Genomic DNA, 47,660 nt, shown 5'->3' with positions numbered 1-47,660 from the left:
GCGGGGTCTGCCGGCGGGGTGATTGGCGGCGGGCTGGTGGGTTGTGGCGCGGCCTGGTGGGTTGTGGCGCGGCCTGGTGGTGATGTGGGCGCAGAGCTGGTGGGGGATGTGGCGTGGACCTGTCCGCGGGGTGTCCGGTCGGCCGGTTGGGGTTGTGGCGCGATCTGTTCGTGGCGTGTTCGGGGGGCCGGTGGGGGTTTTGCCTGCTCGTGGTGTGTCCGGTGGCCTGGGGCGGGTTTGGCGTGGGCTGGTCATGCGCGGAGGCGCAGGCCGCGGGGGGTGGCGATGAAGCCCGCTCCTTCCAGGAGGACGCCGAGGGGGGAGGTCAGGGCGGAGGCGCCGTTGACGCGTTCGACGGTGACCGTGCCGAGGGAGCCCGCGCGGGCTGCCGCCGCGAGGGCGTCGGCGGCCGCTTGCAGGCGGGGGTCGTCCGCCGGTGCGTCGTCGGGGGCGGCGGGCCAGGCCAGCAGGGTCTTGCCGCCGCGCTCCATGTACAGGGTCAGCTCGCCGTCGACCAGGACCACCAGCGAGCCCGCCTTGCGGCCCGGCTTGTGTCCGGCGCCGGACGGCGGTTCGGGCCAGGGCAGGGCGGCGCCGTAGGCGTTCGCCGGGTCGGCGGCGGCGAGGACGACGGCCCGGGAGTCGGAGGCGGGGCGGGTGCGGTGCGGGGGAGGGGGGAAGTCGCGGGGCGAGATGTACTCGTCCGGCCTGGTGGGGAAGGGTGCGGCGCTCTCGTCGAAGTCGTGGCCGGCGAAGGTCTCGGTCTCGAAGGGCGGTGCCGGGAGCGCGTCGCCGCGGTCACGGGCGTTCGACACCGCGCGCAGCCGGTCCACGGCGCCGTCCATCGCGAACTGCGCGGCGCCCAGGCCCTCCACCACATAGCCGCGCCGGGCCTGCCCGCTCTCCTCGAAGACGGACAGGATGCGGTACGTCGCCGAGAAGCCGCCCTCGACGCCTTCCGCGGAGACGGCGCCCCGGGTGACCACGCCGTGCCGGTCGAGGAGGGCGCGGGCCAGGGCGTGGGCGCGGACGGTGGGGTCGGGTTCGGGTGCTGGGAGCAGGGACCAGCGGCCCGCGACGGTCGGCGGGCCCGAGCGGGAGGCGGGGCGGGCGGGGGGCGTGAGCGAGCCGTAGCGTCCGCGCGGCACCGTGCGCTTGGCGCGGTGGGCGGTGGAGCCCGCGGTGCGGCCCGAGCCCAGCAGCGAGCGCATCGGTGCCAGGGTGTCGTTCGTCAGACGGCCCGACCAGGCCAGCTCCCAGATGATGTCGGCGAGTTGGGGGTCGGTGGCGTCGGGGTGGGTGGTGGCGCGGACCTGGTCGGCGATCTGCCGGAAGAACAGGCCGTAGCCGCCGGACAGGGTGTCCAGGACCGACTGGTGGAGCGCGGTCAGCTCCAGGGGGTGGGGCGCCGACACCAACAGAGGGGCCGCGTCCGCCATGTACAGGGAGACCCAGCCGTCCTTTCCGGGCAGGGCGCCGGCGCCGGCCCACACCACCTCCCCGGCGGCGGTCAGTTCGTCGAGCATCCCGGGGGTGTAGTTCCCGACCCGGGACGGCAGGACCAGCTTCTCCAGGGCCGAAGCGGGCACCGACGCGCCCTGCAACTGCTCAATGGCGCGCACCAGTCCGTCGATGCCGCGCAGTCCGTGTCCCTTGCCGATGTGCTGCCACTGGGGCAGGAACTGGGCGAGCGCGGCCGATGCCACCGGCTCCAGTTCGTGCCGCAGCGCGGCCAGGGAACGGCGCCTGAGCCGGCGCAGCACCGTCGCGTCGCACCACTCCTGACCGATCCCCGCCGGATGGAACTCGCCCTGGACCACTCTCCCCGCCGCCGCCAGCCGCTGCAGGGCGCCCTCGGTGACGGCCACGCCCAGGCCGAAACGGGCCGCCGCGGCGACCGAGGTGAACGGGCCGTGGGTGCGGGCGTACCGCGCGAGGAGATCGCCGAGCGGGTCCTTCACCGGTTCCGTGAAGGCCTCCGGGACTCCCACCGGCAGGGCGGTGCCGAGGGCGTCGCGCAGCCGGCCCGCGTCCTCGATCGCCGCCCAGTGCTCGGCACCGGCGATACGGACCTGGATGGCGCGGCGGGCCCCCGCCAGCTCTCGCGCCCACTGCGGCTCCGCGCCCCGCTCGGCCAGCTCGGCGTCGGTCAGCGGGCCGAGCATCCGCAGGAGGTCCGCGACGCCCTCGGCGTCCTTGACGCGGCGGTCCTCCGTGCGCCACTGCAGTTCCTGCTCCAGCTCGGTCAGCACCTCGGCGTCGAGCAGCTCGCGCAGCTCCGCCTGGCCGAGCAGTTCGGCCAGCAGCCGGGAGTCGAGGGAGAGGGCGGCGGCGCGGCGCTCGGCGAGCGGGGAGTCGCCCTCGTACAGGAACTGGGCGACGTAGCCGAACAGCAGGGAGCGGGCGAAGGGGGAGGGCTCGGGGGTGGTGACCTCGACCAGGCGCACCTTGCGGGACTCCAGGTCGCCCATCAGCTCGGTGAGTCCGGGCACGTCGAAGACGTCCTGGAGGCACTCGCGGACCGCCTCCAGGACGATCGGGAACGAACCGAACTCGCTGGCCACCTGGAGCAGTTGCGCCGCGCGCTGGCGCTGCTGCCACAGCGGGGTGCGCTTGCCGGGGTTGCGGCGCGGCAGGAGCAGGGCGCGCGCCGCGCACTCCCGGAAGCGGGAGGCGAACAGCGCGGAGCCGCCGACCTGGTCGGTGACGATCTGGTCGACCTCGCCCTTGTCGAAGACGACGTCCGCGGCGCCCACGGGGGCCTGGTCGGCGTCGAACTCCGTGCCCGCCTTCACGGGCTCCCGGTCGAGCAGGTCCAGGCCCATCAGATCGGCGTCCGGCAGGCGCAGCACGATGCCGTCGTCGGCGTGCATGACCTGCGCGTCCATGCCGTACCGCTCGGAGAGCTTGGCGCCGAGCGCCAACGCCCAGGGAGCGTGCACCTGGGCGCCGAACGGGGAGTGCACCACGACGCGCCAGTCGCCGAGCTCGTCGCGGAAGCGCTCCACGACGATGGTGCGGTCGTCGGGGATGTGGCCGCAGGCCTCGCGCTGTTCGGCCAGGTAGGACAGGACGTTGTCGGCGGCCCAGGCGTCCAGTCCCGCGGCCAGCAGGCGCAGCCGGGCGTCCTCCTGGGTGAGCGAGCCGACCTCGCGCAGGAACGCGCCCAGCGCGCGGCCCAGTTCGAGCGGGCGGCCCAGCTGGTCGCCCTTCCAGAACGGGAGCCGGCCGGGGACGCCCGGAGCGGGGGAGACCAGGACGCGGTCGCGGGTGATGTCCTCGATGCGCCAGGAGCTGGTGCCGAGCGTGAAGACATCGCCCACACGTGACTCGTAGACCATCTCCTCGTCGAGCTCGCCGACCCGGCCGCCGCCCTTCTTGGGGTCGGATCCGGCGAGGAACACGCCGAACAGGCCGCGGTCGGGGATGGTGCCGCCGGAGGTGACGGCGAGGCGCTGGGCTCCGGGGCGGCCGGTGACGGTGCCGGCGACGCGGTCCCACACCACGCGTGGGCGCAGTTCGGCGAAGGCGTCCGAGGGATAGCGCCCGGCGAGCATGTCCAGGACCGCCGTGAACGCGGACTCGGGGAGCGAGGCGAAGGGGGCGGCCCGGCGGACCATCGCGAGGAGGTCGTCGAACTGCCAGGTGTCCATCGACGTCATGGCGACGATCTGCTGGGCCAGCACGTCCAGGGGGTTGGCGGGGACGCGGAGCGACTCGATGGCGCCGGTGCGCATCCGCTCGGTGACCACGGCCGCCTGGACCAGGTCACCGCGGTACTTGGGGAAGACCACGCCGGTGGAGACCGCGCCCACCTGGTGTCCCGCGCGGCCCACGCGCTGGAGCCCGGAGGCCACCGAAGGCGGGGACTCCACCTGGACGACCAGGTCCACCGCGCCCATGTCGATGCCCAGCTCCAGGCTGGAGGTGGCCACGACCGCGGGCAGCCGGCCCGCCTTGAGGTCCTCCTCGACGAGGGCGCGCTGCTCCTTGGAGACCGAGCCGTGGTGGGCGCGCGCGATGACGGGCGGGGCGCCCTGGGCGGCCCCGGAGCCGCCCATCAGCTCGGCGGGCGCGTGGTGCTCGTCCAGGGGCTCGCCGGTGGCCCGCTCGTACGCGATCTCGTTCAGGCGGTTGCACAGGCGCTCCGCCAGGCGGCGGGAGTTGGCGAAGACGATGGTGGAGCGGTGGGCCTGGACGAGGTCGGCGATGCGCTCCTCGACATGCGGCCAGATCGACGGGCGCTCCCCGCCCTCATTGCCCTCGGCCACCGGGGAGCCGCCCAGCTCGCCCAGGTCCTCGACGGGGACCACCACCGACAGGTCGAACTCCTTGTCCGACTTCGGCTGGACGATCTCCACCTTGCGGCGCGGAGAGAGATAGCGGGCGACCTCGTCGACCGGCCGGACCGTGGCTGACAGGCCGATGCGCCGGGCCGGCCTCGGCAGCAGCTCGTCCAGGCGCTCCAGGGAGAGCGCGAGGTGGGCACCGCGCTTGGTGCCCGCCACCGCGTGCACCTCGTCCAGGATCACCGTCTCGATCCCGGTCAGCGCCTCGCGGGTGGCCGAGGTCAGCATCAGGAACAGGGACTCGGGCGTGGTGATCAGGATGTCCGGGGGACGGGTGGCCAGGGCGCGGCGCTCGGCGGGGGGCGTGTCGCCCGAGCGGATACCGACCTTGACCTCGGGCTCGGGCAGGCCCAGGCGGACGGACTCCTGGCGGATGCCGGTCAGCGGGGAGCGGAGGTTGCGCTCGACGTCCACCGCCAGGGCCTTCAGCGGCGAGACGTACAGCACACGGCAGCGCTTCTTGGGGTCGGCGGGCGGAGGTGTCGAGGCCAGCTGGTCCAAGGCGGCCAGGAACGCGGCCAGCGTCTTGCCGGACCCGGTGGGGGCCACCACCAGCACGTCCGAGCCCTCGCCGATGGCCTGCCACGCGCCCGCCTGGGCCGCGGTGGGCGCGGAGAAAGCCCCCGTGAACCAGCCGCGGGTCGCGGGGGAGAAGCCGTCCAGAGCTCGATGTGCGGAGCTGACCATGCGTCCATCCTGCACCCGGCCACTGACAATCGCGCTGACCTGCGCGAACACGGCCGCCACGGCGTCGTGTCGGGGAGCGGTGAGAATGGGGGCACGGCGGGATCGAGCGAGCGGGCGCGGCACTGGCGGTACGCGGAGCTGCCCGGCGTCGACCTGCTGCGGGCCCGGTACGTCAGCAAGACGTTCGTCCGGCACACCCACGAGCACTTCGTCATCGCCGCCATCGCCGACGGTGTCGAGGTGTTCCACCACCGCGGCTCCGACCAGTACGCGGGCGCCGGAGCGCTCGCGCTGGTCAACCCGGACACCCCGCACACCGGGCGGGCCGGGGTGCCGGAGGGGTGGCGGTACGGGGCGGTGTACCCGTCTCCCGAGGTCGTGGCGGAGATCGCGGCCGAAACCACGGCGATTCGCGGTACGCCCGGCTTCGTGTCCCCGGTCCTCGACGACCCCTACGCGGTCTCCCTGGTGCATCAGGTGCTGCGCGCCGCCGACGAGGGCAACGCCCTGGCCGCCGACACCCTGCTGCGGGTCGCCGTGACCCGGCTGCTGCGGCTGAACGGCGGGGCACTGCCGCAGCGTGAGGTGCGTACCGCGGGGGCCCGGATCGCGGCCCGCGCGCGTGGGGTGCTCCAGGAGCGGATGGCCGAGCCGCCGACCCTGGACAAGCTGGCCGGTGAGCTGGGCACCAGCCCCTTCGCGCTGCTGCGCGCCTTCCGGGACGCCTATGGGATGCCACCGCACACCTGGCTCACGGACGCCCGGGTACGGCGGGCGCGCGGGCTGCTGGACACCGGTGTGGCGCCCGCCGAGGCCGCCGTCGCCGTGGGCTTCGCCGACCAGCCGCACCTGAACCGGCACTTCAGCCGGATCGTGGGCGTGCCCCCGGGCGCGTACCAGCGGGAGCGCAAGAACGTACAAGACCGAAGAGGGCGGCTGCTCCTACCGTCCGAGGCGTGGCAGACACAACACTCACAGACATACGGGACAGCGGAGGAAAGCCGGACGCCGCCGTCGTACGGGACGGGCTCGGGGTCGGAGTCGCCGTAGGGCTGTCCGGGTTCGCGTTCGGGGTGACCTCGGCCGGCAGCGGGCTCTCGCTCTGGCAGACCTGCGCGCTCAGCCTTCTGGTGTTCACCGGTGCGTCCCAGTTCGCCCTGGTCGGGGCGCTGGCGGCAGGCGGAGGGCCGATCGCGGCGGCGGCCGGTGCGTTCTTCCTCGGGGTGCGCAACGCCTTCTACGGGCTGCGTCTGTCGCAGGTGCTCGCCCTCCCGCGCGCGGTGCGGCCGTTCGCCGCCCAGTGGGTCATCGACGAGACGGCCGCCGTCGCGCTGGCGCAGCCCACCCGGCGTGCCGCGCGGCTCGGTTTCGTGGTCACCGGGCTCAGCCTGTACGTCCTGTGGAACCTCACCACGCTGGGCGGGGCCCTCGGCGCCGAGGCCATCGGGGACACCGACGCGTGGGGCCTCGACGCGGCCGGGCCCGCCGTGTTCCTCGCGCTGCTCGCGCCGATGCTGACGAGCGCGACCGAGCGCGTCGTCGCCGGGGCCGCGGTCGTCCTGGGGCTCGGGCTGCTGCCCGTCCTGCCGGCCGGGGTGCCGGTGCTGGTGGCCGCGCTGGCGGCTCCTGTCGTGCTGTGGGCCCAGGGCCGGCGGGGGCTGCGGGAGGGGGACCGGTGAACATCTGGATCGCCGTCGCGCTGACGGTCCTCGGCTGCTACGCCGTCAAGCTCGCCGGGCTCCTGGTCCCCGCGGGCGTCCTGGAGCGGCCCCTGGTCCGGCGGCTCGCCGCGCTGCTGCCGGTCGCGCTGCTCGCCGCCCTCACGGCCCAGCAGACCTTCGCCGACGGGCGCGCACTGGTGCTGGACGCACGGGCGGCCGGGCTTGCTGCGGCGGGCTTGGCGCTGGTGCTGCGGGCGCCGTTCCTGCTGGTCGTGGGGGTTGCTGTGGGGGTTACCGCGGGGGTGCGGGCGCTTGGCTGAGGCGAGGGGCCGGGGGCCGGGGGGAGTGTGGACTTTGGTCGTGTGAGCGGTGGCCTCGAGGGCTCCGGGTGGCTCGGCCCGGGTGAGCGCGGGGCCTCGGCTGCCGTTACGTCACCCGATGGCCCGGCCGTACGCCCTCAGTGTGCGCAGGGCGGTGATGGTCACCAAGGGGCGGGCCTCCAGGGCGGGGGCCGGGGACCAGTGGCGCCAGCGGACGGGCCAGCCGCCGTCGGCCTGCTGCTCGGCGGCGAGGTGGTCCAGCGAGCGGGTCATCTCGCCGTCGGTGAACCACGCGCGTGCCAGCGATCGCGGACTCTTCGCGAAGTCGTGCGGGAAGTGGTGCTCGGTGGGGGCGTAGCCGGGCGCCACCGGGTAGGCGGCGAGGTCGCCGGGGTCCAGGGCCGCGAGCCGGTCCCGGCGCACCAGGCGGCCGAGCCGGTCCGCGGCCGCCTCCGCGCGCGAGCGGTCCGGCGCGGAGTCCAGGAAGGCCACCGCGGCCTCGACCTCGTACGGATGGGACTTCTCCAGGGACTCCACCGCCTGCCAGCAGAAGTCCGTCGCCCGGAACAACCAGGCGTGCCACACCTCGTTGCGGTGCAGCACCCCCACCACCGGACCGGTGGCCAGGAGCTCGCTCGGCGGGTCGTCCACGATCGGGATGAACGGCGCCGCCGGGTAGCCGCGCTGGCTGGGATGGACCGCCGGCAGGGCGCCCTGTGCGGTGGAGACCGACGTCAGGTAGCGGCAGACGCGCTCCACGCGCTGCCCGCCGCAGCGGCCGACCGCGTCCAGCACCTGCAGCGCGTGCGCGGTGTGCAGCGGCTGACTGACCGGGCCGCGCAGATCGGGTTCCAGCGCGTGGCCGTAACCCCCGTCGTCGTTGCGGTAGGCGTCCAGCGCGGTGTCCACCGGATCGGCGCCGCCGTGCAGGAAGTCGTGTGCGAAGAGGCGCTGCTCCAGCACGCGTGCGGTGAGCCAGACGAACTGCTCGGCGCGGAAGAGCGGGGAGCGCGCCGGGGGTGTCGGGGGGAGTGCGGATGCTCCGGTTTCGGCCATGCGTCAGACCGTAGGCCGGAAAGCGGTCTCGGTGAGGGGGCCCGGCGAGGGCCCACCCTCAGGGCGGGATACTGATGTCATGAGGTTGACGGTCTTCTGGGAGCGGATGGCGGAGCACTTCGGTTCGGCGGGATACGCCGAGACCTTCGCGCGCGATCACGTGATGTCGGAGCTCGGCGGACGCACCGTGCGCGAGGCGCTGGACGCCGGCTGGGAGGCCAAGGACGTGTGGCGGGTCGTCTGCCAGGTCAGGAACGTGGCACAGGAACAGCGGTGACAGGTCAGGAACGTGGCACAGGAACAGCCGTGACAGGTCATGGACGTGGCACAGGAACGGCCGTGACAGGTCACGAAGATCGCAGGACGGCACCCGGTTGTCGGTGGCGTGGGCGAGACTTGCTCCGTGGCACCCACTGACGACACCGGGCAGCTCTCGCAGCACCCCTCTCCGTTCGGCACGACGCCGCCGGCCAAGCCCCCGGCCGACGGCGCCGCCGCGCCGCCGCCCGCGCGCATGCCGCGCTGGCTGCCGCGCGCCATGGTGCTCGCGCTCGCGCTCTTCGGTGCGTTCCAGCTCGGCAGCTGGGCCTTCCACCAGCTCACCGGGCTGCTGATCAACATCGTGATCGCGTTCTTCCTGGCCCTGGCCATCGAGCCCGCGGTGAGCTGGATGGCGGCCCGAGGAATGCGCCGGGGGCTGGCGACCGCGCTGATGTTCCTCGCGGTGATCGTGGTGTCCGCCGGCTTCGTCACCCTGCTCGGCTCGATGCTCGCCGGTCAGATCATCACCATGGTCGAGGAGTTCCCGGCCTATCTCGACTCCGTCATCAACTGGATCAACGCCCACTTCGAGACCGATCTGAAGCGGGTGGACATCCAGGAGGGCCTGCTGCGCTCGGACTGGCTGCGCAACTACGTGCAGAACAGCGCAACCGGTGTCCTCGACGTGTCCGCCCAGGTGATCGGCGGTCTGTTCCAGCTGCTGACGATCACGCTGTTCTCGTTCTACTTCGCCGCGGACGGCCCGCGACTGCGCCGCGCCCTGTGCTCCGTCCTGCCGCCCGCCAAGCAGGCCGAAGTGCTGCGGGCGTGGGAGATCGCGGTGAACAAGACCGGCGGCTATCTGTACTCACGCGGTCTGATGGCCCTGATCTCCGGGATAGCGCACTACGTCCTGCTCCAGTCGCTGGACGTGCCGTACGCGCCCGTGCTCGCCGTCTGGGTGGGTCTGGTGTCGCAGTTCATCCCGACCATCGGCACCTATCTCGCGGGCGCCCTGCCCATGCTGATCGCGTTCACGGTGGACCCCTGGTACGCGCTGTGGGTACTGATCTTCGTCGTGCTCTACCAGCAGTTCGAGAACTATGTGCTGCAGCCCAAGCTGACCGCGAAGACCGTCGACGTGCACCCCGCGGTCGCCTTCGGGTCCGTCGTGGCGGGCACCGCTCTGCTCGGTGCGGTGGGCGCCCTGATCGCGATCCCGGCGATCGCCACGCTCCAGGCGTTCCTCGGGGCGTACGTGAAGCGGTACGACGTCACCGACGACCCCCGTGTGCACGGGCACCGGGGGCGCCGGACGGGCGGCCCCGGCCTGCTCACGCGCGTGCGACGGACGTGGGCCCGGCCATCGGGAGGAGAGGCCCCGTCCTCGGAGAACGACAAGGGCTGAGCCCTCAGCGCAGGCCCAGCCGCATCAGGACCCGGGGATGCCCGGCCAGCACCGACGTGGTGTCGGCGGCGTGGACGAACCCGGCGCGCTCGAAGTTCTTGCGCAGACCGGCGTACGCCATCGTCAGGTCGACCTTCGCCTCGCCGTTGTCGAGGGGGTACGCCTCGACGGCCGGAGCGCCGTGCGCGCGGGCGAACTCCACGGCGCCCTCGATGAGCGCGTGGGAGATTCCCTGCTTGCGGTGGCCGGGGCGGACCCGGACGCACCACAGCGACCAGACCGGCACCTCGTCGACGTGCGGGATCTTGCGGTTGCGGGCGAAGGAGGTCTCCGCGCGCGGCGCCACGGCGGCCCAGCCGACCGGCTCGTCGCCGTCGTAGGCGATCACCCCGGGAGGAGGATCGGCCCGGCACAGCTCGGCGACGTACTCGCCGCGGGCCGGGCCGCGCAGCTCGTTGTTGAGCCTGGACGGGATCCGGTAGCTCAGGCACCAGCAGACGTTGGCTCCGGGCGACTTCGGACCGAGCACGGCGCGGACATCCTCGAAGACCGACGCGGGACGCACCTCGATGGTCATGACCGCACGATAGAACCAGAGGGCTCCGGGCACCCGGGAGAACGGCCGGGGGCCTCCGCGTGGTGCGCTTGACACGTAAATCGAACATCCATTCTTATGGAGGCTCCGGCGAAGGCGCTCGGCGGGCGGATTGCCCTGGTTTCGACCGGTAAGTGCCCGAGTTATCCACAGGCCGGACGGGCGTCAGGGCGCATTGTCAGTGGCAGGCGTTAGCGTCTTTGACGTGAAGCGATCGACTCAAGCAAATCGGGTGGAACCCATGGCAGGAACCGACCGCGAGAAGGCCCTGGATGCCGCACTCGCACAGATTGAACGGCAATTCGGCAAGGGCGCGGTCATGCGCATGGGCGAGCGGTCGAAGGAGCCCATCGAGGTCATCCCGACCGGGTCGACCGCGCTCGACGTCGCCCTCGGCGTCGGCGGCCTGCCGCGCGGCCGCGTCATCGAGGTCTACGGTCCCGAGTCCTCCGGCAAGACGACCCTGACCCTGCACGCCGTGGCGAACGCGCAGAAGGCCGGTGGCCAGGTCGCGTTCGTGGACGCGGAGCACGCCCTCGACCCCGAGTACGCGCAGAAGCTCGGCGTCGACATCGACAACCTGATCCTGTCCCAGCCGGACAACGGCGAGCAGGCCCTGGAGATCGTGGACATGCTGGTCCGCTCCGGCGCCCTCGACCTCATCGTCATCGACTCCGTCGCGGCCCTCGTGCCGCGCGCGGAGATCGAGGGCGAGATGGGCGACAGCCACGTCGGTCTGCAGGCCCGTCTGATGAGCCAGGCCCTGCGGAAGATCACCAGCGCACTCAACCAGTCCAAGACGACCGCGATCTTCATCAACCAGCTCCGCGAGAAGATCGGCGTGATGTTCGGCTCCCCGGAGACCACGACCGGTGGCCGGGCGCTGAAGTTCTACGCCTCGGTGCGACTCGACATCCGCCGTATCGAGACCCTGAAGGACGGCACCGACGCGGTCGGCAACCGCACCCGCGTCAAGGTCGTCAAGAACAAGGTCGCGCCGCCCTTCAAGCAGGCCGAGTTCGACATCCTCTACGGCCACGGCATCAGCCGCGAGGGCGGCCTGATCGACATGGGCGTGGAGCACGGCTTCGTCCGAAAGGCCGGCGCCTGGTACACGTACGAGGGCGACCAGCTCGGCCAGGGCAAGGAGAACGCGCGCAACTTCCTGAAGGACAACCCCGACCTGGCCAACGAGATCGAGAAGAAGATCAAGGAGAAGCTGGGCGTCGGAGTGCGTCCGGTGGAGCCGGCCGCCGAGCCGGGCGCGGACGCCGCGGGTCCCGCCGCCCCGGACGACGCCGCCAAGACGGTGCCCGCTCCGGCCGCGGCCAAGGCCACCAAGTCCAAGGCCGCCGCTGCCAAGAGCTGACCCGTGACACGACGAACGGACTGGGCCGAGTACGCCTGCCCCGACCCGCCCGGGGAGTGGCAGGGGAGCGGTGCCGGAGGTTCCACCGGGACGGCCGGCGCGGCGTACGACGGGGACGGCGCCCCCGGCCCGGAGGGACCGTACGGCGGCGGGCGCCGGGCAGGCGGTGGCCCGGCGTCGGAGGCCGATGAGCTCGCCGGCGGTTCGCGCCGGAGAGCCGGCGGGACTCGTGGCGCGGGCGGCGCCCGGGGGCGCCGTCGGCGCGGTCGCGAAGAGCCGTCCGGTGAGGACGGAGGCACCTCTGCCTCGTCGAGGGCCGAGCAGGGGGAGCCCCCGGGGGACCCGGTGGAGCGGGCACGGGCGATCTGCCTGCGCCTGCTCACCGGGACTCCGCGCACCCGCAAGCAGCTCGCCGACGCCCTGCGCAAGCGGGAGATCCCGGACGAGGCCGCGGAGGAGGTGCTGTCGCGGTTCGAGGAGGTCGGCCTGATCAACGACAGCGCGTTCGCGGACGCCTGGGTGGAGTCCCGGCACCACGGACGGGGGCTGGCCCGGCGGGCGCTGGCCCAGGAGCTGCGCACCAAGGGCGTCGACTCCACGCTGATCGACGCGGCCGTCGGGCAGCTCGACTCCGAGCAGGAGGAGGCGACCGCACGCGAACTCGTCGACCGCAAGCTCCGGTCCACCCGGGGCCTCGACCGCGACAAGCGCCTGCGCCGACTCGCCGGGATGCTGGCCCGCAAGGGGTATCCCGAGGGGATGGCGCTGCGGGTGGTCCGGCAGGCGCTGGAGGCGGAGGGGGAGGAGACGGACTTCCTGGAGGGCGAGGGGTACTGACGCGGGGCACCAGGCGCCTTGCGGAGTGCAGGCTCCGCCTGGCGACCAGGCACCACGGGGGCACGGCGCCGCTCTACTGCCCGCCCGACGTCCTCGGGGGCGCACCCCGCCCGGGAGCCGTCACCGGCAGCCCCGCCGCCCGCCAGGCCTGGAACCCGCCGGTCAGATCGGTCGCCCGGTGCAGCCCCAGCCGGTGCAGCGACTCCGCCGCGAGACTGGACGCGTAGCCCTCGTTGCAGAACAGCACCACCCGCAGGTCATGGCTGTTCGCCTCCGGCACCCGGTGGCTGCCACGCGGATCCAGCCGCCACTCCAGCTCGTTGCGCTCGATCACCAGCGCCCCCGGAACCACCCCGTCCCGCTCCCGCAGCGCCGCGTACCGGATGTCCACCAGCAGCGCCTCGCCGGACTGGACGGCGTCGTAGGCCTCGCGCGGCCCGACGCGCACGTAGCCCGCGCGCACCCGCTCCAGCAACTCGTCGATCCCCACCGGCTGTTCGGACCGGCTGCCGTTGGAGGGCCGGCCGCCGGTGAAGGGCTGGTCGCCGCCGAAGGGCCGCCCGCCGCTCACTGCCAGTCCTCCGGCCGCTCCACCTGCTCCAGACGCAGGATCGGCCCGGTGCGGCTGTACCGGCGGATCCGGGGCAGCGGCGGATAGTAGGCGTGCACGGAGACCGCGTGCCGGTCGAGGGATTCGTTGAGAACCTCGTGGACATGGTGGCGGCCGAAGGAACGGCCCTTGCCGGCCGGCAGCCGCCGCTCCCGGTCGACGTCCTCGCTGAGCTCCAGGGTCTTCCAGCCGTCCGTGGGCAGCCGCACGGCGAGCGAGTTCTCCGTCAGCTCACCGGCCGCCGTCAGGAAGGCGCCGACCGAGTCCGCGTGGTCGTGCCAGCCGGTGCCCGAGCCCGGCGGCCAGCCGATCAGCCACGCCTCACTGCCGGCCGGCCCTTCCAGGCGCACCCAGGTGCGGCCCTCGGGGTCGAGCGGGAGTGAGGCGATCAACTCGGCGTCGACCGCGGTGCGCCGTACGAAATCGAGGAGGTCCGCCTGCGTGGGCGCGGCGGAGGGGGACACGGAAGGAAGGGAGGAGACAGACACGTCGACCGTCCTGATGAGGGTTCGCGGGGAGCGCGCGACGGCACGACGGCGGTGCGCGCAGGTGAGGAGAGATGCGAATTCAGCAGGACCGGGTACACATGCAGCCCGCATAGCGGACGAGGTCCACATGGACCTTCCGCCACAGGTGCACACAGGTGTCGGTCACGATGGGGAGTAGACCACGGCGGTGCGGAGCGGTCAACTCACCGTCAGCATGTGGACGCTGACGCCCCGGGGCCGCTCAGCGCGACCCCGCCGTGGCCTCCGCCTCCGACGTGACCGTGCCGCCCAGCGTGGCCTCCGCGGCCGCGTACAGGTCGGCCGGACGCACCCCGCCGAGCGCCGTGACGAGGTGGCCGTCGGGCCGGATCAGCAGGACCGTGTGGGCGGCGGCGCCCGGATAGCTCTCGGCGACCAGCAGCTCCGCCGGATGCGGCAGCGCCGCCACGGCCGCCGCGAGCCGCGGCATGATCCCGGCGGTCACCCAGTGCTTGCGGTCCCACACCCCGGTGCCCGGCGCGATCAGCAGCACCAGCAGCGCCCCCCGCCCGAGCCGTTCCCGCAGCTGTACGAACGAGCCGTCCTCCGCCGTCACCCGCACATCGGCGACCGGCGCGCCCACCGGGGTGTCGACGGCCACCTCGCCCTCCAGATGCCGAGGCGCGAGCGGCGAGTCGGCGTACGCCCCCGGCGCACCCAGCGCCCCGCGCCCCAAGTGGCCCTCGGCGAGCAGCGCGTCATGGCCACGGGCCGATCCGGGGACGTACGACCGCAGGCCCCCGCCGCCGCGCAGCAGCGGCAGCGCCTGGTCGGCGGCGCGCAGCCGGGCGGCGACGACCGCGCGCCGCTCCGTCTGGTAGCTGTCCAGCAGCGCCTCGTGCGGCCCGTGATGCCAGGCCAGCGCCAGCTTCCAGGCGAGGTTGTCGGCGTCCCGGAGCCCCTCGTCGAGGCCGTGCGTACCGAGCGCCCCGAGCAGATGCGCCGCGTCCCCGGCGAGAAGCACCCGCCCGGCCCGCCAGCGCCGGGCCAGCCGGTGATGCACCGTGTGGACGCCGGTGTCCAGGAGTTCGTACGGCGGTGTCGAGCCGTCCGTCCAGCCCGCGAGCGTCTCCCGCACCCGGGTGACCAGCAGCTCGGGGGTGACCAGGTCCTTGCCCGGCGGGAGCAGCCAGTCCAGGCGCCAGGCCCCGTCCGGCAGCGGGCGCGCGGTGACCTCGCCGGCCGAGGGGCCCGAGGTCCGCCACGGCGGCACCCGGTGCAGCAACGCTTCCTCGGACCAGGGGAGTTCGCTGCGCAGTGCGGCGACGGCGTACCGTTCGACGGCCGTACGGCCGGGGAAGCGGATGTCCTGCAGCTTGCGGACGGTGGAGCGGGGGCCGTCGCAGCCGACCAGGTAACTGCCGCGCCACCAGGTGCCCTCGGGGCCGCGGGTACGGGCGGTGACGCCGGACGGCTCCTGCTCGATGCCGTCGAGCCGGCTGTTCACGGCGATCCGCACCAGCCGTTCACCGGCCAGTGCCGCGCGCAGGGCGCCGGTCAGCACGTGCTGGGCGATGTGCACGGGCGCCGAGTCGTCGAACGAGACCTCGCGCATCACCTGCTTGCGCCGCATCGACCGCCATCCGGCCCAACGGCAGCCCGCCTGCCCGACCGGCAGTCCGGTCAGACGCTCCATCAGGGCGGCGCTGTCCTCGCGCAGGACGACGGTGCGTGCCAGGCGGGCTTCGTCCTTGCCGGGTCCCTCGTCGAGAACGACCGACGGCACCTCCTGACGTGCCAGTGCCAGGGCGAGCGTGAGCCCGACGGGCCCCGCCCCGACGATGATCACCGGGTCCACGGCGTGGTGCCCCCCGCCCGCAGTGATGTCCCGGGGGACGCGTGTGAACAGGAGGTTGGAGCAGGGTGCACGATCACAGAACGTATGCAACCCATTGCCGGTGCTTGCGTCAAGTGACGGAGGCAGTGGCGATCATGCCACTGCCTCCGTGTTGTTCACGCCGTGCTCCGCGTGTCGCTCAGGTCACTTGACCGTGCGTCACTTGTTCTTGGGCGGGTAGGTGAAGCCCCCGAAGCCGCCCGGTCCTCCGCCCTCGCCGCCGGTGCCGAAGGAACCGCCGACCGCCGCCGGGTTGAGTTCCTCCATGTCCTCCGCGCCGAGCACCGCGCCGGTGGAGCGCTTGCTGCGCCGCAGCCGGGCCTCCAGCCAGCTCGCGAAGCTGGTCAGGATGAAGTTCACGACGATGTAGACCACCGCCACCACGATGAAGCTGGGAATGACGTTCGCGTAGTTGGCCGCGAGCGTGCCGCGCGCGTTCAGCAGCTCGGTGAAGCCGAGCATCACGCCGCCCAGCGCGGTGTCCTTCACGATGACGACGAGCTGGCTGACGATGGCCGGGAGCATCGCCGTGACGGCCTGCGGCAGCAGGACGCTCGTCATCGTCTGGCCCTTGCGCAGGCCGATCGCCTTGGCGGCCTCTGTCTGGCCCTTGGGCAGGGCGAGGATGCCGGCCTTCACGATCTCGGCGAGGACCGAGGCGTTGTAGAGCACCAGGCCGGTGACGACCGCGTACAGGGGGCGGTCCGCGCTGCTGACGTCCGTGTAGCGAGCGTAGAACTCGTTGGCGAACAGCATCAGCAGCAGGACCGGGATCGCCCGGAAGAACTCGACCACGGCGCCGGCCGGCATCCGCACCCAGCGGTGGTCGGACATCCGGGAGATGCCGAAGAAGGCGCCCAGCGGCAGCGCGATGATCATGGCCAGCGAGGCGGCCTTGAGGGTGTCGGCGAGTCCGGGCAGCAGATACGTGGTCCAGGCCTCGGACTGGGTGAACGGCTCCCACAGGGCCCATTCCAGCTGGCCCTTGTCGTCCATCGTCCGCCAGATCCACCACAGCAGCAGGGCGAGCAGGACGACGAAGACGGCCGAGAAGATCAGGTTGCGCCGCTTGGCCTTGGGGCCGGGTGCGTCGTACAGAACCGAGGTCACCGCTTCACCGCCAGTCGCGTGCTCAGCCAGCCGAGGAACAGGCCGGTGGGCAGGGTCAGTACCACGAATCCGAAGGCGAAGACCGTGCCGATGAGCAGCGTCTGCGCCTCGTTCTCGATCATTTCCTTCATCAGCAGGGCCGCCTCGGCCACGCCGATGGTGGCCGCCACCGTGGTGTTCTTGGTCAGCGCGATCAGCACGTTGGCGAGCGGGCCGATGACCGAGCGGAACGCCTGCGGCAGCACGATGAGCCGGAGCACCTGGCTGAAGCTCAGTCCGAGGGCCCGGGCCGCCTCGGCCTGACCCACCGGCACGGTGTTGATGCCGGAGCGCAGCGCCTCGCAGACGAAGGCGGCCGTGTACGCGACCAGACCGAGGATCGCCAGGCGGAAGCCCTGGGCCTCGAAGTCGTCGGGCGCGCCCATCGTCATCCCGAAGATGTCGGCGAGGCCGAGCGAGGTGAAGACGATGATGACGGTCAGGGGGATGTTGCGGACGATGTTCACATAGACGGTTCCGAAGCCGCGCATCAGGGGAACCGGGCTGACCCGCATGGCCGCCAGGATGGTGCCCCAGACCAGGGAGCCGATGCCGGAGAAAATGGCGAGCTGCACCGTCACCCAGAAGGCGCCGAGCAGGCTCGGGTCGTCATAGTCAGAAAGAAAGTCGAACACGATCTCCCGCGCTTCCGGGTGTGTGGCGAACGTGGTGCACGGGGGCGGTCGTGTCGGGCCGCCGCCGTGCTGACGTGCCGCGCCGCCGCCGTGAGGCCAGGCCGACGGCGGCGGCGCGTGAGCGGAGAGCCGCGTTACTGAACGATGTTCCCGATCTTCGGGGCGGGCTCGTTCTTGTAGTCGGCCGGACCGAAGTTGTCCTTGACGGCCGTCTCCCACGCGTTGTCGCTGACCATCTTCTCCAGCGCGTCGTTGATCTTGTTCACGGTCTCGGTGTCGCCCTTCTTGACGCCGATGCCGTAGTTCTCGTTGCTCAGCTTCAGGCCGGCGAGCTTGAACTGGCCCTTGTACTGCTCCTGCGCGGCGAAGCCGGCGAGGATCGAGTCATCGGTGGTCACGGCGTCGACGGCGCCGCTCTGCAGACCGGCGATGCACTCCGAGTACGTGCCGTACTCCTTGAGCTGGGCCTTCGGGGCGATCTCGTCCTTGACGTTCTGCGCCGAGGTCGAGCCGGTGACCGAGCAGAGCTTCTTGCCGTTGAGGTCGGTGCCCTCGGCGATGTCGGAGTCCGCCTTGACCAGCAGGTCCTGGTGGGCCAGCAGGTACGGCCCGGCGAAGTCGACCTTCTCCTTGCGCTCGTCGGTGATGGAGTAGGTGGCGGCGATGAAGTCGACGTCGCCACGGGAGAGCGCGTTCTCGCGGTCGGCGCTCTTCGTCTCGATCCACTCGATCTGGTTCGGCTCGTAGCCGAGCTCCTTCGCCACGTAGGTGGCGACGTCCACGTCGAAGCCGGAGAAGGAACCGTCGGGCTCCTTCAGGCCCAGACCGGGCTGGTCGTACTTGATGCCGATCTTGATCTTGTCGCCGCCGCCCGAGCCGGTGTCGGCGCTGTCGCTGTCCTTGTCGTCGCCGCCGCACGCGGTCGCGGTGAGGGAGAGGACGAGCGCAGCGGCCGCCGCGGCGGTGACCTTGCGGAGCTTCATGGTGAACATCCTTTGTCTGGCTTGTCTGGTGAAGAGATGCGAGCCGTCGGTGCGGGTGACGCGGGGCCGGCGAGAGCGCCGGGGCGTCGTCAGTGGTGCAGGATCTTGGACAGGAAGTCCTTGGCACGGTCGCTGCGCGGGTTGCTGAAGAACTGGTCCGGCACAGCCTCTTCGACGATTCGCCCGTCCGCCATGAACACCACACGATTGGCGGCCGAACGGGCGAAACCCATCTCATGGGTGACGACGATCATGGTCATGCCGTCCCGGGCGAGCTGCTGCATGACCTCCAGCACCTCGTTGATCATTTCCGGGTCCAGGGCCGAGGTCGGCTCGTCGAAGAGCATGACCTTCGGGTCCATCGCCAGGGCGCGCGCGATGGCCACGCGCTGCTGCTGTCCGCCGGAGAGCTGGGCCGGGTACTTGTCCGCCTGGTTGGCGACACCCACCCGGTCGAGCAGACCGCGGGCCTTTTCCTCGGCCTTCTTCTTGTCGGTCTTGCGGACCTTGACCTGGCCCAGCATGACGTTCTCGAGCACGGTCTTGTGCGCGAAGAGATTGAACGACTGGAAGACCATGCCGACGTCGGCACGCAGCCGGGCCAGCTCCTTGCCCTCGGCGGGCAGCGGCTTGCCGTCGATGGCGATCGTCCCGGAGTCGATCGTCTCCAGGCGGTTGATGGCGCGGCACAGGGTGGACTTGCCGGACCCGGAGGGCCCGATGACCACGACGACCTCGCCGCGGGCGATCGTCAGGTCGATGTCCTGGAGCACGTGCAACGCGCCGAAATGCTTGTTGACACTCTTCAGGACGACCAGGTCGCCGGTCGCAGCCACGTCTTCCTTGGCCACCGATACTTCGGTCATCGCTCTCGAGCTCCGTCCTCCTCGGTTTCGGAGGACACTAATAACCGTATCCGACCTGCGTCATTAGTCCTGAGGGGAATTTGAGCATCACGATCCGGTAGCAATCAGACACGTGTCGTAGCCCCGGAGACCTGGGCGCGTACCGGGTGGGTAACGACAAGCTCCGCGCAACCGGAACCCACTTGACGGGGTCCGCGTCCATCAGCGTGACTGCCAGGGTGCACGCGCGCGCGTGCACGCTTCGTGTGTAGTGAGGTCACCCGTACGGCCGATGAACAGGAGGGGGACGGGATGAGACTGCTCCTTGTCGAGGACGACAACCATGTCGCCGCCGCTCTCTCCGCGATCCTGGCGCGGCACGGCTTCGACGTCACCCACGCGCGCAGCGGCGAGGAGGCCCTGCAGGCGCTCGTCCCCGAGGGCGCCGGCTTCGGCGTCGTCCTGCTCGACCTGGGCCTGCCCGACCAGGACGGCTACGAGGTCTGCGGCAAGATCCGCAAGCGCACCAGCACCCCGGTGATCATGGTCACCGCCCGCTCCGACGTCCGCTCCCGCATCCACGGCCTCAACCTCGGCGCCGACGACTACGTGGTCAAGCCGTACGACACCGGCGAGCTGCTGGCCCGTATCCACGCCGTCAGCCGGCGCTCCGTCCACGAGGACCCCGCGGCCGGCGGCGAGGCCGTGCTGCGCCTGGGCCCGGTGCACATCGAACTGCCCACCCGGCAGGTCAGCGTGGACGGCTCGGTCGTCCAGCTGACCCGCAAGGAGTTCGATCTGCTGGCCCTGCTCGCCCAGCGGCCCGGCGTGGTCTTCCGCCGGGAGCAGATCATCAGCGAGGTGTGGCGGACCAGCTGGGAGGGGACCGGACGCACCCTGGAGGTCCATGTGGCGTCCCTCAGGGCCAAGCTGCGGATGCCGGCCCTGATCGAGACCGTGCGCGGGGTCGGCTACCGGCTCGTCGCCCCGGCCGCCTAGCGGGTACGGGTGCGCACACGACTCCTCCCGCTGCTGATCATCCTGATGGCGGCGGTACTGCTGGCGCTCGGGGTCCCCCTCGCGGTGAGCCTGGCCGCTGCCCAGCAGCAGAAGGTGGTCGTCGACCGGATCGACGACACGGCGTACTTCGCTGCCATGGCCCGGTCCGCCATGGACGCCCCGGAGGGCCCGCGCGACGAGGGCCGCACCCTGAGCCGGGAGCTGGAGAGCTACCACGACGTCTACGGCATCCGGGCCGGAGTCTTCCTGCCCGATGAGGCCGTCCTGGCCAACGCGCCGAAGACCTGGCTCCTGCCCGGCTCCGGCGAGGTGCGCGACGCCTTCGAGGAGGCGCTGCTCAGCCGGCGCAGCCACGACCCGCGGCAGGTGTGGCCCTGGCAGCGCAACCGCCTGGTCGTCGCCTCCCCGGTGGTCCGGGACGGCGATGTCGTCGCGGTCGTCGTCACCGACTCGCCCACCGGGCAGATGCGCTCGCGCATTCAGCGCGGCTGGCTGGTCATCGCCGCGGGCGAGGTCGCCGCGATGCTGCTCGCCGTCGGTGCCGCGCTGCGGCTCACCGGCTGGGTGCTCAGACCCGTACGCGTCCTGGACGCCACCACCCACGCCATCGCCAGCGGCGCCCTGAAGTCCCGGGTCGCGGCGGCCGGAGGCCCGCCGGAACTCCAGCGCCTGGCGCGGTCGTTCAACGAGATGGCGGACAACGTCGAGGGCGTCCTGGAGCAGCAGCGCGCCTTCGTCGCCGACGCCTCGCACCAGCTGCGCAACCCGCTCGCGGCGCTGCTGCTGCGGATCGAGCTGCTCGCCTTCGAACTGCCCGAGGGCAATCAGGAGATCGCCTCGGTCCAGGCCGAGGGCAAGCGTCTCGCCCAGGTCCTGGACGACCTGCTCGACCTTGCGCTCGCCGAGCACACCGCGGCCGACCTGCGGCTCACCGACATCGGCGCGCTGACCGCCGAGCGGGTCGCCGCCTGGTCGCCGACGGCCGCGGCCAAGGGGGTCGAGTTGTCCGGGGACTGCCCGGCCACCACCGCCTGGGTCGACCCGGTGGCGCTGTCGTCCGCGTTGGACGCGGTGATCGACAACGCCGTGAAGTTCACCCCGCGGGGCGAGCGGGTCGAGGTGGCGGTCGCGTCCAACGGCGACAGCGCCACCGTCGTGGTCGCCGACCACGGGCCCGGGCTGACCGACGAGGAACTGGTCCGCATCGGCGACCGCTTCTGGCGCAGCGGCCGCCATCAGAACGTCAAGGGTTCCGGCCTGGGCCTGTCCATCTCCCGGGCGCTGCTCTCGGCGGGCGGCGGGTCGATCGCGTACGGCCATCGCGCGCCGCACGGTCTGAAGGTGACGGTGCGGGTGCCGCGCAGCGAGCCTACGGCTTGACCGAGTGGTAGTAACGCCGGGCGCCCTCGTGCAGCGGCAGGGGGTCGGTGTAGATCGCGGTGCGTACGTCGACCAGTTGCGCCGAGTGGACGTGCGCACCGATGCCGTCCCGGCTGTCCAGGACGGTTCGGGTCAGCCACTCGGTGAGCCGGGGGTCCAGGTCCTCGCGGGTCACCAGCAGGTTGGAGACGGCCATGGTCGCGACCGTGGAGCCGTTCTGAATGGTCTCGTAGGCCGATTCCGGCATGTTGGTGGCCCGGTAGTAGCGGGTGGCGCCGCCCTGCTCGTGCACCCGGGCGACCATCGAGGACTCGATGGGCACGAACCGGAAGGCGGAGGTCTCGGCCACCTCCCGCAGCCCGCGCGTGGGCAGGCCGCCGGACCAGAAGAACGCGTCGAGACCGGACCCCAGCCGCTTCGGTCCGGTGTCGATGCCGTCGGAGCGGGGCGTGATGTCCTTCGCCGGGTCGATGCCCGCCGCCTGCAGCACCCGGTTGGCGATCAGCCGCACACCCGACTTCGGCAGCCCTATGGCCACCCGCTTGCCCCGCAGGTCCGCGACGGACTCGATGTCGGAGTCCTGCGGGACGACCAGCTGGACGTAGTCGTCGTACAGCCGCGCCACTCCGCGCAGCAGGTGCGCGTTGGCGCCGCCCTCGGTCTCGTAGGTGTCGACCGCGTCGGCCGCGGCGATGGTGACGTCGGCATCCCCGGTCGCCACACTGCGCACGTTCGCCAGGGAGCCGGCGCTCGTCTCCAGCTTGACCGTCAGGCCCGGCATGTCCTTGGCGAGCTCCTTCTGGAGCCGCTCGCCGTACTCGTGGTACACCCCGGCCTCGGTGCCCGTGCTGAAGGTGATCGTCCCGCTCGGCGGGTCCTCGCCCAGCGGCAGCACCCACCACAGCAGCAGCCCGAGCGCGACGAAGCCGGCGACCGCGCCCTGAAGGGCCCGGCGCCTGCCGAGAGAGGGGAACAGCGTGGGCATGCGGGCGATACTGCCAGGCCCTTCACCTCCCTGACCAGGGGCGGCGCCCCGCGGCCGCCGATCGGGCGCCGTTACACGTCGGCCACCGGGGCCTCCGTTTCCTCGTACCGCCGGGCTTCCTGCCGCTTGCGCAGCGCCGGCCCGCGTGCCGTCCACCAGGTCGCCACCGGTTCCGTGAACCGTGCCGTGAGCGGGCCGACGATCACCAGGATGAGGACGTAGGCGGTGGCCAGGGGCCCCAGCGACGGTTCGATGCCCGCGCTCACCGCCAGGCCCGCGATGACGATCGAGAACTCGCCGCGGGCCACCAGGGCACCGCCCGCGCGCCAGCGGCCCTTGACGGAGATGCCCGCCCGGCGTGCCGCCCAGTACCCCGTGGCGATCTTCGTCGCCGCCGTCACCACCGCGAGCGCGAGGGCGGGCAGCAGCACCGGGGGGATGCTCGCCGGATTCGTGTGGAGGCCGAAGAAGACGAAGAACACCGCGGCGAACAGGTCCCGCAACGGGCTGAGCAGCGTGTGCGCGCCCTCCGCCACCTCCCCGGACAGGGCGATGCCCACCAGGAACGCGCCCACCGCCGCCGACACCTGGAGCTGCTGCGCCACACCCGCGACCAGGATGGTCAGCCCCAGCACCACCAGCAGCAGCTTCTCCGGGTCGTCGCTGGAGACGAACCGGGAGATGACCCGGCCGTAGCGGACCGCGACGAAGAGGACGAGTCCCGCCGCGCCCAGCGCGACGGCCAGCGTGACACTGCCCGCCAGCAGCCCCGCCCCGGCGACCAGGGCCGTCACGATGGGCAGGTACACCGCCATCGCCAGGTCCTCCAGGACCAGCACGCTGAGGATCACCGGTGTCTCGCGGTTGCCGATCCGGCCCAGGTCGCCCAGGACCTTCGCGATGACACCGGAGGAGGAGATCCAGGTGACGCCCCCCAGCACCACGGCCGCCACCGGACCCCAGCCGAGCATGAGGGCCGCCGCCGCCCCCGGGACGGCGTTGAGCGCGCCGTCGACGAGGCCGGCTGGGTAGTGGGCCTTAAGGTTGGTGACGAGATCGCCGGCCGTGTACTCCAGGCCCAGCATCAGCAGCAGCAGGATGACGCCGATCTCCGCGCCCGCGGCGATGAACTCCTCGCTCGCCCCGAGCGGCAGCAGCCCGCCCTCGCCGAAGGCCAGCCCGGCGAGCAGGTACAGCGGGATCGGCGAGAGCCGGAAGCGGGCGGCGGCCCGGCCGAGCAGACCCAGCCCGAGGATGATCGAACCGAACTCGATGAGCAGGATGCCGGAGTGCACCGGTTCACTCCCGCCCGAGTATCGACGCGGCGGCGTCCACGCCCTCGCGGGTGCCGATGACGATCAGGGTGTCACCGCCCACCAGCCGGAAGTCCGGTGCCGGGGACGGGATCGCCTCGGCCCGGCGCAGCACCGCCACCACGGAGGCGCCCGTCTCGGTGCGCATCCGGGTGTCGCCGAGCAGCCGTCCGTTCCAGCGCGAGGTCGCGGCCACCTCGATCCGCTCGGCGACCAGGCCCAGATCGGTGGTGTAGAGCAGGCTCGCGCTGTGGTGGGACGGCTTCAGCGCGTCGATCAGCGAGTCCGCCTCGGCACCGGTCAGCCGCAGCGACTGCAGGCACGAGTCGGGATCGTCGGCCCGGTACACGTTCACCGTGCGGCTGCCGTCGCGGTGCGCCACCACGGACAGATGGCGGTGTTCCCGTGTCACGAGGTCGTACTGGACCCCGATGCCGGGCAGCGGCGTCGCCCTCAGGCGTGGAGCTGACACGTTTCTTCCCCTTGCCGGTCGTGATCGTCTCGATGGCTCGGTCGGCATGCTGCCAGGCCCCCGTACGGTGGCGATATGGGTGTCGTCACGGATATACGCGATCGGACTCGAGCATCGACGCTGGTGACAGCCGTGCCCCGGAGAGCCGGAAGGAGCCGGAACGCGCCCGTGTCCCTGTTCTGGCGGATCTTCTCGCTCAACGCCGCGGGCCTGGTCGTGGCCGCGGCGCTGCTGCTGGGTCCGGTCACCGTCTCGACGCCCGTGCTGCCCGCCGAGGCCCTGGTGGTCGTCGCTGGCCTCGCGCTGCTGCTGGCCGGCAACGCCGTGGTGCTGCGCCTCGGGCTCGCCCCGCTGGCCCGGCTCGGCCGTGCCATGGCCGCCGCCGACCTGCTGCGGCCCGGCGCCCGCGCGGTGGTCGCGGGACCGGCCGAGACGGCCGAGCTGATCACGACGTACAACACGATGCTCGACCGGTTGCAGAGCGAACGGGCCGCCGGGGCCGCCCGGGCGCTGTCCGCGCAGGAGCGCGAGCGCCACCGGATCGCGCGGGAGCTGCACGACGAGGTCGGCCAGACGCTGACCGCCGTGCTGCTCCAGCTCAAGCGGGTCGCCGACCGGGTGCCCGGGGAGCTGCGCGAGGACGTCGGCCAGGCGCAGGAGGCCACCCGGGCCGGCCTCGACGAGATCCGGCGCATCGCCCGCCGGCTGCGCCCCGGCGTCCTGGAGGAACTCGGCCTGGTCAGCGCCCTGCGCTCGCTCGCCGCCGAGTTCACCACGCACGGCCTGACCGTCCGCCACCAGATCCCCGCCGACCTGCCCCCGCTCACCGAGGAGGCCGAACTCGTGCTCTACCGGGTCGCCCAGGAGGGCCTGACCAACACCGCCCGCCACGCCGGCGCCGACCGCGCGGAGATCACGCTCAGCCCTGCCCCCTACGGCGTCGAACTCGTCGTACGAGACAACGGCAAGGGCGTCGGGGACGCCCCCGAGGGCGCCGGGATCGGCGGGATGCGGGAGCGGGCGCTGCTGGTGGGGGCGGAACTGGCCGTGGGGCCGGGACCGGAAGGCGGTACCGAGCTACGGCTGCGGGTGCCGGCCGGGGCCGCGGGAGGCCGCTGATGCCGATCCGGGTGCTCCTGGCCGACGACCACACCCTCGTGCGCCGGGGCGTGCGGCTCATCCTGGACGGCGAACCGGACCTGGAGGTCGTCGCCGAGGCCGCCGACGGTGCCGAGGCGGTGGCCCTGGCCCGGTCCGGCGAGGTCGATCTGGCGGTGCTGGACATCGCCATGCCCCGCACGACCGGCCTCCAGGCGGCCAGGGAACTCTCCCGGCGCCTGCCGGACCTGCGGATCCTGATCCTCACCATGTACGACAACGAGCAGTACTTCTTCGAGGCGCTGAAGGCGGGCGCGGGCGGGTACGTCCTCAAGTCCGTCGCCGACCGCGATCTCGTCGAGGCCTGCCGGGCGGTCGTACGCGATGAACCGTTCATCTACCCCGGGGCCGAACGCGCCCTGGTGCGCTCGTACCTGGAGCGGCTGCGCGGGGGTGACCGGCTGCCGGAGCGGCCCGTCACCGAGCGCGAGGAGGAGATCCTCAAACTGGTCGCCGAGGGCCACACCTCCAAGGAGATCGGGGAACTGCTCTTCATCAGCGCCAAGACCGTCGAGCGGCACCGCGCCAACCTGCTGCACAAGCTCGGCGTGCGGGACCGGCTGGAGCTGACCCGGTACGCGATACGGGCCGGGCTGATCGAGCCCTGAGGCGGCGGCCGGGAAGGGCGCTCCCGGCGCGCCCTTACTCTTGTGGCATGAGCAGCATCGACCGGAGCCACGCCGTGGACGTCAAGCGAACGTATGAGGTGCGCACCTACGGGTGCCAGATGAACGTCCACGACTCCGAGCGATTGTCCGGACTGCTGGAGGAGGCCGGTTACGTCCGCGCCCCCGAGGGTGCCGACGGCGATGCCGACGTCGTCGTCTTCAACACCTGCGCCGTCCGCGAGAACGCCGACAACCGGCTCTACGGCAACCTCGGGCGCCTCGCGCCGAGGAAGGCCTCGCGGCCCGGGATGCAGATCGCGGTCGGCGGCTGCCTGGCCCAGAAGGACCGCGACACCATCGTGCGGAAGGCGCCCTGGGTGGACGTCGTCTTCGGCACGCACAACATCGGCAAGCTGCCCGTCCTGCTGGAGCGCGCCCGCGTGCAGGAGGAGGCGCAGGTCGAGATCGCCGAGTCGCTGGAGGCGTTCCCGTCGACCCTGCCGACCCGGCGCGAGAGCGCCTACGCGGCCTGGGTGTCGATCTCCGTCGGCTGCAACAACACCTGCACCTTCTGCATCGTCCCGGCCCTGCGCGGCAAGGAGAAGGACCGCCGGCCCGGCGACATCCTCGCCGAGGTCGAGGCGCTGGTCGCCGAGGGCGTCTCGGAGATCACGCTGCTCGGCCAGAACGTCAACGCCTACGGCAGCGACATCGGCGACCGCGAGGCCTTCAGCAAGCTGCTGCGGGCCTGCGGGACCATCGAGGGCCTGGAGCGGGTCCGCTTCACCTCGCCGCACCCGCGCGACTTCACGGACGACGTGATCGCGGCGATGGCGGAGACCCCGAACGTGATGCCGCAGCTGCACATGCCGCTGCAGTCCGGTTCGGACACGGTCCTGAAGGCGATGCGCCGCTCGTACCGGCAGGAGCGCTACCTCGGGATCATCGAGAAGGTGCGGGCCGCGATCCCGCACGCCGCGATCACCACCGACATCATCGTGGGCTTCCCCGGCGAGACCGAGGAGGACTTCGAGCAGACGATGCACGTGGTCCGCGAGGCCCGCTTTGCGCAGGCGTTCACCTTCCAGTACTCCAAGCGCCCCGGCACCCCGGCCGCGACCATGGAGAACCAGATCCCCAAGGAGGTCGTCCAGGCGCGCTACGAGCGTCTCGTCGCCCTTCAGGAGGAGATCTCCTGGGAGGAGAACAAGAAGCAGGTCGGCCGCACCCTGGAGCTGATGGTCGCCGAGGGCGAGGGCCGCAAGGACGGCGCCACCCACCGTCTCTCCGGCCGTGCCGCCGACAACCGCCTGGTCCACTTCACCAAGCCGGACCAGGAGGTCCGCCCCGGTGACGTGGTCACGGTCGAGATCACCTACGCCGCCCCCCACCACCTCCTGGCCGAGGGCGACGTCCTCTCCGTGCGCCGCACGCGCGCGGGCGACGCCTGGGAGAAGCGCACCGCCGCGGCGGCGGCCAAGCCGGCCGGCGTGATGCTGGGCCTGCCGACGGTCGGCGCCCCGGAGCCGCTGCCGGTGGCCACCGGCGGCTGCGCCCTCGACTGACGCCCGCGGTCGCGCGGGGTTACGCTGCCGATCATGCTCGTTGCCGCCGCCGTCTGCCCCTGTCCGCCCCTGCTCGTGCCCGAGGTCGCCTCGGGCGCCGCGCCCGAGCTGGACGCCGTGCGTGCCGCGTGTGCGGACGCGCTCGGCGTGTCGGCCGCCGCGCGGCCCGACCGGCTGCTGGTCGTCGGGCCCGCCGGGGAGGAAGGGCTCGGGACGTTCCCGGAGGGGTCGCGGGGCTCCTTCCGGGGCTTCGGCGTCGAGGTCGGCGTACAGCTGGGCAGGGCCGGCGGGTCCGCGCGTGAGCTGCCGCCTTCGCTGGCGGTGGCGGCCTGGCTGCTGGAGCGGGTCGGGTGGGCCGACGCCCCGGTCGAGGGACTGGGGGTGGGGGAACCCCTGGCCGCCGAGCGGTGTATCGAAACGGGAAGGGGGATCGCCGCGGGCCCGGACCGGGTGGCGATGCTGGTGATGGGCGACGCCAGCGCCTGCCGCACGCTCAAGGCACCTGGCTACCTCGACGAGCGCGCGGAACCCTTCGACGCCGCCGTCGCGCGGGCGCTGGGCGCGGCGGACCTGAGCGCGCTCAAGGCGCTGGACGCCGGGCTGGCGTACGAGCTCAAGGCGTCCGGACGGGCGCCCTGGCAGGTGCTCGCGGGCGCCGCGGAGGGCGCCGGGCTGTCCGGGACGCTGCTGCACGAGAGCGCGCCGTACGGGGTGGGGTATCTCGTCGCGGCCTGGTCGTGCCGTGTCGCTCTGATCAGGTGGTCGGAGGCGGCGTGCCGGGCGGGGTGCTCGGCGGCGTGTGCGGCGGGGTGGCCGGCGGCGTCGTGCCGCCGCCCATGCCGGTCCCGGTGCCGCCCATGCCGGTGCCCGGGGCGCCCTCGTCCTTGTGCGCGAGTCGGTCCACGGCGCCCTTGGCCTTGCCCGAGCCCTTCTGGATCTTGTCGCTGTACTTGCCCTTGGTCTTCTCGTCGACGACCTTGGCGGCCTTGTCCAGACCGTGCTGGACCTTGTCGCCGTGCTGCTGGGCGAGGTCGGACACCTTGCCCTTGGCCGGTCCGAGCTTGGCCTTCAAATTGTCCAGGAGACCCATCGTTCGCCTTCCCACGCGGGATCGTCAGCTGCGGGCGCTCTCGCCGGCCTCTCGCTCGGCCGCCTCGTCGGCGGACTGCTGCTTGGGGATCTCGACGCCGTCGGCCGGCCCGGACCCGACGGCCTCCGTCGCCGTCGCCTCCTGCGGAGCCCCGGCCTCGGTGCCGGCCGACCCCTTCGCCTCGGTGGCCTCCAGCGGCTGAGCCGTCTGCTCCGCCTCGGACCCGGCCGCGGTGGTGCCGGCTCCCGCCTCGGCGGCCGACGTCTCCTCCGACGCCTTCGACCTCCGGAGAAGCCGTGCCAAAACGCCCATATCAACTCCATACGTTACTCGTGCGGGCGAACTCCCGCGTCGTCCGGTGCGTCCGTTTGCGTCGCCCGGATCACCGCCTCTCGGGGACCGGCGGCGCGAACCACGCAACTGGCAACGACGCCTGATCCGCACCGTCACGTAACTCGTTCGAGGCCACCCCGTGAGGTTTGCGAGACTGGGGCGGTGAGCAGCGCACCCCCCGCCCCCCGCGTCATCGCCGTCGTCGGCGCCACTGCGGCCGGAAAGTCCGATCTGGGCGTCTTCCTGGCCCAGCGGCTCGGCGGCGAGGTCGTCAACGCCGACTCCATGCAGCTGTACCGAGGGATGGACATCGGCACCGCCAAGCTGACGCCCGAGGAGCGGTCCGGCGTCCCGCACCACCTGCTGGACATCTGGGACGTCACCGTCACCGCCTCGGTCGCCGAGTACCAGCGGCTCGCCCGCGCGCGCATCGACGCGCTGCTCGCCGAAGGGCGCTGGCCGATCCTGGTCGGCGGCTCCGGCCTGTACGTCCGCGGCGCCGTCGACAACCTGGAGTTCCCCGGCACCGATCCCGAGGTCAGGGCCCGGCTGGAGGAGGAGCTCACGCTGCGCGGCCCGGGCGCGCTGCACGCCCGCCTGGCCGCCGCCGACCCCGACGCCGCGCACGCGATCCTGCCCAGCAACGGCCGCCGGATCGTCCGCGCCCTCGAGGTGATCGAGATCACCGGCCAGCCCTTCACCGCCAACCTCCCGGGCCACGACTCGGTCTACGACACCGTCCAGATCGGCGTCGGCGTCGCCCGGCCCGAACTCGACGAGCGCATCGCCCGCCGCGTCGACCGCATGTGGGACGCGGGACTCGTCGAGGAGGTGCGCGCACTGGAGGCGCAAGGGTTGCGCGAGGGGCGTACGGCCTCCCGCGCGCTCGGCTACCAGCAGGTCCTCGCGGCGCTCGCCGGGGAGTGCACCCTGGAAGAGGCCCGCGCCGAGACCGTACGAGCCACCAAACGCTTCGCGCGCCGCCAGGATTCATGGTTCAGGCGCGACCCCCGGGTGCACTGGCTGAGTGGGGCTGCGGCGGATGTCACAGAACTTCCGCACCTCGCACTGGCGTTGGTCGAACGACCGGTTACAGCCTGATCACGTCCTGGCATCGGGACGCTCCGGCCGTCATCGTGGCCTCCGGCGCCGTGCCATCATCGAGCTTCGATCGACCAAGTGGAGTCCGAGTTGGGAGGGCGCGTGGCGATGGAGGCCGGCCCTCGCGACACCGCACAAGGCACCGAACCCGTCACCAGTGACCGGGGCGAACCGGAGCAGGACGGCGACCGTCTGAGTCCGGACGGACCCGACGACACCCAGGGCGGGGTGACCGCCGACGGCCCCGAGCCGGAGGAGATGTTCACCAGCGGCCCCGAGGTCGAGGTCGAGCTGCGCCCGCAGCGCCGGCTGCGCATCTGGCAGCTCGCGCCCATCGTCTCGCTGGCCGCCGTCGGCTCCCTGATGTTCGCGTTCCCGCTCGCCTTCGACTTCGGCGACAGCGGCGCGGTGATCGCCATGCTGGGCCTGCTGATCTGCTCGTGCGCCGCGGGCTGGGGCATGATGGCGGCGCGCCGCGTGGGGTACACCTGGCCCGGCCTGCCGCAGCGCGGCTCGGGCAGGCGCCCGGACTGGCGGGTGGTGCTGGCGTACGTGCTCGTCGTGGGCGTGGTCGTGGTGCTGGCCGTGTGGCGCGTGGCGAGACTGCGCTGACCGGGCTTCGGGCACTGTCGGCGGCGCCCCGTACGATCGAGGCATGAGCACGCGGATCGCCTTCCTCAAGGGTCACGGCACCGAGAACGACTTCGTGATCGTCCCGGACCCCGAGAACGCCGTCGACCTGCCCCCCTCCGCCGTCGCCGCCCTGTGCGACCGGCGCGCGGGCATCGGCGGTGACGGCCTGCTGCACGTCGTGCGCTCCGCCGCCCACCCCGAGGCCAAGGACATGGCGGCCGAGGCGGAGTGGTTCATGGACTACCGCAACGGCGACGGCTCCATCGCCGAGATGTGCGGCAACGGCGTCCGCGTCTTCGCCCGCTACCTCCAGCGCGCCGGACACGTCACCGAGGGAGACCTCGCGATCGCCACCCGCGGGGGCGTCAAGCGCGTGCACCTCGCCCAGGACGGGGACGTCACGGTCGGCATGGGCAAGGCGCTCCTGCCCGAAGGCGACGTCACGGTGAGCGTCGGCGAGCGCAGCTGGCCCGCGCGGAACGTGAACATGGGCAACCCGCACGCCGTGGCCTTCGTGGAGGACCTCGCCCACGCCGGTGACCTGCACTCCGCCCCGCCGTTCCGTCCGGCGTCGGCCTACCCGGACGGGGTGAACATCGAGTTCGTCGTCGACCGCGGCCACCGGCACGTCGCCCTGCGGGTGCACGAACGCGGCGCCGGCGAGACCCGCTCCTGCGGCACGGGCGCGTGCGCGGTCGCCGTGGCCGCGGCCCGCCGGGACGGCGCCGACCCCGCGGTCACCGGCACCCCGGCGACGTACACCGTCGACGTGCCCGGCGGCACCCTGGTGATCACCGAGCGGCCCGACGGCGAGATCGAGATGACCGGACCCGCGGTGATCGTCGCCGAAGGCACCCTGGACGCCGACTGGCTGGATACGCTCACCCGCTGAGCCGGGCAACGACTTGATATCGGTGTGCCGGGCATCCGGTCGGCGCGGGCGCTCCTTGCCCGGTCGTCCGGTCGAGGATCGAAACCCCGGTCGGCCGCAGGTCGCGGGGTTCGAAACCGTAAACCTGCGAACCTTCGCTCGAATGGGTGATCCGTTTCACGCTCGGCGAGAGGCGGTCAGCCGGGCGTGATGGGCTCGGTAGCATCAAGCACCGGCCCGGACGGGGGACCGTTGCCAGCCCCGTGAGCCGTGTCCGCCATGGGGCACCCCGTCCGCCGGTCCACGCAGCCGGAGGTGCCCATGAGTGCGGAGGCCACGAACCCCGCGACGCCAGGCCCGGTGACCGCCGGGCCCACCGCGCGCTGGCGGGCACGGATCGACCTGCGGCGCCTGGGCCGGGCCGCACTGCTCGGTCCCGCCGCCCGTGACCGGCTGCCCGACGCCATCGGCCATGTCGCCGAGGCCCACCGCGCCCATCACCCCGACGCCGACCTCGAACCCCTGCGCCGCGCCTATGTGCTGGCCGAGTCCTCGCACCGGGGCCAGATGCGCAAGAGCGGCGAGCCGTACATCACGCACCCCCTCGCCGTGACCCTGATCCTCGCCGAACTCGGCGCCGAGACGACCGCGTTGACCGCCTCCCTGCTCCACGACACCGTCGAGGACACCGAGGTGACACTCGATCAGGTCGGCGAGGAGTTCGGCGCGGAGGTGCGCTTCCTCGTCGACGGCGTGACCAAGCTGGAGAAGGTCGACTACGGCGCCGCCGCCGAGCCGGAGACCTTCCGCAAGATGCTCGTCGCCACCGGCAACGACGTCCGCGTGATGTCGATCAAACTCGCCGACCGGCTGCACAACATGCGCACCCTCGGCGTGATGCGCCCCGAGAAGCAGGCCAGGATCGCCAAGGTGACCCGGGACGTCCTCATCCCGCTCGCCGAACGGCTCGGTGTCCAGGCGCTCAAGACCGAGCTGGAGGACCTGGTCTTCGCGATCCTGCATCCCGAGGAGTACGAGCACACCCGGGAGCTGATCGTCGACAACGCCTCCCGCGCGGACGATCCGCTCGCCGAGGTCGCCGACGAGATGCGCGCGGTCCTGCGGGACGCCGACATCCAGGCCGAAGTCCTCATCCGGCCACGGCACTTCGTCTCCGTGCACCGGGTGGCCCGCAAACGCGGCCGGCTGCGTGGCGCCGACTTCGGACGGCTGCTGGTGCTGGTCGGCGAGGACGCGGACTGCTACGGCGTCCTGGGCGAACTGCACACCTGCATGACGCCGGTGGTCTCGGAGTTCAAGGACTTCATCGCCGTCCCGAAGTTCAACCTCTACCAGTCCCTGCACACCGCCGTGGCGCGGGAGGACGGCCAGGTCGTCGAGGTCCTCATCCGCACCCACCAGATGCACAAGGTGGCGGAGGCCGGGGTGATCGCCCTCGGCAACCCCTACGCGCCCCCCTCGGACGAGCCCGTCGACGGCGAGCGCGCGGACCCGACCCGGCCGGGCTGGCTCTCCCGCCTCCTCGACTGGCAGGAGGCGGCCCCCGACCCCGACACCTTCTGGTCCACCCTCCGCGAGGACCTCGCCCAGGACCGCGAGATCACCGTCTTCCGCCCCGACGGCGGCACGCTCGGCCTGCCCGAGGGGGCGACCTGCGTGGACGCGGCCTACGCGCAGTACGGCGAGGACGCGCATGCCTGCATCGGCGCCCGGGTGAACGGCCGCCTGGCGACCCTGAGCACGGTGCTCAGGGACGGCGACACCGTCCAGCTCCTCATGGGCCAGGACCCCGCCTCCGGGCCCTCCAGGGAGTGGCTGGAGCACGCCCACACCGCCGCCGCCCGCATCGCCATCCAGCGCTGGCTGGCCTCCCACCCCTCGCACGAGGACGAGGCGAGCCGCGCCGACGCCGACGCGGCGGCCCCCCGCCCCACCACGGAGGCCCTGTCCACGGAGGGGTCCCCGACCGCCCGGCCGGCGGCGAACGTCGTGGCCGACCAGCCGGACGCGACCGTCCGCCTGGCCGGCTGCTGCACTCCCGTACCGCCGGACGACATCACGGGGTTCGCGGTGCGCGGGGGAGCGGTGACCGTGCACCGGGTCGAATGCGCGGCGGTGGCCCGCATGAAGAGCGCGGGCCGGCCGGAGATCGGGGTGCGCTGGGGCGACACCACGGAGGTCCGGGTGACGCTGGTAGCCGAATCGTTCGTGCGCCCCCATCTCCTGGCCGACCTGACCGAAGCGATGGCCCAGGAGGGCGCGGAGATCGTCTCGGCCACCGTCGAACCTCCCACCCAGCAGCGGGTCCGCCACACGTACACGGTGCAGCTCCCGGACGCTGGGCATCTCCCGGCGCTGATGCGGGCGATGCGGAACGTGGGCGGGGTCTATGACGTGAGCCGGACGCAGCTGCAGACGCAGCCGGGGGTGGCGTAGGGCGCCGCCGGCGCCCGACTCGTTCGGGTGCCGCCGCCGGTCCCCGATCCGTTCGGGTGGGTCGATCGGGCGTCGCCGCCGACCCGGGTGCCCTCGGCGTCGCCGCCGTCCCGCACCCCGTTCGGGTGGGCCGGTCGCGCGTCGCCGCCGTGCCGGGGGCCCTCGCTGGTAGCCGTGGTGCATGCCGCACACCCGCCGCAAGGCCACCGCCCTTCTCGCCTCGGCCGTCACCGTCTGCCTCCTCGCCGCCGGCGCCCCCGCCGAGCCCCTCGGCATCGGCGACCGCCTCTTCCCCCACCTCGGCAACCCCGGCTACGACGTGGCGTCGTACGACCTCTCCTTCACCTATCCCGGCAGCAACACCAAACCCCTCCCGACGATCACCACCATCGACGCCTGGACCACCACCACCCTCGACCGCGTCAACCTGGACTTCGCCCACGGCGACGTGGAGTCCGTGGAGCTGGACGGCGAACCGGCCGCCTTCAGCGCCGCGGGCGAGGACCTCGTGATCACTCCGGAGGAACCCCTGCCGAGCGGCAGCTGGATGCGGATCACCGTGCGGCACACCAGCGACCCCAGGCCTGCCGAGAACCGCGACGGCGGCTGGCTGCGCACCGCGGACGGCCTGGCCATGGCCAACCAGGCCGACGCGGCGCACCTGGTGTTCCCCGGCAACGACCACCCCTCCGACAAGGCGATGTTCACCATCAGGGTCACCGCCCCGAACGGCTACACGGCGGTCGCCAACGGCCTCCCCACCGGCGTGGACCGCTCACGCGCGGCGACGACCTGGACGTACCGCACCCAGCACCCCATGGCCACCGAGCTCGCCCAGGTCTCCATCGGCCGCTCCAGCGTCCTGCGCCGCACCGGCCCGCACGGCCTGCCCGTCCGCGACGTGGTTCCCACCAAGGACCGCAAGCAACTGGAACCGTGGCTGCGCAAGACGCCGGACCAGATCTCCTGGATGGAGGAGAAGGTCGGCCGCTACCCCTTCGAGACGTACGGCGTGCTCTTGGCGGACGTGGACACCGGTTTCGAACTGGAGACACAGACCCTCTCCCTCTTCGAGAAGGACCTGTTCACCGACCCCGCCTTCCCCGCCTGGTACGTGGAAGCGATCATGGTTCATGAGCTGGCCCACCAGTGGTTCGGCAACAGCGTCAGCCCCCGCACCTGGTCCGACCTGTGGCTCAACGAAGGGCATGCCACCTGGTACGAGGCCCTGTACGCGGAGGAGACGGCCGACCGCCCTCTGGCGGCGCGGATGAAGGCCGCCTACGGCGCCTCCGACCGCTGGCGTGCCGCCGGCGGTCCTCCGGCCGCCCCCAAGGTCCCCAAGCCCGGCCGGAAGATCGGGATCTTCCGCCCCAACGTCTACGACGGCGCGGCCCTCGTCCTCTACGCCCTGCGCCAGGAGATCGGCCACCCCGCCTTCGAGCGCCTGGAACGCGCGTGGGTCATCCGGCACCGGGACGGCGTCGCCACCACCGACGACTTCGTCGCGCTCGCGTCGCAGATCACCGGCCGTGACCTCAGCGGCTTCCTCCAGCCCTGGCTGTACGGCGAGAAAACCCCGCCCATGCCCGGCCACCCCGACTGGAAGCCGGTCGTACCGGTGACGGCGCCCGACGCTTCAGCCGTTCCTGCCGCTTCCGCAGCTCCCGCGGCTCCTGCCGCTCCCGCTGCTTCCGCCGCTTCCGCCGTGAAATAAGCCGATGACGAGACGCCCCGTCCCGTGCGACCATCTTCAGGTCGGCCTGGGTACGAGGCCGGGGCCGCCAGCGGTTCCGCGGGAATCTCCCGGGGCACTCGTACGTTGTGCACAATGACCGCCGTGCACGATGACGGCCGTACAGAATCCTCAACGACGTAAGGACCCAATGACCTCCTCTTCTTCCCCTTCCCAGGACACGCAGCGCCTCGCGCACACCTACCCCGACGGTCTTCGGGCCGATGCCCTGATGGAAGAGGACGTCGCCTGGAGCCACGAGATCGACGGAGAGCGGGACGGCGACCAGTTCGACCGCTCCGAGCGCGCGGCTCTGCGCCGTGTCGCGGGCCTCTCCACCGAGCTCGAGGACGTCACCGAGGTCGAGTACCGCCAGCTCCGGCTGGAGCGGGTCGTGCTCGTCGGTGTCTGGACCACGGGGACCGTGCAGGACTCGGAGAACTCCCTCGCCGAGCTCGCCGCCCTCGCGGAGACCGCGGGCGCGCTCGTGCTCGACGGTGTGATCCAGCGCCGCGACAAGCCCGACGCGGCCACCTTCATCGGCTCCGGCAAGGCACTCGAGCTGCGCGACATCGTCCTCGAGACCGGCGCGGACACCGTCATCTGCGACGGTGAGCTCAGCCCCGGCCAGCTCATCGCCCTCGAAGACGTCGTCAAGGTCAAGGTCATCGACCGTACGGCCCTGATCCTCGACATCTTCGCCCAGCACGCCAAGTCCCGAGAGGGCAAGGCGCAGGTCGCGCTCGCGCAGATGCAGTACATGCTGCCGAGGCTGCGCGGCTGGGGTCAGTCGCTGTCCCGTCAGATGGGCGGCGGCAAGGGCGGCGGTCTCGCCACCCGTGGTCCCGGTGAGACCAAGATCGAGACGGACCGGCGCCGGATCCGCGAGAAGATGGCGAAGATGCGCCGGGAGATCGCGGACATGAAGACCGGCCGCGAGATCAAGCGCCAGGAGCGCAAGCGCCACAAGGTGCCCTCGGTCGCCATCGCGGGCTACACCAACGCCGGTAAGTCCTCGCTGCTCAACCGTCTCACGGGCGCGGGCGTGCTGGTCGAGAACGCCCTGTTCGCGACCCTGGACCCGACCGTCCGCCGGGCCGAGACCCCGAGCGGCCGGCTGTACACGCTGGCCGACACCGTCGGCTTCGTCCGGCACCTGCCGCACCACCTGGTCGAGGCGTTCCGCTCCACGATGGAGGAGGTCGGCGAGTCCGACCTGATCCTGCATGTGGTCGACGGGTCGCACCCGAACCCGGAGGAGCAGCTGGCCGCCGTGCGCGAGGTGATCAGGGACGTCGGCGCCATCGACGTTCCCGAGATCGTCGTGATCAACAAGGCCGACGCGGCCGACCCGCTGACCCTTCAGCGGCTGATGCGGATCGAGAAGCGTTCCATCGCGATCTCGGCCCGCACCGGACGGGGCATCCCCGAGCTGCTCGCGCTGATCGACAACGAGCTGCCGCGGCCGTCGGTCGAGATCGAGGCCCTGGTGCCCTACACGCTCGGCAAGCTCGTCGCCCGCGCGCACGACGAGGGCGAGGTGATCTCCGAGGAGCACACCGCGGAGGGCACCCTGCTCAAGGTGCGGGTGCACGAGGAACTGGCGGCAGAGCTGATGCCGTACGTGCCTGCTCCGGCCGCGTAAGCGGTAGACGCAGAGAAGGCCCGCCTCCTGGGGAGGCGGGCCTTCTTCATGCCGACGTCCGGAGGGCTGTCCGGGGAGGCCGGTTCAGGTCATGCAGGCGTCGTCGTCACCGACCGCCGTAGGTCTTGCTCATGTCCTGGTACAACGCCTCCGCGCTCTTGCCGAGCTGCGGCCCGGCCAGCCAGGTGTTGTCCTCGGGGCCGATCGACGTGTTCGACACCAGCTTCGTCTCACCGTCCACCACCCGGAACCAGCCGCCACCGGAGGAGCCGCCGGTCATGGTGCAGCCGATCCGGTACATCGTCGGCAGCGTCGGGGCCAGCGAGAACCGGCCCGGCCGGTCGAGGCACTTGAACATCTGCAGGCCGTTGTACGGCGGCGCCGCCGGGTACCCCCAGGCGCCCATCGTGCCCGACTCGGTCGCGGACGGAGCCGAGAAGTCCACCTCCAGCGCCGCGCCGACGGTCTCCTCCAGCGACTTCGCGCCCTGCTCCGGCTTCACATGCAGCACGGAGTAGTCGTACGCCGCACCCGCGCCGCCGGTCGCCGAGCCGCCCTGGATCCACTCGCCGGACGTCGAGGCCCAGTCCGCCCACCAGTTGCCGTAGGGGGCGATCTCGGTGGCGTTCGCGCCGGCCAGCTGCGCCTCGGACTTGCCGAGGTCGTTGTAGGCCGGGACGAAGACGATGTTGCGGTACCAGCCGCCCGCACCGCCCGCGTGCACACAGTGGCCGGCTGTCCACACCAGGTTCGACTTGCCCGGGTGGTTGACGTCCTTGATCACCGTGCCGGAACAGACGGCGGGACCGTCGGGGGAGTCGAAGAAGACCTTCCCGACCGGAGCGGCGTTCTGGTGGTACGGCGTCTTCTCGGCCGTCGCCTCCACGGGCGCCGGTTCCGGGTCACTGATGCCCTGGTCGGCGGAGGCGTCCTTCGTCGAGACGGTCTTGTCGGCCTCCTTCGCGGACCGCATCCGGTCCGGCTTCCACAGGCCCTCGATCACCGGGTTGACGAAGTCCTTGGCCTCACTGAGCCACTTGTCCTTGTCCCAGTCCTGCCAGCCGCCGTCGGCCCAGGCATCGACGTCGATGCCGTGTTCCTTCAGCCTGTCGGCGACGCCCCGAGGAATCTCGGCCTTGCCCTGGTCGGCTATGTCGGCGGCCTGAGAGGTGCTCGGCTTGTCACTCGCCTTGTCGTCGCCGGAACCGCTGCACGCGGTGGCGGTCAGCGCCACGGCCGCGAGAAGCGCGGTCGCAGCGAGGCGGGTACGTGTGGAACGCATGGTGCGGTGACCCCCGTAGAAACTGCTCTGACTGATTCGCACGTGCTTCAGGCACGCGACTCCCCACTATGCCCGGGGAGTTGAGGGCGAACGGCGGTGAGACCGTGAAGGGTTTTTGGGGCTCACCGCCGCCGGTGCTCACTGGCCGGCGAACTTCCCGCTGACCTCGTCGAACACACCCTTGGCCTCCGCACCGAGCCGCGGCCCGGCCAGCCAGCCCGACTCCACCGGCCCGATGGAGGTGTTGGAGACGAGCGCGGGCTTGCCGTCCGAACCGGTCGCGACCCAGCCCCCGCCCGACGAACCACCGGTCATCGTGCAGCCGATCCGGTACATCGTGGGATCGGCCTTGGTCAGCGACAGCCGCCCCGGCTTGTCCTGGCACTGGAACAGCTTCTGCCCGTCGAACGGCGGCGCCGCCGGGTAACCGGTCGCGGTGACGCTGTCCACCTCCGGTACGGGCGGCGCGTCGAAGTCCACCGGCAGCGCCGAACCGACCATCTCCTCCAGCGACTTGCCGCCGCTGCCCTCCTCCGGCGTCACATGGATGACGGCGAAGTCGTAACTGGCGCCGTCACCGCCGGTGGCACCGCCCTGCTCGATCCACTGGTCCGAGGTCTGCACCCAGTCACCCCACCAGACGCCGTACGGAGCGACCTCCTCGCGCGTGGCACTCTCCAGCTCCGCCGTCTCCATGGCGTCGTTGTTGTACGACGGCACGAACGCGATGTTCCGGTACCAGCCGCCGGCCTTGCCCGCGTGCACGCAGTGGCCCGCCGTCCACACCAGGTTGGACTTACCGGGGTTGGCCGGGTCCGCCACGACCGTCGCCGAACACACCATCGTGCCCTCGGGGGAGTCGAAGAACACCTTGCCGGCCGTCGGCACGCTGTCGTGGTACGCAGCCGGCACGGCCTGCGCCTCCACCGGAGCGGGCGTCGGGTCGGTCACACCCGCGTCACCGGAGATGTCACCGGCGTCGACGTCCTTGTCCGGCTCCTCGGCCTCACGCATCCGGTCCGGGTCCCACAGGTCCTCGATGATCGGATTGACGAAGTCCTCGGCCTCGCGCAGCCAGTCGTCCTTGTCCCAGTTCTTCCAGGCACCGTCCTTCCACTGGTCGATGTCGATCCCGTGCTCCTTGAGCCGGTCCTTGATGTCGTCAGGGATCGAGATCTTGTCGTCACCGGCGGCGGAGGTCGCGGAGGCCTCGCCGCCGGCGTCGGCATCGCCCGAGTCGCAGGCGGTGGCGGTGAGCGCGAGGGCCGCGGCGAGGGCGACGGCAGCGGGCAGGGGAGACGTTCTGCGCCGCGCGCCCCTTCCGCGGCGAACGGTGAACGACGGCCGTATGGATCGCATGGTCTGACTCCCCCTGGGACGAACGAACTTGGCAGCACTGCCGCACTCCCGCGCCGCTCGACGCGGCGACCGGGAACGGCATCACACACTATGCGCTCGCTGTGGGGGACTTCCCACGGAACGGCAACGGTTCCGTCACGGCAAGGATCTTGAGGCAACCCGTAACCGGGTGAGCGGTGCGGGGTTGGTAGCGGTGGGGGTTCTGCTGCCTGTGCGCGGCCCCCTGTGCCCAATTCCCCGCAGCTTCGAGTGAAGCCTCGCGGGGGTGCGTATGTCGGGACGGGCGAGGACCGAGATGACCTGCTCGCCCCTGGACGGCGGGAGGACGGCGAACGGTGGCTGTGACCGAGCCTGGGGGTACGGGGTTGTGGCGGGGCGATGGGGTGCGGGATGTCGGGGACGCGGCGGGGTTGTGGTGGGGCCACGGGGCGCGGGATGGCGGGGAGTCGGGAGTGGGTGCCGCGGGGGTGGGTGCCGCGAGGGTGCGGGTGGGGGAGACGGGTGAGGCCGGGGCAGGTGAGGCCGGGGTGCGGGTGGAGGAGACGGGCGAGGTCGAGGCGGGTGCGCCGACAGCACCGGGAGCGCATGAGGTGATGGGGCGTGTGCCGGGGGCGCGTGGGCTGGGAGCGCACGGGTTGGGAGTGCGTGCGTTGGGAGTGCGTGGACTCTGTTGTGAGGCGGGCGGATGTGAGCCGGGAAAACATGGTCCGGGCGGGCCTGAGGAGGAAACGCGTGAGTCGGGCGCACCGGACGTGGACGTTCGTGGCGGGCATGCCGGGCGTGGGCCCCGGGTGAATGAGCTCGGTGGGCGGACGTTCGTGGGGCGCGAGGCCGCAGGGGAGCGCTCCTCCTGGCAGGAGGGGATCCTGCGGAGGCAGGCGGCGCGCGAGTCGGCGGCACGCACCTACGCTCGGGCCCTGCCCATCGTGCCGGTACGGGCGCGCGGCATGACGATCGAGGGCGCGGACGGTCGCCGGTACCTGGACTGCCTCTCCGGGGCGGGAACCCTGGCCCTCGGCCACAACCACCCGGTCGTCCTGGAGGCCATCCGCAAGGTCCTGGACTCCGGTGCCCCGCTGCACGTTCTCGACCTGGCGACTCCCGTCAAGGACGCGTTCACCACCGAACTGTTTCGCACCCTGCCCCCGGGGCTCGCCGAGCACGCTCGCGTGCAGTTCTGCGGACCCGCCGGAACCGACGCCGTCGAGGCCGCCTTCAAGCTGGTCCGCACCGCCACCGGCCGCACCGGCATGCTCGCCTTCACCGGTGCCTACCACGGCATGACCGCCGGCGCCCTCGAAGCCTCCGGCAGCGCCCTCGACGTGCGCGTCGCCCGCCTGCCCTACCCGCAGGACTACCGCTGCCCCTTCGGCGTCGGCGGCGAACGCGGCGCCGAACTGGCCGCTCGCTGGACCGAATCCGTCCTCGACGACCCCAAGTCCGGCGTACCGCACCCCGCCGGGATGATCCTCGAACCCGTGCAGGGCGAAGGCGGAGTGATTCCCGCCCCCGACACCTGGCTGCGCCGCATGCGGCAACTGACCAACGACCGGTCCATCCCGCTGATCGTCGACGAGGTCCAGACCGGAGTCGGACGCACCGGCGCCTTCTGGGCCGTGGAGCACAGTGGCGTCACACCCGACGTGATGGTCCTCTCCAAGGCCATCGGCGGCAGCCTTCCCCTGGCGGTCGTGGTCTACCACGAGGATCTCGACGTCTGGGAGCCCGGCAGCCACGCCGGCACCTTCCGCGGCAACCAGCTCGCCATGGCCGCGGGAACCGCCACCCTCGCTCACGTCCGTGAGAACGGCCTCTCCGAACGCGCCCATCACCTCGGCTCCCGCATGGTGTCCGAACTCCGCCGATCGGCGCGTGAGTTCGGCTGTGTCGGCGACGTCCGGGGCAGGGGGCTGATGATCGGCGTGGAGGTGGTGGACCCGACGACGGACGGGCCGACGGATGGGCCGACGCCGGAGCAGCCCCTTGAGCCGAGCCAGGATCCGCTGCGGCCGGATGCCGCTCGCGGCCCTCGTCCGCCGGCTCCTGAACTCGCCGCCGCCGTGCAGCGGGAGTGCCTGCGGCGAGGTCTGATCGTCGAGCTCGGCGGGCGCCACAACAGCGTCGTACGGCTCCTCCCACCGCTCACGATCAGCGATGAACAGGCGGCCGCGGTACTGGACCGCCTCACCGACGCCCTGCACGCGGTCGCCCGCGACCACGCCCGAACCCGACCACTTCACTGACGGCTTTCCCTCCACCAGAACCACCTCCCTAGGAACAGAGCAGAAGTTGGACACCAGGCGCTCATCCGACGAGCACACCCCCAGGGGCGCGGCAGGCCCCACCGACGCCGAGCCGCCCGCGCCGACGCCCACGTCGGTCCCCCGGCAACAGGGGGCCAGCCCGGAGCTGAGCGCGCCGGAGACCGTCGGCTCGCCACGAGGACGGGCTGCCGCATCCTCGCCGGAGCGCACCCCGGCGCAGAGGGGTGGACCCGGCGCCGCACCCTCACGCCGCCCAGCCGCCGACCTCCTGGAGCACCCCGACCCCCACACCGCGGCCCAGACCGCCTCCGTGGAGAACCTGCTCCGCTGCTGGGTGAGGGAGGCCGACCTCCCCGCCCCTCCCGACGGGATCCTGCGCATCCCGCTGCCCGCCAGCGGTACAGCCCTCGTCGTACCGGTCCGCTACTGGTCCCCGACGGGTTGGCACCGCTTCGGCCTCCCGCGTCTGTCGGGCGCACCAGACCACTCCCCATCCGCCGACGCAGTCACGGTGGCGGCACTGCTCGCCCGGGAAACCCCGGAAGGCGCTGGCTCGGCAGGTCCGTCGGCGGCCGACGCCGCTCCCGCTCCCTCTGCCACCCCAGTGCCGTGCGGCACCCCGACCCCACGCGACACCCCCGCGCCCCCCGACCCCGTCGCCTCCGATCGCACCGACCTGGCCGCTCGCGTCGCCGACTCGGTCCGCCGTACCGCCTTGTTCATCAGCGACCGCCGGGACCGTCCCGTCGACGGGCCGGACGTCTTCCTCAGCGCCGAGCAGGCACTCGTCCTGGGACACCCGCTGCACCCCACCCCGAAGAGCCGTGAAGGCCTCTCCGACTCCGAAGCCCGCCTCTACTCACCCGAACTGCGCGGCTCCTTCCCCCTCCACTGGATCGCTGTAGCTCCCTCCTTGCTCGCCGCCGACTCGGCCTGGACGGAACGCGGACGCCCCGTCGCCGCATCCCAGCTCACCGCCAGGCTCGCCGGCCCCGGCCTGCCGCTGCCCGACACCTACGCAGCCCTGCCCCTGCACCCCTGGCAACTGCGTGAGGTCAGCCACCGGCCCGAGGTCGCGGCCCTGTTCGATGCCGGACTGCTCCGGGACCTCGGCCCTCACGGAGTCCCGTGGCACCCCACCTCCTCCGTAAGGACCGTCCACCGGTCCGGCGCCCCCGCCATGCTCAAGCTCTCGCTGGGCCTGCGCATCACCAACTCCCGTCGTGAGAATCTCCGTAAGGAACTGCATCGCGGTGTCGAGGTCCACCGTCTGCTGCGGGCCGGGCTGGCCGGGCAGTGGCAGGCCGCGCACCCGGGCTTCGACATCGTCCGGGACCCGGCCTGGCTCGCCGTCGACGGGCCGCAGGGTGATCCGGTACCGGGTCTCGACGTGATGATCAGGCACAACCCCTTCCAGCCCGCCGATGACGTCTCCTGCATCGCCGGGCTCGTCTCGCCCCGCGCTTACGCCGAGCCGGGTGCCACCCTCGGCGGTCACCGGCCGGCCTGGCGGTCCCGCCTTGCCGAGGTCGTCACCCGCCTCGCCGCTCGAACCGGCCGCCCCCGTGGTGCCGTGTCCACCGAGTGGTTCCTGCGCTACCTCGAACACGTCGTCCGCCCCGTGCTCTGGCTGGACGCGACCGCGGGCATCGCCCTCGAGGCGCACCAGCAGAACACCCTGCTCCTGCTGGACACGGACGGTTGGCCCAGCGGCGGCCGCTACCGCGACAACCAGGGCTACTACTTCCGTGAGTCCCGGCGCGGGGAACTCGACGCCCGCCTCCCCGGCATCGGCCGGCACAGCGACACGTTCGTCTCCGACGAGGTGACCGACGAGCGCTTCGCCTACTACCTCGCCATCAACAACGTGTTCGGCCTGATCGGAGCCTTCGGCTCCCAGGGCCTCGCCGATGAGCGGCTGCTGCTCGCCGCCTTCCGTCGGTTCCTCGACGACGTGGCCTCCGGGCCCGCCGCGTTGCACACCTCCCTCCCGGCCCACCTTCTCGACTCATCCACCCTGCGCTGCAAGGCCAACCTCCTGACCCGGCTGCACGGCCTGGACGAACTCGTGGGCCCGGTCGACACACAGTCCGTCTACGTCACCATCGCCAACCCCCTGCATTCCTGAACTGCACCGTCGACTCACTTGAACCGCACCCCCGTAGCCCCTCAGCTCCCTCTATTCGCAAGGACCATGACCCACCCCGTCTTCTGAGAGGAGCGTCGCCGTGCCTCCCAACGACGCGAGCACCGACGCCGGTATCGACCCCACCTCCTCCCTCGGCACCGACACCGCCCTCGACGCCGACCCCGGCGGCGAGGACAGCGAGGACACGCTGGACCTGCGCCTGCCCGCCGAATTCCTCGCGCTGTTCGCGGCGACGGAGGAGGCCGAGAGCGAAGCCGTCGGTGACGGGGGCGAGGGTGCGGCGCTGCCTGCCTGGTCCGCCTCCGGCGTGGCGGCCGGCGACGATCTCCTCGACCACGTCGTCGACTGGGGGCCGATCACCACGGCTGCGGGCGTGTTCCAGCTCGTCCCCGTACGCGTCGAACTCGACCTCCCACTGATCAGCCGCTGGATGAACGACCCCGCGGTCGCCGCCTTCTGGGAGCTGGCCGGGCCCCAGAGCGTGACCGAGGAACATGTGCGCGCCCAGCTGGTGGGAGACGGGCGCAGTGTGCCGTGCGTGGGCGTGCTGGACGGCACGCGCATGAGTTACTGGGAGATCTACCGGGCGGACCTCGACCCGGTGGCCCGGCACTATCCCGCCCGTCCTCATGACACCGGGATCCACCTCCTGATCGGTGATGTGTCCGACCGCGGCCGAGGTCTCGCGAGCACGCTTCTCCGAGCTGTCGCCGACCGTGCTCTCGAGCGGCGGCCCGCCTGTGCACGTGTCATTGCGGAACCGGACATGCGCAACACTCCTTCCGTAGCTGCCTTCCTCAGCGCCGGCTTCCGCTTCTCCGCCGAGGTCGACCTGCCCGCCAAGCGAGCCGCCCTCATGGTCCGGGACCGGGCCTTGCGCGATCTGCTGTAACGCCACGCTGCGGTGTCGTCACTTTTGGTACACCGCTCGGGCGGCCGGGGTTCCCACTCGACGCGAAGCGATTCCCGAGCCGGTCACCGATCCACACCTGCCCCTCACCCACCCCGACGGCCTCGCGTTTCTCTCCCCCCGACTCACCCTGCACGCCACCCACCCGTCCGCCCTCACCCGAGGACCCCAGGTCTTGATCCAGCCCCCCGCCTCCGCCGTGATCACCCGTCTGTCAGTGCCGGGCCGTAGGCTGGTCGCGCTATGACGAAGCCCTCACTCCCCGAACTCCTGCATGCTGCCGTCACTGCCGTCGGCGGTACGGAGCGCCCCGGCCAGGTGACCATGGCCGAATCCGTCGCGGAGGCGATCGACGAAGGTTCCCACCTGCTGGTCCAGGCCGGCACCGGCACCGGAAAGTCGCTCGGCTACCTGGTTCCCGCGCTCGCGCACGGGGAGCGCGTCGTGGTCGCGACGGCCACCCTGGCCCTGCAGCGCCAGCTCGTGGAGCGGGATCTGCCGCGCACGGTCGACGCTCTGCACCCGCTGCTGCGCCGCCGCCCCGAGTTCGCGATGCTCAAAGGCAGGTCGAACTACCTGTGCCTGCACCGCCTCCACGAGGGCGTCCCGCAGGACGAGGAGGAGGGCCTCTTCGACCAGTTCGAAGCGGCCGCGCCCACCAGCAAACTGGGTCAGGACCTGCTGCGCCTGCGGGAGTGGTCCGACGAGACGGAGACGGGCGATCGCGACAACCTCACGCCCGGCGTTTCGGACCGCGCCTGGGCGCAGGTCTCCGTCTCGTCCCGTGAGTGCCTGGGTGCCACGAAATGCGCCTACGGAGCGGAGTGCTTCGCCGAGATGGCCCGGGAGCGGGCCAAGCTCGCCGAGGTCGTCGTCACGAACCACGCCCTGCTCGCGATCGACGCCATCGAAGGCGCTCCGGTCCTCCCGCAGCACGAGGTGCTGATCGTCGACGAGGCCCACGAGCTGGTCTCCCGGGTCACCGGCGTCGCCACCGGCGAGCTCACCCCGGGGCAGGTCACCCGCGCCGTGCGCCGCGCCGCCAAGCTGGTCAACGAGAAGGCCGCCGACCAGCTCCAGACCGCCGCCGAGGGCTTCGAGCGGGTGATGGAGCTGGCGTTGCCGGGCCGTCTGGAGGAGGTCCCGGAAGATCTCGGCTACGTGCTCATGGCCCTGCGCGACGCCTGTCGCACGGTGATCTCGGCGATCGGCGCGACGCGGGACAAGTCCGTGCAGGACGAGGATGCGGTCCGCAAGCAGGCGCTGGCCTCGGTGGAGTCGGTGCACGACGTGGCGGAGCGGATCACACAGGGCTCCGAGTGGGACGTCGTCTGGTACGAGCGCCACGACCGTTTCGGTGCGTCCCTGCGGGTGGCGCCCATGTCGGTCTCGGGCTTGCTGCGCGAAAAACTCTTTGCGGACCGCTCGGTGGTGCTGACCTCGGCGACCCTGAAGCTGGGCGGCGACTTCAACGGTGTCGGCGCCTCATTGGGCCTCGCGCCGGAGGGCACCGAGGGCGAGGACTTCCCGCAGTGGAAGGGCGTCGATGTCGGCTCGCCCTTCGACTACCCCAAGCAGGGCATCCTCTATGTCGCCAAGCACCTGTCGCGCCCGGCTCGGGACGGCGACCGGGCGGACATGCTGGATGAGCTGACGGAGCTGATTCAGGCGGCAGGCGGCCGGACACTCGGCCTCTTCTCCTCGATGCGGGCCGCCCAGCTCGCTGCCGAGGAACTGCGCTCCCGGATTCCGGAGTACCCGATCCTTCTCCAGGGCGAGGAGACGCTCGGCGAGCTCATCAAGAACTTCGCCGCCGACCCGAAGACGTGCCTGTTCGGCACGCTCTCGCTCTGGCAGGGTGTCGACGTCCCGGGCCCCAGCTGTCAGCTGGTCGTCATGGACAAGATTCCCTTCCCGCGCCCCGACGATCCGCTGATGAGCGCCCGCCAGAAGGCGGTCGAGGACGCGGGCGGCAACGGTTTCATGGCGGTGGCCGCGACGCATGCGGCACTGCTGATGGCTCAGGGCGCCGGTCGTCTCGTACGGGCGTCGGGGGACCGCGGTGTCGTCGCCGTACTGGATCAGCGGCTGGCCACGGCGCGGTACGGGAGCTATCTGAAGGCGTCGCTGCCCGACTTCTGGTACACCACGGACCGTAATCAGGTCCGCAGATCGCTGGCCGCGATCGATGCGGCGGCACA

Annotated in this window: 40 protein-coding genes and 1 pseudogene; 23 read left to right on the top strand and 18 right to left on the bottom strand. The window is 72.0% G+C overall.

Going from position 1 to position 47,660, the window contains the following annotated elements:
- Positions 1 to 251: 251 nt before the first annotated feature.
- A complete protein-coding gene (locus M8H82_RS33010; protein ID WP_250078787.1) occupies positions 252 to 5,036 on the bottom strand; it encodes an ATP-dependent helicase in 4,785 nt (1,594 codons plus the stop codon).
- A gap of 66 nt (positions 5,037 to 5,102) precedes the next feature.
- Here M8H82_RS33010 and M8H82_RS33005 point away from each other — a divergent pair, with 66 nt between their 5' ends.
- From M8H82_RS33005 to M8H82_RS32995, 3 genes are read left to right on the top strand one after another with little or no spacing between them, the layout of a single operon-like run.
- Positions 5,103 to 6,086 (top strand): AraC family transcriptional regulator, encoded by a 984-nt coding sequence (locus M8H82_RS33005; RefSeq protein ID WP_250078786.1) that lies wholly within the window; start codon positions 5,103 to 5,105, stop codon positions 6,084 to 6,086.
- Positions 5,993 to 6,715, top strand: coding sequence for an AzlC family ABC transporter permease (locus M8H82_RS33000; RefSeq protein WP_250078785.1), 723 nt, complete (start codon positions 5,993 to 5,995; stop codon positions 6,713 to 6,715). The genes M8H82_RS33005 and M8H82_RS33000 overlap by 94 nt, the downstream gene beginning before the upstream one ends.
- Positions 6,712 to 7,017 carry an AzlD domain-containing protein gene (locus M8H82_RS32995; RefSeq protein ID WP_250078784.1) on the top strand — a complete coding sequence of 102 codons (306 nt, stop codon included), beginning with the start codon at positions 6,712 to 6,714 and terminating at the stop codon, positions 7,015 to 7,017. Before M8H82_RS33000 ends, M8H82_RS32995 begins: the two co-directional genes overlap by 4 nt.
- Before the next feature lie 111 nt (positions 7,018 to 7,128).
- On the opposite strand, the gene M8H82_RS32990 is transcribed toward M8H82_RS32995, so the two are convergent.
- Positions 7,129 to 8,073 carry a hypothetical protein gene (locus M8H82_RS32990; protein ID WP_250078783.1) on the bottom strand — a complete coding sequence of 315 codons (945 nt, stop codon included), beginning with the start codon at positions 8,071 to 8,073 and terminating at the stop codon, positions 7,129 to 7,131.
- 79 nt (positions 8,074 to 8,152) lie between these two features.
- On the opposite strand from M8H82_RS32990, the gene M8H82_RS32985 reads away from it, so the two are divergent.
- The gene (locus M8H82_RS32985) at positions 8,153 to 8,350 is read left to right on the top strand and encodes a DUF3046 domain-containing protein (protein ID WP_250078782.1); all 198 of its coding nucleotides are present in this window, start codon (positions 8,153 to 8,155) and stop codon (positions 8,348 to 8,350) included.
- A 126-nt stretch (positions 8,351 to 8,476) separates the two neighbouring features.
- A complete protein-coding gene (locus M8H82_RS32980) occupies positions 8,477 to 9,742 on the top strand; it encodes an AI-2E family transporter (protein ID WP_250078781.1) in 1,266 nt (421 codons plus the stop codon).
- Positions 9,743 to 9,746: 4 nt separating this feature from the next.
- Here the strand turns inward: M8H82_RS32980 and M8H82_RS32975 are convergent, their stop codons facing one another.
- On the bottom strand, positions 9,747 to 10,319 hold the full coding sequence (locus tag M8H82_RS32975) for a GNAT family N-acetyltransferase (RefSeq protein ID WP_250078780.1): 573 nt from the start codon (positions 10,317 to 10,319) through the stop codon (positions 9,747 to 9,749).
- 259 nt (positions 10,320 to 10,578) lie between these two features.
- On the opposite strand from M8H82_RS32975, the gene recA reads away from it, so the two are divergent.
- Both recA and recX read left to right on the top strand, forming a co-directional pair.
- Complete coding sequence (recA, locus tag M8H82_RS32970) at positions 10,579 to 11,706, top strand: recombinase RecA (protein ID WP_250078779.1); 1,128 nt, start codon at positions 10,579 to 10,581, stop codon at positions 11,704 to 11,706.
- A gap of 3 nt (positions 11,707 to 11,709) precedes the next feature.
- Positions 11,710 to 12,543 (top strand): recombination regulator RecX, encoded by an 834-nt coding sequence (gene recX / locus M8H82_RS32965; protein ID WP_250078778.1) that lies wholly within the window; start codon positions 11,710 to 11,712, stop codon positions 12,541 to 12,543.
- Positions 12,544 to 12,616: 73 nt separating this feature from the next.
- Here recX and M8H82_RS32960 read toward each other — a convergent pair whose 3' ends face one another.
- The 8 genes from M8H82_RS32960 to M8H82_RS32930 all read right to left on the bottom strand — a co-directional run bounded on the left by M8H82_RS32960 (position 12,617) and on the right by M8H82_RS32930 (position 19,150).
- Positions 12,617 to 13,033 carry a rhodanese-like domain-containing protein gene (locus tag M8H82_RS32960; RefSeq protein WP_250078791.1) on the bottom strand — a complete coding sequence of 139 codons (417 nt, stop codon included), beginning with the start codon at positions 13,031 to 13,033 and terminating at the stop codon, positions 12,617 to 12,619.
- A gap of 77 nt (positions 13,034 to 13,110) precedes the next feature.
- Positions 13,111 to 13,641, bottom strand: a complete 531-nt coding sequence (locus M8H82_RS32955) for a cysteine dioxygenase (protein WP_250078777.1) — start codon at positions 13,639 to 13,641, stop codon at positions 13,111 to 13,113.
- Positions 13,642 to 13,720: 79 nt separating this feature from the next.
- Positions 13,721 to 13,768: a hypothetical protein gene (locus tag M8H82_RS36860; protein ID WP_374211733.1), complete on the bottom strand. Its 48-nt coding sequence runs from the start codon at positions 13,766 to 13,768 to the stop codon at positions 13,721 to 13,723.
- A 114-nt stretch (positions 13,769 to 13,882) separates the two neighbouring features.
- On the bottom strand, positions 13,883 to 15,478 hold the full coding sequence (locus M8H82_RS32950; protein ID WP_250078776.1) for an FAD-dependent monooxygenase: 1,596 nt from the start codon (positions 15,476 to 15,478) through the stop codon (positions 13,883 to 13,885).
- A 198-nt stretch (positions 15,479 to 15,676) separates the two neighbouring features.
- Positions 15,677 to 16,627, bottom strand: a complete 951-nt coding sequence (locus tag M8H82_RS32945) for an amino acid ABC transporter permease (RefSeq protein WP_250078775.1) — start codon at positions 16,625 to 16,627, stop codon at positions 15,677 to 15,679.
- A complete protein-coding gene (locus M8H82_RS32940; RefSeq protein ID WP_250078774.1) occupies positions 16,624 to 17,301 on the bottom strand; it encodes an amino acid ABC transporter permease in 678 nt (225 codons plus the stop codon). Before M8H82_RS32940 ends, M8H82_RS32945 begins: the two co-directional genes overlap by 4 nt.
- Positions 17,302 to 17,435: 134 nt before the next feature.
- On the bottom strand, positions 17,436 to 18,284 hold the full coding sequence (locus M8H82_RS32935) for a glutamate ABC transporter substrate-binding protein (protein WP_250078773.1): 849 nt from the start codon (positions 18,282 to 18,284) through the stop codon (positions 17,436 to 17,438).
- A gap of 89 nt (positions 18,285 to 18,373) precedes the next feature.
- Positions 18,374 to 19,150 carry an amino acid ABC transporter ATP-binding protein gene (locus M8H82_RS32930; protein ID WP_250078772.1) on the bottom strand — a complete coding sequence of 259 codons (777 nt, stop codon included), beginning with the start codon at positions 19,148 to 19,150 and terminating at the stop codon, positions 18,374 to 18,376.
- Between the two features lie 291 nt (positions 19,151 to 19,441).
- Between M8H82_RS32930 and M8H82_RS32925 the strand changes: the two genes are divergently transcribed.
- Both M8H82_RS32925 and M8H82_RS32920 read left to right on the top strand, forming a co-directional pair.
- Complete coding sequence (locus M8H82_RS32925) at positions 19,442 to 20,128, top strand: response regulator transcription factor (RefSeq protein WP_250078771.1); 687 nt, start codon at positions 19,442 to 19,444, stop codon at positions 20,126 to 20,128.
- 9 nt (positions 20,129 to 20,137) lie between these two features.
- The gene (locus tag M8H82_RS32920; protein WP_250078770.1) at positions 20,138 to 21,529 is read left to right on the top strand and encodes a HAMP domain-containing sensor histidine kinase; all 1,392 of its coding nucleotides are present in this window, start codon (positions 20,138 to 20,140) and stop codon (positions 21,527 to 21,529) included.
- Here M8H82_RS32920 and M8H82_RS32915 read toward each other — a convergent pair.
- The 3 genes from M8H82_RS32915 to M8H82_RS32905 all read right to left on the bottom strand — a co-directional run bounded on the left by M8H82_RS32915 (position 21,519) and on the right by M8H82_RS32905 (position 24,299).
- Positions 21,519 to 22,514 (bottom strand): TAXI family TRAP transporter solute-binding subunit, encoded by a 996-nt coding sequence (locus tag M8H82_RS32915; RefSeq protein WP_250078769.1) that lies wholly within the window; start codon positions 22,512 to 22,514, stop codon positions 21,519 to 21,521. The genes M8H82_RS32920 and M8H82_RS32915 overlap by 11 nt on opposite strands.
- Before the next feature lie 71 nt (positions 22,515 to 22,585).
- Complete coding sequence (locus M8H82_RS32910) at positions 22,586 to 23,809, bottom strand: cation:proton antiporter (RefSeq protein WP_250078768.1); 1,224 nt, start codon at positions 23,807 to 23,809, stop codon at positions 22,586 to 22,588.
- 4 nt (positions 23,810 to 23,813) lie between these two features.
- Positions 23,814 to 24,299, bottom strand: coding sequence for a TrkA C-terminal domain-containing protein (locus tag M8H82_RS32905; protein WP_250078767.1), 486 nt, complete (start codon positions 24,297 to 24,299; stop codon positions 23,814 to 23,816).
- A gap of 168 nt (positions 24,300 to 24,467) precedes the next feature.
- Here M8H82_RS32905 and M8H82_RS32900 point away from each other — a divergent pair, with 168 nt between their 5' ends.
- From M8H82_RS32900 to M8H82_RS32885, 4 genes and pseudogenes are all read left to right on the top strand, one after another.
- Complete coding sequence (locus tag M8H82_RS32900) at positions 24,468 to 25,418, top strand: HAMP domain-containing sensor histidine kinase (protein WP_250078766.1); 951 nt, start codon at positions 24,468 to 24,470, stop codon at positions 25,416 to 25,418.
- Entirely contained in the window at positions 25,418 to 26,065 is a 648-nt protein-coding gene (locus tag M8H82_RS32895; RefSeq protein WP_250078765.1) for a response regulator transcription factor, read from the top strand. Before M8H82_RS32900 ends, M8H82_RS32895 begins: the two co-directional genes overlap by 1 nt.
- A 47-nt stretch (positions 26,066 to 26,112) precedes the next feature.
- Positions 26,113 to 27,630 (top strand): tRNA (N6-isopentenyl adenosine(37)-C2)-methylthiotransferase MiaB, encoded by a 1,518-nt coding sequence (miaB, locus tag M8H82_RS32890; RefSeq protein ID WP_250078764.1) that lies wholly within the window; start codon positions 26,113 to 26,115, stop codon positions 27,628 to 27,630.
- 33 nt (positions 27,631 to 27,663) lie between these two features.
- A pseudogene (locus M8H82_RS32885) lies at positions 27,664 to 28,368 on the top strand (class III extradiol dioxygenase subunit B-like domain-containing protein); the annotation flags it as partial.
- A gap of 16 nt (positions 28,369 to 28,384) precedes the next feature.
- Here M8H82_RS32885 and M8H82_RS32880 read toward each other — a convergent pair.
- Together M8H82_RS32880 and M8H82_RS32875 are read right to left on the bottom strand one after the other, a co-directional pair.
- On the bottom strand, positions 28,385 to 28,720 hold the full coding sequence (locus M8H82_RS32880) for an antitoxin (protein WP_250078763.1): 336 nt from the start codon (positions 28,718 to 28,720) through the stop codon (positions 28,385 to 28,387).
- 24 nt (positions 28,721 to 28,744) lie between these two features.
- Complete coding sequence (locus M8H82_RS32875; protein WP_250078762.1) at positions 28,745 to 29,032, bottom strand: hypothetical protein; 288 nt, start codon at positions 29,030 to 29,032, stop codon at positions 28,745 to 28,747.
- Positions 29,033 to 29,215: 183 nt separating this feature from the next.
- Between M8H82_RS32875 and miaA the strand changes: the two genes are divergently transcribed.
- From miaA to hflX, 6 genes are all read left to right on the top strand, one after another.
- Positions 29,216 to 30,154 carry a tRNA (adenosine(37)-N6)-dimethylallyltransferase MiaA gene (gene miaA, locus M8H82_RS32870; protein ID WP_250078761.1) on the top strand — a complete coding sequence of 313 codons (939 nt, stop codon included), beginning with the start codon at positions 29,216 to 29,218 and terminating at the stop codon, positions 30,152 to 30,154.
- Positions 30,155 to 30,262: 108 nt separating this feature from the next.
- The gene (locus M8H82_RS32865; RefSeq protein WP_250078790.1) at positions 30,263 to 30,766 is read left to right on the top strand and encodes a hypothetical protein; all 504 of its coding nucleotides are present in this window, start codon (positions 30,263 to 30,265) and stop codon (positions 30,764 to 30,766) included.
- A 43-nt stretch (positions 30,767 to 30,809) separates the two neighbouring features.
- On the top strand, positions 30,810 to 31,679 hold the full coding sequence (gene dapF / locus M8H82_RS32860; protein ID WP_250078760.1) for a diaminopimelate epimerase: 870 nt from the start codon (positions 30,810 to 30,812) through the stop codon (positions 31,677 to 31,679).
- A 300-nt stretch (positions 31,680 to 31,979) separates the two neighbouring features.
- Positions 31,980 to 34,115 carry a bifunctional (p)ppGpp synthetase/guanosine-3',5'-bis(diphosphate) 3'-pyrophosphohydrolase gene (locus tag M8H82_RS32855; protein ID WP_250078759.1) on the top strand — a complete coding sequence of 712 codons (2,136 nt, stop codon included), beginning with the start codon at positions 31,980 to 31,982 and terminating at the stop codon, positions 34,113 to 34,115.
- Between the two features lie 181 nt (positions 34,116 to 34,296).
- A complete protein-coding gene (locus M8H82_RS32850; protein ID WP_250078758.1) occupies positions 34,297 to 35,832 on the top strand; it encodes a M1 family metallopeptidase in 1,536 nt (511 codons plus the stop codon).
- 169 nt (positions 35,833 to 36,001) lie between these two features.
- Entirely contained in the window at positions 36,002 to 37,495 is a 1,494-nt protein-coding gene (gene hflX / locus M8H82_RS32845) for a GTPase HflX (RefSeq protein ID WP_250078757.1), read from the top strand.
- A gap of 106 nt (positions 37,496 to 37,601) precedes the next feature.
- Here the strand turns inward: hflX and M8H82_RS32840 are convergent, their stop codons facing one another.
- Together M8H82_RS32840 and M8H82_RS32835 are read right to left on the bottom strand one after the other, a co-directional pair.
- Positions 37,602 to 38,777: a serine protease gene (locus tag M8H82_RS32840; protein WP_250078756.1), complete on the bottom strand. Its 1,176-nt coding sequence runs from the start codon at positions 38,775 to 38,777 to the stop codon at positions 37,602 to 37,604.
- Between the two features lie 138 nt (positions 38,778 to 38,915).
- On the bottom strand, positions 38,916 to 40,136 hold the full coding sequence (locus M8H82_RS32835; RefSeq protein WP_250078755.1) for a serine protease: 1,221 nt from the start codon (positions 40,134 to 40,136) through the stop codon (positions 38,916 to 38,918).
- 818 nt (positions 40,137 to 40,954) lie between these two features.
- Between M8H82_RS32835 and M8H82_RS32830 the strand changes: the two genes are divergently transcribed.
- The 4 genes from M8H82_RS32830 to M8H82_RS32815 form a co-directional block, all read left to right on the top strand.
- On the top strand, positions 40,955 to 42,379 hold the full coding sequence (locus M8H82_RS32830; protein ID WP_250078789.1) for a diaminobutyrate--2-oxoglutarate transaminase family protein: 1,425 nt from the start codon (positions 40,955 to 40,957) through the stop codon (positions 42,377 to 42,379).
- A 46-nt stretch (positions 42,380 to 42,425) separates the two neighbouring features.
- Positions 42,426 to 44,528 carry an IucA/IucC family protein gene (locus M8H82_RS32825; RefSeq protein ID WP_374211732.1) on the top strand — a complete coding sequence of 701 codons (2,103 nt, stop codon included), beginning with the start codon at positions 42,426 to 42,428 and terminating at the stop codon, positions 44,526 to 44,528.
- 100 nt (positions 44,529 to 44,628) lie between these two features.
- Positions 44,629 to 45,441: a GNAT family N-acetyltransferase gene (locus tag M8H82_RS32820; RefSeq protein ID WP_374211731.1), complete on the top strand. Its 813-nt coding sequence runs from the start codon at positions 44,629 to 44,631 to the stop codon at positions 45,439 to 45,441.
- A 261-nt stretch (positions 45,442 to 45,702) separates the two neighbouring features.
- Positions 45,703 to 47,660, top strand: a 1,958-nt coding sequence (locus M8H82_RS32815) for an ATP-dependent DNA helicase (RefSeq protein WP_250078753.1), incomplete at its 3' end; no start/stop codon positions are given.

The organism is Streptomyces sp. YS415, assembly GCF_023544665.1.
Taxonomy (GTDB): domain Bacteria; phylum Actinomycetota; class Actinomycetes; order Streptomycetales; family Streptomycetaceae; genus Streptomyces.
This window is presented reverse-complemented; position numbering and strand designations above follow the sequence as displayed.

Excerpts from the sequence above, each read along its gene's own strand:
- M8H82_RS33010 (WP_250078787.1), bottom strand. The coding sequence starts at position 5,036 with ATGGTCAGCTCCGCACATCGAGCTCTGGACGGCTTCTCCCCCGCGACC.
- M8H82_RS32990 (WP_250078783.1), bottom strand. The coding sequence starts at position 8,073 with ATGGCCGAAACCGGAGCATCCGCACTCCCCCCGACACCCCCGGCGCGC.
- M8H82_RS32985 (WP_250078782.1), top strand. The coding sequence starts at position 8,153 with ATGAGGTTGACGGTCTTCTGGGAGCGGATGGCGGAGCACTTCGGTTCG.
- M8H82_RS32975 (WP_250078780.1), bottom strand. The coding sequence starts at position 10,319 with ATGACCATCGAGGTGCGTCCCGCGTCGGTCTTCGAGGATGTCCGCGCC.
- recA (WP_250078779.1), top strand. The coding sequence starts at position 10,579 with ATGGCAGGAACCGACCGCGAGAAGGCCCTGGATGCCGCACTCGCACAG.
- M8H82_RS32935 (WP_250078773.1), bottom strand. The coding sequence starts at position 18,284 with ATGAAGCTCCGCAAGGTCACCGCCGCGGCGGCCGCTGCGCTCGTCCTC.
- M8H82_RS32930 (WP_250078772.1), bottom strand. The coding sequence starts at position 19,150 with ATGACCGAAGTATCGGTGGCCAAGGAAGACGTGGCTGCGACCGGCGAC.
- M8H82_RS32925 (WP_250078771.1), top strand. The coding sequence starts at position 19,442 with ATGAGACTGCTCCTTGTCGAGGACGACAACCATGTCGCCGCCGCTCTC.
- M8H82_RS32915 (WP_250078769.1), bottom strand. The coding sequence starts at position 22,514 with ATGCCCACGCTGTTCCCCTCTCTCGGCAGGCGCCGGGCCCTTCAGGGC.
- M8H82_RS32895 (WP_250078765.1), top strand. The coding sequence starts at position 25,418 with ATGCCGATCCGGGTGCTCCTGGCCGACGACCACACCCTCGTGCGCCGG.
- miaB (WP_250078764.1), top strand. The coding sequence starts at position 26,113 with ATGAGCAGCATCGACCGGAGCCACGCCGTGGACGTCAAGCGAACGTAT.
- M8H82_RS32880 (WP_250078763.1), bottom strand. The coding sequence starts at position 28,720 with ATGGGTCTCCTGGACAATTTGAAGGCCAAGCTCGGACCGGCCAAGGGC.
- M8H82_RS32875 (WP_250078762.1), bottom strand. The coding sequence starts at position 29,032 with ATGGGCGTTTTGGCACGGCTTCTCCGGAGGTCGAAGGCGTCGGAGGAG.
- M8H82_RS32865 (WP_250078790.1), top strand. The coding sequence starts at position 30,263 with ATGGAGGCCGGCCCTCGCGACACCGCACAAGGCACCGAACCCGTCACC.
- dapF (WP_250078760.1), top strand. The coding sequence starts at position 30,810 with ATGAGCACGCGGATCGCCTTCCTCAAGGGTCACGGCACCGAGAACGAC.
- M8H82_RS32855 (WP_250078759.1), top strand. The coding sequence starts at position 31,980 with ATGAGTGCGGAGGCCACGAACCCCGCGACGCCAGGCCCGGTGACCGCC.
- M8H82_RS32850 (WP_250078758.1), top strand. The coding sequence starts at position 34,297 with ATGCCGCACACCCGCCGCAAGGCCACCGCCCTTCTCGCCTCGGCCGTC.
- hflX (WP_250078757.1), top strand. The coding sequence starts at position 36,002 with ATGACCTCCTCTTCTTCCCCTTCCCAGGACACGCAGCGCCTCGCGCAC.
- M8H82_RS32840 (WP_250078756.1), bottom strand. The coding sequence starts at position 38,777 with ATGCGTTCCACACGTACCCGCCTCGCTGCGACCGCGCTTCTCGCGGCC.
- M8H82_RS32835 (WP_250078755.1), bottom strand. The coding sequence starts at position 40,136 with ATGCGATCCATACGGCCGTCGTTCACCGTTCGCCGCGGAAGGGGCGCG.